Raw genomic sequence first — 57,671 nt, forward strand, 5'->3', positions numbered from 1 at the left:
TTGTTTCTGTTTATGACTCCCATGTGGTCGCCCTTTGCGGCTAAGAACAATTCTCCGTTTTTTAGGGAAGCGATTTGATCATAGTCGAAAGATACGACCGTCCTTCCGGTCGTGTCAATAACTCCATATTTGTTGTCAAGATTAGTAACAACCGACACCCCGCCGTCAAATGAAGTAGCATCTTTAAATTTGGCGGGAATTTTAACACGGCCTTTTTTATCGAGGAAACCAACCAGCGCTCGATCCTTGCGATCTTCAAAACGAGCAAGCCCATTCTTAAATGGGGAAATATCGGTATAACTTGGCTTTAACAATATTCGGCCCTCCAGATCCATAAGTCCGAATAGCTTGTTTGAATCCTGAAAGATAAACATGTCTTCACCGGCAATCCATGTTTCGAATGCCAACAGTTCAGGTGAGACCTTCAGTTTTGGATTTAAGCGTGCGGCTCGCTCAAAGGCTTTTGATGCGGAATCCCGTTGATGCAACGCTAGAAAAGTTGCGCCCATGTTGTACTCTAAAAACGCGTTGTCGACGCCTTGGTTAAGGCCATACGCGAATTCCTTTTTTGCGTCATAGTATTGACGTTTTCGAAACGCAACATTTCCCAAGTACAAATGAATATATGCAATGAAATGTTTGTTGGCCTTACTCGTGTTCAACTTCAATACTTCGCGCAAGAGTTTTTCGGAGCGATCCAAAGACTGATCCGATCTGCCGAGCAGGAGCGCGATGACGAACTTGGAGATGATCTCTACTTGATTGTCAATGACAAATTTCACGGAATCGGGGTTCTTGACATAAACCAATGCCCCGTTTCTCTTTGCCACATCTTCAAGGTTGACGAATATGCCGCAATCAACTCTTTTCGATTCTAGGCTATAGTTTCCAAAAATCAAAAGACCCCGGGATCTGCATTTTTCTTTGAAGATTGACTTCAAGGAGTCTCTAAAGGTAGTTCCGGTGAGGGTTAGGTAGCGATTCAATGAATCCGTGTTTATGCTATCAACATCAATATCCATAGCCAATTGGCTCCTCAAACTGACGCCGAAATCATCTTGCGGTCCGGGTGAGAATTTAGAAGTTAGAATGATGATGCGATCCAGTGGTTCGTTGCAGCGCGAAGTCAGCCAGGACGGATAATTCATGGCAGCGAAGACGCTTAGCGTTAAGGCGAGCGGTGCGAGGACCTTAACGATTTGTCCGATCTGTGCCCAGCCATTGCCAGCGCTTGAATTGATTCGTTTCTGAAAATGCGGAAGCTCTTTTTGGATATAATCCCTTAGTTGTTTTCGCCGGTCCACATCAAGTGCAGCGATATCTGCATACACATCATCAAAGTCCAATACATTCACCTTCCAATCAAATGAAAAATGTGGTGCGGTGACAGTTCTTATTGTGTAACTCGTTTGTTTTGACGTCAGAACGAACACATTTATCTTTTGGAAAGTTTGATAGTGCTTCTTGTCGAGACATTGGAGGAGCGTGGCATCAACTTTTTCACTGGTTCGCGTGGATGTAATCTGAAAGGCAATCCCCGCCGTTTTGTCTCCGAGGTCTAGCCCCGGAAAGGATGAACTCTTTTGATTTAGATTCTTGAGTTCGTAGCCGTAAACACGATTGAGTATTTCTTTTACAAAATCTTCGCAGTATTTGTTGAGGTCGGTGAATCCCAACGCTGCTTTAGATTCGATTTCCCTGCGAAGGATGGTTATGTTTTCGATGATCGTGTCGAAGTATTTGCCACTGTTGAGCATACTGGAGCGTATTTTTTAAGGCTGTCGTCTAATTAATTTGGTCTGCTAGTTTAGTTCGTTTTTTGACGCGGCACACATGACGGGCGTTAAGGATGAAATGTTTTGCGAGACAAGTAATCCCGGGGATTGGTGCGGGCAATTTGATCAAAATCCTCTTCGCTCAGGGCAGCTTGTAACTCGGTGAGCATCTCTCGTTCCGATTTGTGGTTCCGGACCACATAAAAATCTGTACCGAAAAGCACACGACTGCGTAACCGGATATTTTCCTTGGCTAAGGTCTTTTTTAGCAACGGGATGATCTCGGGATTGTGTACGATATAGCTGATGTCCGCATAGACATTGGGATATTGAAGGATCAGGCTACAGATGATCGAATACCAATCTACTTTGTTTTTCCAGAGCTGGCCGATTTTTCCGGGGCGGGGTTCTCCGTCCGTTTCGAAGAAATCGATGCCCCAATCCGGCTTCATGGTCAATTGATGAACAAAATGGTGCCGGTCCAGTTCGTAGTATTGTTTCCACTCGTCATCCCCGCCGAAATGGGCCAGACAGATCTTTAGCCTTTGAAGGTTGTATTCCAACTTACCGTTCTTCAAACCAAATACTTCGCGGGTTTTTGGGTTGGTTGCTTTCTTTAAAACCTTGATCAGGTGGTCATCGTCCAGCAAACACAGGTAGTTCAGCGGGTGCGTGAAATTTCGTTGGAATTCTTTGTTTTCAAGTTCATGCATTTTCAGTGGGAACCTTTCGTAAGCGGTGGGAGCTGCTGGTTTCCGGTGCTTCTTTTCTTCGGGCTGTTCCAGGATGCCGAAATCTTCTTCTTCCTCCGCTGCCAGTGACCGCACTTCCTCGAAGACGGGGTGCTGATTCCAGTCCCTCAATTTCGGCCCTCTGTAGAAGATCGTCCCGATAATACAATGCGACATGATGGGTATTTCGTGATCGGCGGCGTAGCGCCAAAGGGGTAGTAGCTGTTCGTCAAACGGATAGTAGCCCAGCGCGGGATATATTTTAAAACCAGTAAAGTTTTCTTTTTCGATGTAACGGTAAACATCACACGCCTTTTTTAGTTCGACCTTCCCATCGATGAGATCGTAGTCAAAGAAAGATGTATCTTTCATTCGTTCGGGATGAATAAAGACAAAGGGAAACGTTGTTTCGGGATGGTTTTTCTTGATCGTCGAGAGCTCTTGCATCTGGGTCTTGAAACGATGCTCTTTTTTGAGTTTCCCAGCACCCATGAACTCCATATCCATCGGCAAGATGACGAAGGCCGAGCCCGGGGGATATTGTTTTCGAAGCCGACTGTAGATCCGGGATTGTTCGCTGTAGATAGCAAATCTTCCCAAATTAATATAGCGCAAAAGGAACTCACGCGTCGCCGGGCCGGGCAGCATGGCGAGAAAGCGAAAGAGCTTTTTAAAGGTGAATAGAATCAAGTTCCGGCCAGAGGAGAAAAACAACAATACGATCAGAGCAATAGCAACTTTTCCCCAGGGATTGGTAATATCCATGAAGAACGGGCTCTGACGAAACCACTGATAGACATCATCCACTTGTTTTTCGCCGGTGTTTGGTTTTATCACAGAAGAAACCACGTGGTAGACGTAGAAGAACGTGTGAGCGGTAAGCCAATATCCGACAGTGCTTACCAGAAAATCGGAAATCCAGGTTCTTCGGATAGCCCACGAGATCGTATACATCCACTGAGAGACCCGCGATCTGCGAAGCCTCCGGAGCCTTCTCATGAATTTCCCCATAAACCAGAATTTGCCCAGGCCAACGATGAAACCGGTAGTCAAAAGAAAGTAAGTGCCCAATGGCAAGAATGTCCGTCCCAGCCAGGGGGGCACGTGATCGGCGGTGAATATATGTGTATGACAATTGATGATCGGATCTTTTGCAGGTGCCTGGTATCGTTGATTCGTCATGCGAAGAACTGGTAAGTACAGGGGTAGGTAATAAAAAAAGCCCACCATGCCCTTTCGAGAAAGGCGATGATGGGCTCATACAAGAAAGATAAATTAAAATCGCTGGACTTGCAAGCGCTCTGCCTGGATTTGAAGGACCTTGGCTTCAAGGCTTCACCGACCTCTAAGTCTATTTTTTAAACGATTCGCTCAACTTTTTAAAAAGTAGCGTTACGTCGAAATAAAGTTCACCCTTTTTTTCATCCCGGTCCACAATGCTCAGGCGATCGGTCTGCGCTCCGTTACATCTCGTCAAAGCCTGCGCCCCGGTGCTGTAAAGTCCAAGGTAGTTAATGAGCGCGTACTCTTCGGTAGTGGTGAGTGTTATATAAGGCTTGTCGCAGGTTCCATCGCCTGTAAAGATCATGGCTTCGTACAGTCGCTGTGCGCGGCGCTGGTAGCGATCGGCTATTTCATTTTCTCCCTTACGCCGAGAGGCGTACATCATCTCGCGATACAACGACGCGCTGACGGGGTTTGTCTTCAACAATTCTTGCCCGCTCGCCAGTGTCTTGTCGTATTGGCCGTCTTTGTTGTACTTATAAAGATCATTTGAGACATTTGAATACGGACTATAGGTCTCCGTCTTCGCATAACCCAGGCAAAGAAGATAGACTTCCCATTCATTCAGCAGATCATCTTCCAGGAATCGCTTGAGCAGCTTTTCATACGCATAAGGACTTTCTGCGTTCATGGTAATGGCCTGTAGCGAATCGAAGTTGGTGATCACCGAATACTGGATGCCATGGTCGATCTTTCTGTTTGCCGATCTGCCGATGCTCCGAAGGCGAGCCGTTTCCTGGATCTGCTCGACGCTTTTTGTCAACTCGTCCACCTTGCTCTGAAGTTTCTTGTTATCCGGTTCCAGTTTTAGTGCACGCTCATAGAGGGACAGGGAAGTTCTCATATCTTCATGTACCCGGAGCAGGTAGTCGCCGAAGTCAGACCAGATGGCCGCGTTGGTTGAATCGATCTTCAAGGCCTTGTCGTAATATCTCCAGGCCTCCTCCGCTTCTCTGAAATTGAATGCCCCGACAATATTGGCATGCCGCCAGTGTGGCTCCGCGCTGTTGGGGTGTTCCTTGAGGTCTTTCTCGTAGCGTTTGTTTTCGGCTTTCGATATTTTGTCGTTCTTTTTGTAGTTGTCTTTTTGTGAAAAACCATCAACGGCAAGCAGCAGACCAAACAAGATGATCGAAACGGTGGTCAATTGGCGGAGGAACATAGGTCGGGGTTAAGGTTACTTAAACTACGAGTTTTGTGCCAAATTTATTGCACTTCGTTGCCGAAAAGATTCAGAATGAACGTAAAGGTTCGTTGATGAATAAATTTCTGATGTCAAACTTTCTATGATTTTAACATTGTAGAGGCCATGTAGAGGTTAAAAATATCGTTGTTTCTGGCGACTGTGATATATTTGTCTTGAAAATCAAAAAGCACCGCATTATGAATGAACTATTGGAGGGCGTCCTGAAGGGGCTGATGGGCCGCTATAAAGAAAGGGTACCGGATGTGTCGGCTGTGATGGCGGCCATGAAGAAGGAGGGTGTGATTCAAAATGACAGCGAAATCGAGAACGATCACATCGCGTTCCGTAGTTTGGGAGTGCCTCATTTGGGGATTCAGTCGCTGGAGAAGGTATTTCTTCACCTCGGCTACACCAAGCGCGACTATTATTTTTTTCCGGAGAAGAAACTGAATGCCTATTGGTATGCACCCCCGGCTGAAAATTTTCCCCGCATTTTTATCAGCGAATTGCGCGTCGGTGATTTGTCGCCAGCTTCCCAGGAAGTGATTCGCAAATATACCGGCACGTTGCATAGCGATCCGGTTGACAGCCTCGACCTGAACGATGTGGCAAAAGTCGATGCGTTTTTGCACAGCCACTTCTGGAGCATCCCAACCCTGCAGGATTATCTGGCGTTGCAGGAAGAGAGCGAGTATGCCGCTTGGGTGATGTACAACAAATACTACCTCAACCACTTCACCATCAGCGTTCATTCCCTGAAGCCGGGCTATAATACCATCCAGGAATTTAATACATTCCTGGAACGAAACGGTTTTGTGCTCAACGATTCGGGTGGAAAATATAAACAGAGCCCCGACGGTTTGCTGCTGCAAAGTTCAACCGTGGCCAAGATGATCGAAGCGGAGTTTGCCAACGGCGAGAAACACACCATCTCCGGATCGTATGTTGAATTCGCCGAACGGCGCGTGCTTCCACAGTTTCGTAATCTTCCCCCTCAGGAGATTGGTCGCCAACACCGGCGTGAGGGCTTTGAGGCCCAAAATGCAAACCGGATTTTTGAGAGCACCTACTCCTCTCAGACGACCAAGATCAGCTAAGTTTTTTCTTTCATTTTAATTCAACACAACATGACAAAGTCCATGGAAGGGCAACGTGCGTTCGATTTTAAAAATCACAATCGCGGTGTATCAACCGGAATACAGTGGCTGGAGAGCAAGGGAGCGTCTATCGCCTCTTATTCTCCTGTGGATGGAAATTATATCGGCACGGTCACGGCAGCAGACAAAGACACTTACGAGGCCGTGATCGAAAAAGCAAAGGCGGCCTTTCATGCGTGGCGACAGTGGCCGGTGCCGCGGCGCGGCGAAATTGTGCGGCAGATAGGGGATGCGTTTCGGGCAAACAAAACCGAACTTGGAAAACTGGTGTCGTATGAAATGGGCAAGAGCCTGCAAGAGGGACTGGGTGAAGTGCAGGAGATCATAGACATCTGCGATTTTGCTGTCGGCTTGTCGCGCCAGCTCTACGGCTTGACGATGCACAGTGAACGGCCTTCGCACCGCCTGTATGAGCAGTATCATCCTCTTGGTATTGTCGGGATCATCTCCGCGTTCAATTTTCCCGTGGCGGTGTGGAGTTGGAACAGCATGCTGGCGTGGGTGTGTGGCGATGTATGTGTGTGGAAACCTTCGGAAAAAACACCGCTTTGTGCGGTGGCCTGTCAATCGATCATTGCTGATGTGTTTAAGGAAAACAATGTGCCGGAAGGTGTGAGTTGCCTGGTGATGGGTGGGCGTGAAGTAGGAGAATGGTTGAGCGAGGACCGCCGCATCCCATTGATCTCTGCTACGGGTTCAACGGCCATGGGGCGCGCTGTGGGCGTGGCCGTGGCAAAACGCATGGGGCGAAGCTTGTTGGAGTTGGGTGGAAACAATGCTGTGATCATCTCGAAACAAGCCGATCTGAACATGGCGTTGATGGCCTCTGTGTTTGGGGCGGTGGGCACGGCCGGTCAGCGCTGCACGACGACGCGCCGTCTCATCGTGCACGAAGCGATCTATGACTCCATGAAGCAAAAACTGGTGAAGGCCTACGGACAACTTCGCATCGGCAATCCATTAGACAGAAGCAATCACCTCGGGCCATTGATCGACAAGGGTGCGGTGGAAGGTTACGTGGCGGCAATCGAGCAATGTAAGCGTGAGGGTGGCATGTTCATCGTCGAGGGTGGTGTGCTGGAAGGTGCGGGTTATGAAAGTGGCTGCTATGTGCGGCCCTGCATTGCAGAAGTGCAGAATCATTATGCCGTGGTGCAGCATGAAACCTTTGCGCCCATTCTTTACATGATGAAGTACAAGACCATCGAAGAAGCGATCCGCATGCAAAACGATGTGCCCCAGGGCCTGTCGTCGGCTATCATGACACTCGATTTGCGGGAGGCGGAGTTGTTCTTGTCACAGGCGGGAAGCGACTGCGGCATTGCCAACGTAAACGCAGGCACGTCGGGTGCCGAAATTGGAGGCGCTTTTGGAGGAGAGAAAGATACCGGTGGCGGACGCGAGAGTGGAAGCGACGCCTGGAAAGTCTACATGCGTCGTCAGACCAACGCCATCAACTATGCCGCAAACCTGCCGATGGCACAAGGCATTCAGTTTGATTTGGAAATGATAGAATGAGGACCGAAGCGCGGTGTCGGTTAAAGACTATTCAAAAAGCCTCCAAGATTTTCTTCATGCTCCAGGTTGAGCTTCTTGCGAAGCCGGTAGCGCGCCATCTCCACCGATTTGACGGAGATGTTGTTGATGGAGGCGATGTCTTTGATGGAAAGGTTTAGCCTGATCTGACCGCACAGCCGTTTTTCGTTGTCGGTCAAATCGGGAAAGCGGGTGGTCAGTTTGAAAAGGAAGTCCTTGTATTCCGCTTCCATGTTCAGGTGAAACGCCTCTGCATCTTTGTTGGTGCCTTGAACCTGCGAGAAATGATCGATGATTTTCGTGATCCGGCTCGACGATTCGGAAGGTGAGCGCAGGTTCAATTGTTTCAACTCGTCGAGGAACGAGCGGATCAGTTCGTTGCGCTGCGACAAATGGATGGCGGCATTGGTGAACTCAGAATTTTTGAAATCGAGGTTTGCCTGCAGGGCTTCTTTTTCCAGGTTGGCACGCTCCAGGTCGTTTTGAGCCAATTGCTTTTGTGCTTCCGACAGCAAGTATTCCTTTTCAAAGGCTTCTTTCTCCAGCGAGGCACGGGCCAGTTCTTTTTGCGTGAGCGCTTGTTGAGCTTCCAGGATCAGGCGTTCCTTCTTTTGTGTGGTCACTTGCTTGCTGTACAATAAAACACCAATGATGGTGATGAGCAGAATGGCGCCGGCCAAGGCGTCGCGCTGCAACACTTTTAATTTGTTTTCGCTTTCCAGCAGTTTTATTTCCTGTTCCTTCTGTTGTGTCTGGTGCACCATCAACGCGTTGGTAAGGTTGTTACTTTTTTCCAGGGAGATCACTTCGTCTTTCAGTTTCATGTATTGCGTGAGAAACTGAAAGGCGTTCTGATAGTCATTTTTGGCCAGGTACACCTTGGTGCTGAACTCGTAATTGTCGATCAGCTTTTCTTTTCTTGCATTGGCTTTCGAAGTGGTGATGATGGCCCGGGCTTTCGTTAAATAATACTCGGCGCTGTCGAGCTTGTTCATTTGATAGTACGTGTTCCCCATCTGGTTGAGGTTTTCGCCTTGCTTCAGCACGTTGCCCAGTTGTATGGACAACCGGTAGCCCTCCTTCAGCGAGGTCAGGCCTTCGCGATACAGACCCTGAGCGGTTTGCATCATCCCGATATTGTTAAGACTTGCCGAGATGCGTTCGGGCTGGTTCAGCGTGCGGCTGAGGGCTAACGACGCTTTAAAATATTTCAGTGCGAGGGCGTAGTTTTTCAGCACACTGTAGTCAAGACCAATGGCATTCGTGGTCCACACCACATCTTCTTTGCTTCCTTTTTTTTGATAGGCCGATAAAAGTTTTTGGTGGAAGTCGAGGGCTTTTTCGGTTTGACCGGCGTCGTAATACACCCAGCCCAAAACGCCGTTGGCAAGCAGCTGCCCTTGTTCGTCGTGGAGTTTCTGGTAGTCGGCCAGTGCTTCGTAGGCGAAGATCAGCGCTTTGTCGTAGAGGTCCTGCTCGAGATAGATCATGGCCAACGTTTGTTTCGACCGTGCTTCCATCAGGAGATTTTTGTTTTCGAGCGAAAGCTGTAGGGCCTGATTGCCGTAGGTGGTGGAGAGCAACAAGGAGTCCTTATAGAAATCAGCCGCAGCCAGATAAGCTTCAATGCGTTTCTCGACGGTCATCGACGCCAGGCTGGCGGCATCGTCCCAAGGGTGTTGAAGCGACTGGGCGTGGCACGCGAGCGAGTGAAGAGACAAGGCGAGGATGCAGTGAAATAGAAGACGCTTCATCGGCTGCTAAGGTAAGAATATTTAACACGGGGCGCCACCCAGCAGGCCGGCGCTCGGCATCAACTGCTTTTTTCAACAATCATGATTTTCTTCAGCCATAGCGCCAGGGGCTTTCTGAAAAAATACAAGGAACAAAGCAATAAAAAGATAAAGAGTGCGGCATACTCGTTAGCCGAGAGATGTGAAAGCAGCCACAGCATGGTGATCAAAATGAATGGGATGAGATACACGGGCACCCGGATGCCCGGCTCGCCCGCGGCTAATCGCTCATTTTTCTTGAGCTTCCAAAGGGAAAGTACCACAGCAAAATAGGTGATGAGATTGGCCGAGCTGGAAAGAATGGCCAGCCCCTTGAAGCTGCCGGAGAGCGAAAGAACAAAGGCCAAAAATGAATAGGCGATGATGGAAATATAGGGCGTCCGAAACCGTGGGTGAATGGACGACAGGATGTCTGGAATGAGTTTATCTTTTGAAGATGCGAACAGGAATCGCGGCATCGCCAGGATGTCGCCGCTGATCGCGCCCAGTATGGCCAATGCAGTAGCCAATACAATAAGCGTGGGGCCGACACTTCCAAAAATGACGGTGGCGATCTTCACGAGCGGTGCTTCCTTGTAAAGCGAAAGGTCGGCCCCCAAAATGCCTTGCGCCAAAATCTGGATGCCCAGGTAAATGAGAATGACGATCGCAATACCCGAAAGCAACCCCAGCGGCACCGAACGTTTGGGATTCTTGATTTCGCCTCCGGTGGTCAATGCCGCTTCTCCCCCCACAAAGGCGAAGAACAGGATGAGGCATGCTTCTCCCAGATGATTGAACTCGAAGTCATCCCACAACTTCAGATTTCCGGCATCGATCTTCGGCCAGCCAAAAAACAACAACAAGGCGATGGGCAAAAGCTTGGCCAGCGTGAGTGCCGAGATCACTTTCGCGCCATACTTCACACCGCGCACATTGATCCACGCCAGCCCACCAAACACCAACAGAAAAAAGATCAGCCGGCCAAAGAGCGTATCTATTTCGGGAACATAGAGCACAATCATTTCAAACAGCGCGTTGGCGATGGCCGCATCGCTGATCATCCCAAACCCAAACCAATATAAGTTGCTGGTGAGAAAGCCCACGTAGGGACCAAACGCACTTTCCACATATTTATAGATCCCGCCGCTGGTCGACGTCTGGCTCCCCACTTCGGCGAAACACATCATGATCATGAAGATGAGTGCACCACAAATCAAGTAAGCCACCGTGCTGGCGTGACCCAGTTTCTCGGCCACCAAGGCCGGTAGCGCAAAGATCCCCGCGCCCACGGTCAAATTAACTACGCTGGCCGCAAGGCTCTTGATGCCGATGGCCCGGTTTAAACCTTCTCCTGATGATTCCATGCCTTGTATAGATAATGGGCAATATAGGTTGGACCTCAAGAATACCGTCGGTGCGTCACCTCTACAACAACTCTACGGTTGTGCAATTAAGGGTTTGACCGGACCGCGATCGTGTTAGTAGACTGGGGAGGAAAGTCGGGAAGCAAGAGCGAGACTCAATAATATATAGAAACCGCAAACGGATGTCTTATATAAAGGAGACAGGTTTCAACCCCCGTCTTCATTTTCCCGGTTTGCGATGCACGCGTGTCGATGGACTGGGTTGGGTGGTGTGTTCAGGAAAGTTGATTTTCAAATGAACTGGGCTGCTTTTTGGAAATATCGTGTGCGTTGTAGAGTTCATGTAGAGGTCCAAAATTTCAGTTTTGGTTGGGCTAAGGAATACTTTCGTCTATCCCTTTGCGGGGAATCGGACCTCACCAAACATCTATTAACCCCATACGAGTATGAAGACAGGTTTACAAATTTGGAGAAAAATGCTGTTGCTGCATTTGCTCATTTCGAGTACGCTGATAACCGTTTATGGCCAAAGCCGCACCGTGACCGGAACCGTTTCGGACGCTATTTCGGGAGAAGTCATGCCCGGCGTGAATCTCGTCATTAAAGGCACGACCAATGGCACGACCACCGATGCGAACGGTGCTTTCTCGATCGCGCTGAAGGAGGAGGACAATGCGTTGATTGTGTCTTTCATCGGCTACAAAACGCAAGAGGTGACCTTGTCGCCTGCACAAACAACGTTGGGTATTAAGCTGGAAGCGGATGTCACTGCACTCCAGGAGGTGGTGGTGGTTGGATTTGGTACACAACAAAAGAGTCACCTCACCGGTGCCGTGGCGTCTACCAACATGGATAACTTTATTAAAGTACCCACGGGCGATGCGCTCAACGCGCTGCAGGGACAAGTGGCCGGCGTAAGTGTTGCCAACGCCACGGGGGCGCCGGGTGCTGCGCCGGTGGTGCAGATCCGCGGTCTGGGCACCATCAATGGAAGTTCGCCACTCTATGTCATCGACGGCATTCCCAGCGAGCCCTCCTACCTCAACCCCGCAGAGATCGAAAGCATCTCGGTGTTGAAGGATGCATCGGCCGCCACCATCTATGGGGCACGCGGATCGAACGGGGTTATTCTCATCACCACAAAACGCGGCAAGTCGGGCAAACCAAAAATCACCATCAACTCTTTTGTAGCGGCCAACGATGTTAACCTCAATGGTGTGGAAGCCGTCAACAAGGCGCAAAAGAACGCCATCATGCAAAATGCCTACAACAATGCGGGGCTCACGCCACCCACCTGGGCAATGGACAATTCCAAGTTTGCCGACACGCGGTGGGCCGATGCCTATTTCAAAACCGGCTTCGAGCAAAAGCACGACCTGAGCATTGCCGGCGGCACCGACGATGTGACCTACAGTTTTGCCGGCGGCTATTATTCAAACAATGGCACCGTCATCAACACCGGGTTGAATCGCTACAACTCGCGCCTGAACCTGGATTTTAAAAATCTGTTGCACGATCACTTAAAAATTAACCTCGGCGTTTCGTTTGTCCGCAAAGACCTGAAGAACTTTTCCGAAACCCTTGGCCAAGGCAACGCCGATTTTTCTCCGATCATGTCGCTCTACACAGCCCTTCCGCACAAGGAAATTTATGACCCGACCAGCCCCAACGGCTTTGCCGGACAGGACCCTTTGCTGGGTGTTGTGGGCGCGGGCAATCCCATCGGCTCACAGACGTTGCAAAACAACAAGAACCAGGATGACTATATACAGTTGAACTGGGGTGCCGACCTGAAGCTCTTGCCGTGGCTCACCTATCAATTCAAACTTGGGGTGAACTCCGAGAACACTTACAACGACACCTTCTTGCCGGCCTACAACTTCGGACCGGGCGCCACCGTGGAGACGCCGCGCACGTGGCAGGAACGTGGCAGGACAAACTCTTCCATCTTCAACAACCTGTTGAACATCAAAAAAGAATTTAACGATCACAGCATCGCCGTGCTGTTGGGGCAGTCGAGCGAACGGTACGCAACGCGCTCCGTGGGAGGTTCCAACCTGGAGCAACCTTCATCGCTCGTGCCTGCGCTGGATGCGGGCATTGGCACGCGGAATGCTTATGGTGGCATCGTCGAGAACAGGTTGCTGTCGTTCTTTGGACGCGCTACCTACAGCTATGCAAACAAGTATTTCGTTGAGGGCAGTGTGCGCAAAGACGGGTCGACGCGTTTTGGCCCCGAAAATCGCTGGGGAACATTCTATGCAGTTTCGGGCGGATGGGCCATTCATCGCGAACGTTTTTTCAATATCGATTTCATCAGCGAGCTGAAGCCCCGTTTCAGTTATGGCGTGGTGGGTAACCAGAGTATTGGCGACTACAAGTATCAATCGTTGATCACGATAGGGAGCAGCGACCCTGATTATCCCAGCGCCGTGAACTATCCCTTCGGATCGTCGCGACCTCAGGTTGTGGCCACGGGTGCAACGGCGCTTGGCATTGGCACACCCGGCATCAAGTGGGAGCAGACCACCACCAGCAACATCGGCTTGGATTTGGGATTGGTGGAGAATAAACTGACGTTTACCATCGACTACTATCAATCGAAAACAGAAGGCATGTTGGTGGAACGCCGCCCCCCGGGATCGGCCGGCATTCAGAAAGCACCCACAACCAACGCGGGGAACCTGGAGAACAAGGGTCTTGAGGTGACCGCCACCTACAGAAACGAGTCGGGTGCCTTCAAATACAGCATCAGCGGCAACGTGGGCACGTCCAAAAACAAGGTCACCCGGCTGGGCTATGAAGGACAGGAATTTATCGATGGCTATGTTGAGTATAACAACTATGCCACCACCCGCACGGCCGTAGGAACGCAAGTCGGAGAATTCTACCTGAAGGAAGTGGCCGGCATTTTTCAAACCCAGCAAGAGATCGATGCCTACAAAGGCAAAGACGGCGAACAGCTGCAGCCCAACGCAGCTCCCGGCGATTTTAAATTTGTGGACATCAATAACGACGGCGTGATCGATGACAAAGACAAACGCTCTTTTGGAAGCGGGTTGCCCAAAGCGTCGTTTGGGTTGACCTTCAATGCCAGCTGGAAGAATTTTGATTTCACCCTCATGTTCAATGGCACGGCGGGCAACAAAATGTATAACGCCTTCAAGATGGAAATGTATCGCCTGAATGCATCCCCCGATCTGTTGAATTCGTGGACAGCCACCAACACCGCAACCGACGTTCCGCGGCTGAACTACACCGACCCCAACAGCAACTACACTACTGCGTCGAGCTATTTCCTGGAGAACGCTTCTTATGTTCGGTTGAGAAACCTTCAGATCGGCTACACCCTTCCCGTACAACTCGCGGAGAGCATCGGGCTCACCAGGCTCCGTATTTTTGCGGGCGGCTATAATTTGTTCACCATCACAAAGTACACAGGTTTTGATCCGGGCCTTTCCAATACGGGAAAATTCTCGCGCGGTGTGGACAAAGGATTTTATCCCATCTCACGCTCGCTTGTAGCAGGCATCACCATCGGTCTTTAATTCAAACTACAGCAGACTATGAAAACAAAATATACTCTCGCGGTGCTGGCGATCATGTTCATGGCTTCGTCGTGCAGCGACTACCTGGAAGTTCCCAACAAAGGGAATTTAACAAACGACTCGTTCTGGCAAACGGAACAACATGTTCAACAAGGTCTCACCGCCGCCTACTCGGCATTGGCCAGTTGGGATGGAAGCAAATGGACATTTTTTGAAGAAGTATTTCTCGGCATGGTGATCCGTACCGACGAGGTCAGCAACAATCCAAGCTCAGGCTACGCCGGAAAACTCGCTTCGTTCACCAACACCGCCGACGAGAGTACGGCATCAAACAACTGGCTCACCCGCTATGCCGGCATTGCCCGCGCAAACCAGGTGATCCAAAACACACCGAACGTTCCCGGCCTCAGCGATGAACTGAAACAAGCCTATATTGGCGAAGCGAAATTCCTGCGCGCCCTGAATTACTTCTACCTGGTGTGTAGCTTCGAGAAGATCCCGATGGTCACCGTCTTCGAAACGGATTTCGATAAGCTCATTCCTTCGCAAGCCGCGACCAGCGAGATTTGGTCGCTGATTGAATCTGACCTGAAAGCGGCTGAGGCTACCGTGCCCGCCGTGCAAGACGAAGCGTGGACGGGTCGTGCCACCAAATGGTCGGCGAAAGCCCTGTTGGGGAAAGCCTATTTGTTCCAGGAGAAATGGAGCGACGCGGCTACTAAATTTAAGGAAGTGGTAGAGCAAGGACCCTACAGTCTGCTGCCGAACTACGCCGACAATTTCAATGGCGTGGGAGAAAACGGAGTGGAGTCGGTGTTTGAAATTCAATTCTCCGGCGATCGCAACGGCGGTGTAGACAAGCGTCAACCTATCAATTGGGAAATTACCCCGTCAGCGTTGGATGGCTGGGAGTTGTTCTCGGCATCGGACTGGATCCTGGCTGAAATGAAAACCGATGTCACCGCCGGCAATGCTTACAGCGACCGCGTATACGAATCCCTTTTCTTTGACGATCCCAATTCCACCATCAGACGCCCAACCGAAACCGACCCGGTTCCTTATGCCGACGTGAAAGGTTCGCTCACCTTTCCACAATACTTTAAAAAATACAATGCGTGGACGGACAAGCAAGGCGACTATGTGGGCACCAACGTTTCGCTCATTCGCTATGCCGACGTGTTGTTGATGTATGCCGAAGCCCTCAATGAAAGCGGCAACACCGGCGACGCCATCGACGCCATCAATACCGTGAGAGCCCGCGCGCATGCCAAACCCCTTGACAACGCGTTCACGAAAGAGACGCTCCGCACGCAGATCCGCCATCATGAGCGTCCCTGTGAATTGTCGATGGAGTATGGCATTCGCTGGATGGACTTGTACCGCTGGAGCAAAGGCAGCACGGCGACGGAGAGCATGAAGACAACCCTGACGAACCATGACAAAGCCTTTGCTGGCAACTTCGTGGAGGGCAAACACGAGATCAGCCCCATACCGGCTTCGGAGATGGGGTTAAACAAAAACCTGGTTCAAAACGATAAATGGTAAGCCGGTTCCTCATCCGGTAGATTGGTAGAAGTGATCACCCTCGCAAGAGGGTGACTTTTTTATATTGCATGCGAACACCACGAGAAACGACCATGAAAACCTATTCCACCCTCGAGATTGCCGGCTTTGTGCTGAAAAATTTTGGAATACAAACAGAAGTCCGGTCTTTGCCCGGCGAGCTTGATCTAAATTTCTTTCTCCGTGCATCCGACGGCCGGTCTTTTATTTTGAAGGTCGCCAATACGCAAGAGAAACGCGGATGTCTTGAGCTGCAGAACGCTGTGATGCACCACCTCGCACGCAAAGATGTGGGACTGCAAGTTTCGGCTGTGGTGAAGGCCATCAACGGAAACGACATTCTTGAGATGGCTGATGGATCATCCCAGCCCCGCATGACCCGGCTACTGACGTGGGTAGACGGACGACCATGGGCAAACGTGAATCCACACAGCCCCGCATTGCTGGAACAGATGGGTGAAATGTGTGGAAAGCTTTGCCAGGCGTTGTCTGACTTCGATCATGCCGAGGCCCACCGCTTCATGAAGTGGGATCCATCGCAAGCGGCGTGGATCAAGCCGCATCTCCATCTCGCCGAGGGGGAGCGAAGCGAGTGGGTTCACTATTTCTACGCGCTGTTCGAACAGCGTGTGGTCCCTATCCTTCCTGCATTGCGCAAGAGCGTCAACTATAACGACGCCAACGACTACAATGTGCTCGTGAGCAACGATCCGGCCAATCCATGCGTGCCCGGCGTCATCGACTTTGGCGATGTAGTGTATACCCACACGGTGAACGAACTGGCCATCGCTATCGCCTATGCGGCGATGGGAAAAAACGATCCGCTGGAGGCGGCGTGTCGGGTTGTGAAAGGTTTCAATAATGTCTATGCCCTGACAGACGAAGAACTTTCTGTCATCTTTCCCTTAGTGGCAGCGCGGTTGCTCATCAGCGTGACGTGTGCCGCGATGAATCGTGAGGAGCATCCGGATAATGGATATTTGCAAATCAGCGACAGTCCTGCGTGGGACCTGCTGGAGAAACTCCGGTCGATCTCACCGGAGCTGGCACATTATGCTTTCAGAAATGCATATGGCAAGGAAGCCTGCACGAAGCATGATAAATTTGTGCGCTGGGCATCGTCGCATTACAAAGCGATTGACTTTCCGGTGAAGAACGCCAGGAAGGTGATGTGGCTCGACCTGAGCGTCGGCAGCCTGGAGGTGGGCAATTCGCAAAACCTGCACGACAGCGATCTCCTCGACAAACAAGTCCGCACCTTGATGGCCGACGGGGACGCGACACTGGCCATTGGCCGCTACGATGAAGCCCGGGCATTCTATACCACTGATGCCTTTGCTGCAACAGGAAATGATTCCCAAACATGGCGAACCGTGCACATCGGCATGGATTTCTTCACCCAACAACCCGCGGAGGTTTTCGCGGTGTGCGATGGCACCGTCCACAGTTTTGCCAACAACGCCGCTGACCGCGACTATGGTCCCACGATCGTATTGGAACATAAAGTGGCCGATGATCTTGTGTTCTACACGCTCTACGGACACCTGTCAACAGACTCGTTGACGGCGATGAAGGTGGGAAAGGTAGTTCGCCGCGGCGATGTGATCGGTCATGTCGGTGCCCGGCACGAAAATGGTAATTGGCCCACGCACCTGCACTTTCAAATCGTGCTCGACATGCTGGGGAAACAAGGCGACTTTCCCGGGGTGGCCAATGCGCCGCAGCGCGCCCTTTGGAAAAGCATTTGTCCTGACCCGTGGATCTTACTCACCGGCAAAGCATCGGAATCTCCTGCGAGCCTGAGCTCGCAATCTATTGTGGACTACCGCAAAGAACACCTCGGCAAGAACCTGAGCATTTCCTACCGCGAGCCGATCAAGATGGTGAGAGGCAGCGGCGTCTACTTGCTGGATGACACAGGCCGGCGATACCTGGACACGGTGAACAACGTGGCCCATGTGGGACACGAACATTCCCGCGTCGTGCGCGCCGGGCAGCGACAAATGGCGGTGCTCAACACCAACACGCGCTACCTGCACGACAACATTGTGAAGTTTGTGGAGGCCCTACTGGAGACCATGCCACCACAGCTCGACGTGGCCTTCATTGTAAACTCCGGCAGCGAAGCCAACGAACTGGGCATGCGGCTGGCCCGGAACTATACCGGACAAAAAGATATGATCGTTTCCGAAGTAGGCTATCATGGCAACACCGGGGGCTGCATCGAGATCAGCTCGTATAAATTTGACGGCGCGGGAGGAAAGGGCGCGGCACCCCATGTGCACGTGGTGCCTATTCCCGATGTGTATCGCGGGTTGTATCGGGCCGACGATCCACACGCGGGGAGCAAATATGCCGGGCATGTGAAGCAAGCCATAGCGAACATGCAAGCGCAGGGACGCAAGCCCGCCGCCTTCATTTTTGAATCCGTCATCAGCTGTGGCGGACAAGTGGAACTGCCGGAGAACTTTTTGAAACAAGCCTATCACTATGTGCGCGAAGCGGGCGGCGTTTGCCTCGCCGACGAAGTGCAGACCGGTTGTGGAAGAGCGGGTGATCATTTCTGGGCTTTCCAGCAACACGACGTTGTTCCTGACATCGTGACCATCGGCAAGCCCATTGGCAACGGCCACCCACTCGCCGTGGTGGTGACGACGCAGGCCATTGCCAACGCGTTCAAAAATGGAATGGAATATTTCAATACGTTTGGAGGCAACCCCGTGTCATGCGCCATTGGGTTGGAAGTGTTGAAAGTGATCCGGGAAGAAGGGCTTCAGCAAAATGCAAAGACCGTCGGAAACTATCTGAAAGCGGGACTTCAAAACCTGATGGATCAGTTTCCCATTGTAGGCGACGTGCGTGGACCTGGGTTGTTCATTGGTTTCGAGCTGGTGAAGGACCGGGTGACAAAAACGCCGGCAACAGAGCAGGCATCCTACTTCGCGAACCGCATGCGCGACAAAGGTATTTTGATGAGCACCGACGGCCCTTTCAACAATGTGCTGAAAATAAAACCGCCCCTGGTATTTTCTTCTACCAACGCCGATTTCCTGCTCGACGCCATCACCGGCGTGCTGCGGGAAGATGTCATGCGTGTTCAATAACCCCGAAACGAAATCATGACCAAACTTTACTTGAGTGCGACACGGATCATACTGTGCACGATTTGTTTTGCTATAGTCTCCGACGGGTTTGCCCAGCGCGATCCGTGGCAGGATCACACCGTATTCAGAATCAACAAAGAGGAAGCACACGCTACATTTTTTTCTTACGACAATGTGGAGCAGGCTGTGCAGGATGAAAAGGAAAAGTCTGCCGGGTATCAGTCGTTAAACGGGATGTGGAAATTCAATTTTGCAAGACAACCGGCCGACCGGCCCGAGGGGTTCTACAAAGAGGCATTTGATGTGACCGGATGGGACAATATCAAGGTGCCGGTCAACTGGGAAGTGGAAGGCTACGATCATCCGATTTACCTCGATGAAAAATATCCTTTCAATACGCATTGGCCTGACGCGCCACAAGACTACAACCCTGTGGGTTCGTATCGAAGGACATTCGAGCTTCGAGACGAGTGGCAGGGGAGGGAAGTGTTTCTTCACCTGGGCGCTGTGAACTCTGCGGTGTATGTCTGGATCAATGGAATCCAAGTGGGCTACTCCGAAGACTCCAAGACGCCTGCAGAATTCGACATCACAAAATATCTTAGGGCCGGAACAAACACCGTAGCCCTCCAGATTTTTCGCTGGAACGATGGCAGCTACCTGGAAGCCCAGGATATGCTGAAAGTTTCGGGCATCGAACGCGATGTCTACCTGTATGCTACACCGAAAGTGAAAGTGTCGGACTTCTTTGTGAAAGCTGGTCTGGATGAGGCCTATCGGAATGGCAAGCTCTTGGTGAACGTACAATTCAAAAACCTGACTGCGAAAACGTTCAAAGGCGTCGCCGAAATGTCTTTGCTCGACGATAAAAACAATTTAAAAGCTATTTGGAACACCACGCAGCCCCTGCAGATTATCCCGGGTAAGCCCTTGTCGATTTCCCTCCCACAGACCATTTTCAATCCACGAAAGTGGACGGCGGAAACGCCTGAGCTTTATACGATGGTGGTGGCGTTGAAGGACGCCGACAAGAAAATTGTAGAAGTAATATCTGACAAAATTGGTTTCAGAACAGTGCAGATAAAAAATGCACAGTTGTTGGTCAACGGCAAGGCCATCAAGATCAAAGGCGTGAATCGGCATGAGGCGCATGCCACGCAGGGGCACTACATCACCAGAGAGATCATGCTCCGTGACATTGAACTTATGAAGAAGGCCAATATTAATGCCGTGCGCGGTTGCCACTATCCCAACGACCCGGTGTGGTACGATCTGATGGATCAATACGGCTTCTATGTGATCGACGAAGCAAACATCGAAAGCCAACCCCTGGCGTCGGACGACAGCACCAAATTGGGCAACGAAATGAGCTGGCTTCCGGCACACGTGGACCGGACGCGCAACATGTTTGAGCGAGACAAGAATCATCCCTCCATCATCATCTGGTCGTTGGGTAACGAATCGGGCGACGGCCCGGTGTTCGACAGCACCTATCATTGGCTTCACCGCCACGACCATACGCGTCCCGTGGCGTATGAGCCCGCCAAGCTGCATACGTATACCGACATTTTCTCGCCGATGTATGCGCGCATACCACAGATTGTAGAGTATGCAAAGTCGAACCCCACGCGTCCACTCATCATGTGCGAATATGCTCACGTGATGGGAAACTCCGGCGGCAACCTGCAGGACTATTGGAATGAGATCGAAAAATATCCCGTGTTGCAAGGGGGCTTCATCTGGGAGTGGTCCGACCAAGGCCTGCAATACACCAACAACAAAGGCGTGAAGTACATGGCCTATGGTCACGACTATCATCCCGACCTTCCTACCGACGGCGCCTTCATCAACAAAGGACTGGTGACGGGCCTTCGCGAGCCGATACCCCATTACTATGAGGTAAAGAAAGTATACCAACCGGTTTCCTTTCAGGCGGTGAACATGGCGGAAGGAGAATTTGAAATCCGGAACAAGTACACCTTTTCCGACCTTAGCAAGTTGAGTTTTCAATGGCAACTGATGGCTGATGGCGTGGTGATGTCGAAGGGGTGGTTGAACAAGGTTGAGGCTTTGCCCGGTGACGGCACGCGCATCAAAATTTCATTGCCACGGTTCGCCGCCGATACGTTGGAATATATTCTCAAGCTTAGTGCTCACGTAAATTCTGACATTCCGTTTTTGCCGGTTGGATTTGAAGTAGCCTGGGAACAATTTGTCATCGAGGAAAGACACGTGGCATCGCCGTCACTATCGGCCGAAAAATTAAAGACGATGAAGACGAAGACGGATGTGACCATATCGGGCGAAGACTTTTCTGTTGCGTTCAATTTGAGCCATGGAACGTTGTCAGACTTCACCTTCAAAAACAAAAAAGTATTGCGGACTCCATTGCAACCCCAATTCTGGCGTGCACCGACAGACAATGACCTGGGAAACAACATGCAGGTTTGGGCTGCGGTGTGGAAGGACGCGGGGAACAACGCAAAACTCATCAGCTGTCGGATCGAAAAGGAGGCAGCAGACGAGGTAGTCGTGTTGTCGAAGTTTTATCTCCCAACGGTGGAGTCGACGGTTGAGGTGCGCTACACGGTTCGGCCGCACGCCGAGGTGAAGGTGGAGTATCATTTTCTTCCGGGATCAAAGACATTGCCCGACCTGCCGAGATTGGGTATGCAGTTCACCTTGCCACAGGAATTTCAATACATGGCCTGGTATGGCCGGGGTCCGCACGAATCCTATGCCGACCGGAAATCCGGTGCGGCTGTGGGAGCGTACAAAGGAATGTTGTGGGACCAGATTTATTTGTATCCAAGACCCCAGGAAACGGGAAACAAAACCGACGTGCGTTGGATGACACTTACCAACTTCGACGGGATTGGTTTGAAGCTCTTGGCCGACGCTCAACTGCTGTCGTCGTCGGCGTGGCCCTTCAGTCAGGATGAGCTTGATTTCAAGGCAGGCAAAGGTGTGTCGGCATCAGGACTGGTACCCAACGTGTCGAAGCATAGCTATGATGTGGTGCAGCGCGACTTTGTGACTTGGAACATCGATCTGTTGCAAATGGGCGTGGGCGGTGATAACTCGTGGGGCGCCCCCGTACATGATGCTTATAAAATAAAACCCGCTGAATATCGCTATTCATTTGTGTTAAAAGGCGTTTCTGTCGAATGATTTATCGCAGTACAATGAATCGGAAAAAATTAACCACAATGCTGGACAAGTTGGTGCTCGCCTTACTATTTGTCTGTGTTCACGCAGCAACCGGACTTGGCCAAACACCGTCGCCTGTAAATAATTTCTATTCTACCAAGGTGGTGTTTCAGGATAGTTTGGAGGTCTCCCTGTATTCGCCCACGATGTTCCGCGTACGCATTTCGCATTTGCAAGGAGAGAAATTCCCTAAGCAGTATGACATTCCCTTTGCGATTGGAAAAACGACACCCTGGAAAGAAGTGGCGTATACGAAATCGGAAGATAGAAATACAGTTAGCATCAAAACCGATAAGATCATTTTGCGGATTGCCAAGCGAGGCTTATCATGGACAGTGTGGTCCGGTGATGGGAAAAAGAAAATCTATCCGTCCGACGGCCCCACGTACGGTATGTTCAAAGACGGCTACACTTTTTTCGACAATGCCAGCGCCCTGAATGAGGCGAACAAAAACAGTCGCTTTGCGCATTGGTTCTATAGTCAAATCACACAGCGCTACACCGATGTTTATTTGGCGGAGGATGTGTTGGAAGATCTGTATTTTATCTTCGGCCCGTCCTACGAAGCGATTTACGCTCAGTATAACACGCTCGTCGGCCCCGAACCCCTGCTGCCCCGCAAAGGCTATGGCTTCTTCCAAACCCAACACCTTGCCTGCGACGGAACGCAACAACAGTTGCTGGACGTAGCGCGACAATTTCGCGACAAAAACATTCCCATCGACAATTTGATAATAGACTTTGAATGGGGCGATGGCTGCGACGGCCAGAAGGAAACCGTGTGGGGCAAATCGCTGAACTGGTCCCCGAACTACACTACGCCCTTTACGCCGGAAGAAATGATCCGGAAGTTGAAAGACCTTCACATCGACGTGATGCTGATTCATCACAGTGCGCCGGATTTCAAAAACCGGAAACATCAGGGGTGGACTGAAACGGTATACGATGAAGCGGTATGGAACAACGCCTACAAACAAAAGCTGGACATGGGCATCGCAGGCACCTGGCAGGATACGCGCATCAACGACATCACCGACAGCTACATCTGGAACCTCACCGAGCAATATCAACCCGGCAAACGGGTGATGTTTCTGGGATGTCGCAAAACGGTGGCCCTGAACCCCTGGGACTTCCGCTACAGTGTCGCGCCCACTGAAAACATGATCGGCGCCCGGCGCTATCCATTTCATTGGACGGAAGACGCCTCGTCGTCATGGAACGAATTGAGATTTCAACTGAAGGCCACCAACAACACCTTTGGTCCACTGAGTGGCTACACTTACTTGAGTTCGGATGGTGTGGCCGCAAGTTGGCGCGCCCAGGCACGGTGGAATCAGTTCACCGCACTCAGCGCCGTAGCACGCTCGCACAATCCAAAACCCTGGTCGGGCGACATCGACGTGCTCGACTTCACAAACAAGATCCGGATCACCGGAAGGGATACGATCACGGGGGTGAAGAAAATAGAAGAAACACAAACCCAAACGGCTGAGACAAGCATCCGGAAATATCTTCAACTGCGCTACCGGTTGCTGCCGTACATTTATTCTTACGCGCACATAACGTACCAGACCGGCATGCCCATCGTACGTCCCATGCTGCTGGCCTTCCCGGACGACTACATTTGTTCGTCGGATGCGTGGCCCTATCAATACATGCTTGGAAATGAATTGCTGGTGGCACCGGTTTACGGCGATTTCAAGACCATGGAAATTTACCTTCCACAAGGCCACGACTGGATCGACTACAACACCCGGGAGATTTTCCGGAACGGTGGAATCATCACCTACAATGTCGAAGATATCAACACGCTGCCCCTGTTCATCCGAAGCGGCGCCATCATCCCCACGCGGCAGGCCACCGAATGGATCGATCCTTCCGTGCCCGACCAACTCGCATTCGAGATCTTCCCGGTCGATACGCTTTCTTCGTTTATGCTCTATGAAGACGACGGCGTGTCGACAAAATATCAACAGGGCGAAGTCGGCAAGACCATGATCACGTGCGAACGGAACAAGACAGACAAGAGGATTACCGTGAAGATAGGAGCCCTGCAAGGCCACTACACCGGTAGTAGTGCGGAGAGAAGCTATTCCATAACATTGCAAGGAACGCCAAATCAATCGAAAGTTTTTTATCAGGGAAGAGCCATACCCGAAGGAGGCAAAAAGGCCACGGCGAAAACACCGGTCACGTGGACCCGCAATGCACCCGGAGACGCCCTGATCATTCAGGTGGTGAAGCGATCCGAAAAAGAATTTGAAGTAGTGATAAAATGAGCGCGTAGACCTATCGTTCAACTACGCAGGTTGGTTTTTGGTGATTTTGGCGGGGCAGTTGCGTTTACTTCAAAAAAATAGGCCTATCGAGGGTGTTGAATCTCAGAATTTAAGCTAAATCTCGGCGAACATTTCAGCGGTAAGATTAATAAGTGTTATTTTAACGCTCGTCGATCAACCTGGGAATGGGTCTCGACTTCTGGAACCATATCGTTTTTAACAAACTAAGGGATACAACAAACTATGTTTTTTGAAGCCAAGGCACTGGGCGATGGAAATGAAGAGTGGAGAGCCCTTCTTATCCAAGGTACGAATGGCAGCTATGATATTAACGAGATAATTTCGCGGGAAGCGGAGCTCGAAATGGCTGGCCCAATCACGATGTTTTTGATCAACGTTATCAGGGACAAGCCGGCCCGGCGGCAAAAGCCCTTCGATGCAGACCTGGTATATTGGTCGGACGATATCACCTACAAAGCGTTCAGACTCCGTGATGGATTTGCCGTGATTGTGAGCGAGGCAATGAAGGCCATTCTGGAGAATTTCTCCATGCCCAAACACCGGTACTATCCACTGAACCTGATCAATTATGAGAACAGGGACGAGGCGCAGATGTATTATTTGCTTCAAATATTCGGGTCGATCATGCATATCATGGACTACGAGATGTCTGAATACAAGTATGTGGATCTGAAGACCGGGAATATCGTGGAGACGCAAAAAGGAGGCTTCGCCAATTTCGAAGCGTTTAATCAGAAACGCACCGAGCGCTTTAATGACAATGTGATGCTGGACTTTAAATCCATGGCTTTGAATACGCAACACGACGTATTGTGGGGATTTAACAATTCGCTGCTGGTAAGCCCAAGTGCAAAAGTGGTCCTGGAAAGTAAAGGATTGAAAGGCGTTCAGATAAGACCTTTTCAGAGGGTTGAAATACATAGAAATTCACAGCCATGATGAACCGCCGGCCTTTCAGGGGTATTGAAACCCGCTTTATTTTTCCAATGGTATCGATAATCGTTCTGCTCGTTTTCAATGCATGTACCGTTAGCAAAAACACGCAGCAACTATTGATAGCGAAAGACAGCTATTGCGATCCTGGCAAACTTACTGCGGAGTTTCAGCGTACTATTTCTTCGAACACCGATTCGGTATTGGTCAGTAATGCGGAGCTCAAGACGAAATATGCGGAACAAAGCATTTTGATCATGCACGCCCTCGGCATAGGCAACGATGTGAAGCGCCTGGAGGAGCTGCGGCAAGACACTTCGATGGAAGCCAGAATGGCGGTACTTTCCTTGAGACAACGGATTGATGGCCGGATCTTGCTGGCCGACTCGGAAATTGATGCGCTGGCGGCGGAACTGGATTGTGAGGGCGAGCGGATCGATCAAATTGCCGGCTATGTGGATAACATCAACTCCGCACTGACCACCAGGCTTACCGTTGCTTCCATTGTCGTTGGGGCTGCTGCGGCTGTCATGGGAGCGCTTATCAACAATGATGATTGGAACAAAGGTGTTGCCATCGGTGCCGGTACGTTGGGTGCCGGGCTGGGTTTAGCTACGTTAAATCCGCAAGGAAAAAAGGTAACGCTGTTTCATGATAGAAATCTCCTGCGAAATGTTTGGCAACAGCAGAACGCTCATGAGATCGGGCCGTTTGCTTGGTATATGCTTACCGAAAAGCGGTTTAGTAACGCCGGCACCACTTCTTTGCTGAGCAACACCCGCCAACGGTGGATCACCTACCAGTTTGACGGTAAACTGGAGGCAGCGGGCCGGTCCGTCAACTTTTCAAACGGAGGGATATACAAAGCCGGTGACCTGCACGCACGGGCCGAGATGATCAATCAGCTGCAATCTGTGGTCCGTTCGATCAAGCAAAATATCAATTTCTTTTTGCGCGAGCTCAATCGGTGAGCTGATAACGATAAAAAAGGATGGCCTTCGCCTTCCTTTTAGTACACTGGAGGTTCCGAATATCGAACCATTTTTCCGGTAAACAATATGCAGAAATTCGTTACCGATTTGTCTACGTCGAAAGAAGGATAAAAAATGAAGAGAAGAGATTTTGACCTCCAAGGTGAAAGTCAAAAATCGTGCTACAGCCAATGCAGCAACGTTTGCCGGTTCAAGTCCTTGTCCCGGTATCTTAATGGTTCCTTAATATTGAAATAAGAGTTTCAACACAAGAATCGCATAAATTCGTGTCCTCTCGATCGTTGTCTTTTTATGCTCAATTATGAAAAAGAATTTTCGGTACTGTTCTGAATATGAGTTAGTCACTCTATTAAAGGAGGGAAGCGAGCCAGCACTCAAAGAATTGTTCTTGAGGTTTGAGCAAAAAATTCTTCTCTATGTTTTCCGGCTCACCCGGTCGCACGAGGTGGCCGAAGAAATTCTACAAGACACATTTGTTAAGCTTTGGGAATGCCGCGAGAGCCTGGATATGTCTCTTTCGTTCAGCGCATTTGTCTATAAGATCGCTAAAAATCGTATTCTCAATTATCTGCGAAGCAATACCGCGCAGGTTGCCATGAAGAAGGCCTACAGCTTGTCGATGGTCACATCGCGGAATGCCACGGAGGAGCAGATCTTTTTTAATGAGTATGTTCAAATCGCCGACCGGGCGATCGATTGCCTTCCACCCCAACGTAAGTCTATATTTAAAATGAGCCGCAACGAAGGAAAGAGCTATGAGGAAATAGCGGTGACTTTGGGGATCTCAAAAAATACGGTTCGCGTGCAAATTGTTCAGTCTTTGAAAGATATCCGCCGGTTCATGTCACTGCATTCCGACATTGCCGATAGTCTTTTTATGGTGTGGGTCATGGTTTGGGTTTCGGTTTTCTAGACGGTCCAAACAAATATTTTCTATTCGCATAGACCTCGTTGTGATTTGAGGTGTATTATAGACAAAGATCACAACTTGGATAACAACACTTTTCATCCGGAATTATTTCGAAGATTTTTAGAAGGCACCTGCACGGCCGATGAAAAGCGCACGGCAGAACAGTACTTAGAGAATCCCGAGTTTGCCAGTCAGATCGATGCCATGATGCAGCAGATGTGGGATGAAACCACGGAGCCCTTGGCCGATCGGCGGGCTGCTGAAAAGCGCTACCAGCGCGTACGCAGCAAGATCAAACCCGATCAGCGTAAAGTTTATTATAAGGTCGCTGCGTCCGTAGTGTTCTTGATGCTGTGTTCCTATTTCACAACGCGATATTGGGATGCCATTCGTGATCGTGTTGATCCGGTGCGCTATGTTTCTGTGGAAACAAAGGCTGGAGAACAGCGCCTTCTGGAGTTGCCCGACGGCAGCCAGGTGTGGCTCAATGCGTCGTCGCGACTTCGTTATCCGGCATCGTTTCGCGGTGCGCTGCGCGAAGTGGCGCTCACGGGCGAGGCGTTCTTTGAAGTGCACCGCGATGAGCATAAACCCTTTGTGGTGCAGACGCGCGAGTTCTATACGCGGGTGTTGGGTACGTCCTTTAACATAGAAGCCTATGACGACGACGCTACTATTGATGTGACGGTAGCTACGGGAAAGGTTGCGGTGGGTCTGTTTGATTCAACACGCCACGAGCAAAATGAATTGGCGTTGTTGACCCCCAACCATCATGTGCGCTACGATCTGGGACAGCACACGTGGATAAAAGATTCGGTTGCCTCGGCCACACGGGTGGCATGGCATGAAGGAAGATTGGTTTTCAAAAGCTGTCCGCTGCCGGAAATGATAAAACGACTTGAGCGCTGGTATGCTGTGAAGATAAACCTCTCGGATGTGCCCGCCGGCGCGTGCAAAGTGACGGCCGCCTTCAATGAAGGCACACCCCTCCAAGACGTGCTGGAGTCGGTGAAGCTGACGGGTCTTATTACCTACACGTTGCATAGTGCGCAGAAGATTGACGTGGTGGCCCGTGGCTGCGACATAAAAAAATAGAATCGTGAACGCCCGAAAAAAGCAAACACATGAGTTGACTACATAAAATCGACATAAAAAGAAAGACGGAAGCGCGCCAACGCCTCCGTCTTGGGCCGGACGAAGCGTCCGGGTCTTAAAACATAGTGATCCGGTTAGAATCCTAATTTTTAAAACCTTTAAAAGTATGCAAAAACTTTTAATGAGCTGCCATGTCCTTGTCGTTCTTTTTCCCAGGCTGGCATCTTTGCATTGTTTTGTATTTGGAATCACCCAGGCAGCATTCGGGGGCGAGCAACAGAAATCGACAGAGGTATTCATCTCGGTTGCGTTGCAACAATCATCGCTGCCGGAAGCCCTCGACGTGATCGGATCCAAAGGCGGATTCGGCATCACCTACAACGATGCTGACCTCCCCAAGGATTTAAAAGTCACCTATCATTCGGCCCGTGTCTCCGTGGCCGACGCGCTCAAGACCGTGCTGCATGAAACATCGCTCAGCTTCCGCGAGCACGAAAACAACATCATCATTTTTGTTAAGCCTGCGGCCAAGCATCTTCAGAAAGGAACCCTGGGCGGCAAGCTGAAAGATGATGCAACGGGCGAGCTGCTCATTGGCGCAAGCGTTCGCCTTATCGGCACACCCTATGGGAATATCACGAACGCAGAAGGAGATTTTTTGATCCGCGATATTCCCGAAGGCGTCTACCAGGTGGCGGTATCGTATCTCGGCTATGAAACATTGATTGCGCGCGACGTGGCCATCACGGCTAACCAGCACACGGTGTTCGACCGCGCGTTGAAGGCGTCGGGCACGCAATTGCAGGACATTACCGTTATCGGCGACCGTGTGTTATCGGGCAATGTGGTGGAGACAAACGAGTCGGCGTTGGTGAAGGAAATTCGAAACTCGTCGCTCATCATCACCGGCATTTCGGCACAACAAATTGCACGCAGTGTGGATCAAGATGCAGGGGAGGTGGCGCGACGCCTTCCCGGTGTGTCGCTGCAAAACAATTTTGTGAACATCCGTGGCATGCACGAGCGCTACAACATCACTTACCTCAACGGCATGGTGGCGCCCAGCTCGGAATCCGATCGTCGGGCATTCTCTTATGACCTGCTGCCCAGCAACATGATCGATAAGATGACGGTATACAGAAGTCCTGGCCCGGAGTTGCTGGCCGACTGGGCGGGAGGGGCCATTAAGATTGAAACCAAGAACACATCCATTGCGCGACAGTTTGAAGTAAACCTTTCCTCATGGTATCGACCGGGATCGACTTTCGAAGATTATTATACAAACACAGGTGGCAAAAAAGATTGGCTCGGAAAAGACGACGGCACACGGGCGTTGCCAGCAGGCTTCCCCGGCGTGGGCGACATTCCTGCGGGTGGCATTGGGTCGCCCGGTTATTTCCGGACAGACACCGTGAACTTTCACGGACTGGTGTTATCGCCCGAGAATATGGCGACCAACGCAAAGCTCGCCAAGTCACTGTATAATTCGTGGGACCTGAAGCGTGCGCGGTCTGGTCCTGATTATCGCGCCGGCATCAACTACTATGATGCCTGGAAAATCGGAAATGTGCGACTGAGCAATCTCACTTCCATCAACACCACACAGGCCGTTCAGCTGGTGAATCAAAGCTTTGTGCCACAGCGCGTTATTTCCAAGGATGGAAGTGTGAGCGACTCGCGCGCCTTCCAGGACTCGGTTAGCCGCAAGATGGCGCGATGGGGAGTGCTGCAGAATTTGTCAATTGCATTCAATGAGCGTCACACCGTTGAGCTGAAGGGCATCTTTAACCGGTTGGGCACCGACGAGACGTTGGTTCGGCAAGGGAACGAAGGCATTGTTGTAGACGATGGCGGTTATGTGCGCAACATCATCTACACCTATAGAAGTCGCAGCATCGGGGCTGCGCAGGTGGCAGGCAGTCACACGTTAGGGCAATCAGGAACACATTCATTAAAATGGTCGGCCGCCTATTCGACGTCGATAGAGAATGTTCCTGCCCAGCGCAGTTTTTACAACACACGCTATCCGTTTCAGTACATCCTTCCCAATCGCGGGTCGACCACCAATGCGCTGTATTATATTGATACGAAAGAGACCAACCACACCTACACGCTGGACTATGAGAAGAAATTCGGTCGAGGCATTTTTGTTCGTGCAGGTGCTTTCTATGAGGGGAAGACCAAAAGCATGGACACCCGCATGATCAACATCAGCACGAACATGGATGATCGCTATGTGGTGGAAGGCGATTCCATCGGTGAACGCAATTATAACCGACTGATGAGCGCGAGCTTGTTCCGTGAAGACGGTTCGGGTGGCTATATCTTTGACAATGAAAACCTGAGTGGTCAATACGACATTAGAGGAAAAATTCTGGCAGGCTACACCGCCGTAAACTTTCAGGCGTTTCGGAAGAAACTGAACATCTATGGTGGCCTTCGCTATGAAGGGCAGGATTTGCTGGTGAAAGTGCGCCCTTCGCGCATGCTGGAGGTGATGGGCTATTCCACGGATCTTATCAATAAATATGTTTACTACTGGCTTCCTTCGGTGAACGTGAGCTGGAGCTTCACCGATCGATTGTTGCTGCGCGCGGCTTATGGCAAAACCCTGAACCGTCCGAATTATCGCGAATACATTCCATTGCAGATCCTTGATCCACGCCTCGACAACATGACCATCGGCACCGACTCGTTGACGGATGCGCAAATTCACAACATGGACCTGCGATTGGAATTTTACCCCAGGGACGGCGAGTTTATTTCGGTGGGCGTGTTTTATAAAAAGCTGCGGGATGCCATCGAGCAATATGCGGCCCAGGACGGCCTTCGGGAACGCATCAAGTTTGACAACACCGACAAGGCAACGGTGTATGGTGTGGAACTGGAATTACGCAAGAGCCTGAACTTTGTGCCGGTGAAATGGATCCGAAGATTTTCCACCATTGCCAACTTTGCCCTCTTGCACAGCGAAGTGAAATTCACCGATGGCCTCATTCCCGACTCCGAAGGAAAATATTTTCTGGACAACCGTCAATCCGTTCGCCCCTTGGAAGGCACGGCCCGCTATGTAATCAACGCCGGCTTGTATTACGACCAGGAAAAGTGGGGAACAAAAGTATCATTGCTCTACAACATCATCGGCCAGCGATTGGTCTATGCGCCCTCGCTGGTGTGGCCTGCCACCTACGAACTTCCGCGTAGCGTGCTCGACCTCACGGTGCGCCAACGCGTGACCAAATTCATGGAGTTCCGATTTGCCATCCAGGACATTCTCAATCAACCGCGCCGGTTGTATCGGGATTTTGACCGCGATGCTAGATACGACCCTTGGAAACGTAACAAATTGCAGTACCGCGATTGGATGTTTCAGGAATATAAACCCGGAAGCTATTATATGATCGGACTCAATTTCACTTTCTGAAGTACTTATAAAAAGCAGCAGCCCCATGGCCGGGGCTGCGCACACAATGAAAACTAGAAGATCAGTTCCAGTTTCAAATCATATACAAAATTAAACTGAAGCACAATGAAAAACAAGTTGAAGAAATTAGCCGTGGCTGCCCTTGGGGTGGTTTCCATGGCGGCGTTTTTGAACGCCTGCAGCGACGAACCCGTGGCCAACACCCAGGGGTTACAAGGCTCTGCTGCCGCTTTACCCATCAAAATTATTGGCGGTGCCACCGAATGTGTCACGACCAATTTGACGACACAAACGTGGCGCGACACCATCTACATCATTAAAGGCGATGTGCGCGTACCCAACAACGTGACCTTGACCATCAACGCCGGAACCATTGTGAAAGGCGACAAGGCGACGGTTGGCACGTTGTCGGTTGAGCGCGGTGGCAAGCTGAATGCCATTGGCACAGCCAGCCAACCCATCGTGTTCACGTCGACGGCTGTGGCCGGCTCGCGTGCACAGCAGGATTGGGGTGGTGTGAACCTTTTTGGAAAAGCACCCAACAATCAAAGCGTGAACGCTGTACCCGAAGGATATCCCGTGTGTCTCACAGCGCCTCAGCATGGCGGCACGGTGAGCAACGACAATTCGGGTCGCCTCAGCTATGTACGCATTGAGTTCGGCGGCAAGAAAACCGGTGTGGCCGATGTGGAGAAAAACGGCTTGACGCTCTATAGCGTGGGCAGCGGAACCATTCTCGATCACATCCAGGTTTCCTATGGCGGCGACGATGCTTTTGAATGGTTTGGCGGAAGTGTGAATGCCAAATACCTCGTGTCGTATCGCAACAAAGATGATGACTTCGATACCGACTGGGGCTATAGCGGTGCCGTGCAATACGGTGTTGCCGTGCGCGACCCGCAAGTGGCCGACGATTCGAAATCAAACGGCTTTGAATCGGACACCGATGCCGATGGCGTGAACGGAACGCGCACCACAGCACAATTCAGCAACTTCACGTTGATCGGTCCCTACGATCCGGCCAACACCCGCACCGTTATCAACACTCCCGGCACCGCCGAATTTGGCGAAGGCTTGCACCTGAGAAGAAACACCGGCCTCGATGTGTATAACACGTTGGTAGTGGGTTGGAAACGCGGCTTGTACCTGGATGATACCCCGGCTGCCGAATTGGTGACGACTTCCATCCTCACACACAACCTGATCGCTCAACCGTTCATCACCGGCGTCAGCTGCGTGTATGAGCCCGTAGCACCCAACAACGCGTGGACACTGGGCGCATCGAACGTGTGCTCCGCCGCAACACTGGCCACTTCTTCATCAACCGATAACAACGGACTCATTCGCAAGAGCGGTCTGACATCGGCAGCGTGGACGTTGACAAACCCCAGCTTCCTGCCACAGGCAAACCTGGCAGGTCCGGTTCCTCCGGCCTACACGTCGCCCGTATTGGCCACCGGCACAAACGCCAGCCTCATCAATCCTTTCTTTGATGTGAACGGAACCGTGGCCGTTTCGCCTACCACCTATTTCAAAGGCGCACGTCGTGCAGCCGACGACAATGGTTGGAATCTGAGCGGAACATGGCTCAATTTCGATCCTCAGAACACACCTTATAACTAACAAAAACTCATCCGTTCAAGTGATCGCTGAACGGCTTCATTAACCTGGAACTGAACTTAGAAACAGGCGTACGTACGCCTGTTTCTTTATAAAAATTAGAACGCGAATGAAACAGAAACTTTACTACTTCCTGGGCCTCGTGGCCATCCTTTGCGTGTCGCTGTGGTTTTCGTCCTGTCAGAAAGAAGAAAAGTTTGTCCCTCTGAAAATATTTTCCGTGCTCCCCGCCGATGCGTTGGTGGGCGACACGATTGTGATTACCGGCGAAGGGTTTAGCCCTGACCCCAGCGTGAACGGCATCTTCTTTCCAGGCGCAGCGCGCATCGTCCCGATCAAAAAAACAGCCTCTCAATTGTGGGTAGTGGTTCCCGATGGTGCCACGCCCGGCCCTGTAACAGTGAACATCCTCGACGAAGAGGTGGCCAGCAGCCCATCGGTGTTTATCAAGGTTCCGTCTGTCACAAAAGTGGAGCCCGCCGAGGCATGGGTTGGCGACACGGTGACATTGACGGGTGTGAACTTCCGCCCCCGGGCTTTTGAGAACCGGGTGTATTTCAAACCCGGACAAAGTAACCCAGCCGTTGTGGTGGGCGGCTCGTCCACAGAACTGAAAGTCATCGTGCCCTGGACGACCAAAGAGAGCACGACCAATATATTCGGCTTCGATGGCCCGAAGCTTTCTTTGAAAACGCCCTTCATCAGCAGCGTGGTGCCGGGGCATGGTGCCGTTGGCGCCATCGTGACCCTCTATGGCAAAGGCTTGCCCTACGACGGGTCGGCACAAGCTTCGCTAAATGGATTGGGAACTGTGTTTTCCGGAACCGAGTCAACAAGCCGGGCAGTGAACGTGGTGGTGCCTGTTCATGCTACGGATGGTGTGTGGACCTTGAAGTACAGCGAAGCCTATTACGTTTCGAGCGAACAGATTTTTGAAGTATATCCAGAAATAAAAGAAGTGGTGCCGGTGAGTGGCTCGGCGGGTGTGCCCGTCACCATTTCGGGCACGGGGTTTAGTCACATCGCCGACGAGAATAAGGTTTACTTTAACGGCAAGTTGGCCGTCGTGTCTGAAGCATCCGAAACCGAACTGGTGGCCCTTGTGCCGTCGGGTTTTTCTACCGGGCCGGTATGGGTGACGGTCAACGAACGGAAGGCCGACGGCCCGGTGTTTTCGGAGGCCGATCCGGATGCCCCTATTATCTATAGTATTGTGCCTAACAGCGGACCCGCGCTTAGCGAGGCCGTGGTGAATGGAAAAAACTTTGCCGCTACAACGGCTGGAAATGTTGTGAAGATCGGAAGCGTGGCGGCTACGGTGACTTCGGCCTCGGCAACACAACTCAGCGTGCAAATACCTGCCACTGCGGCGACCGGCCCCGTGTCCGTCACCAAGGCAGGCCTGACGGGCATCGGCCCCAAGTTCACGGTGACTACCGGGGGCGCCAAGCCTTTCATATCCTCCATACAGCCCGCCAACGCTTCGCGCGGGGAGACCATCACGTTGCGCGGCGGCAACTTCAGCGCGGTGAAAGAAGACATTGTTGTGAACATGCCCGACGGGGTTGGGCAGATGACCGTGGTGTCGTCTGCAGCGAATGAAGTGGTGGCTACGGTGCCAAACAATTTCCCTGCCGGCACCAAGGCGCTTCAGGTGTTTCAGTTTGGCGTTGCTTCGAATGCGTTGCCCGTTTTTGTGAACGGCTCGCCCCAAATCAAAAGCCTTTCCATCACCGAGGGGTTTCCTGGAAACATCTTGACGATCGAGGGAACGGATTTTGGTGCGCTTGAAAAAGACAACACCGTGAAGTTCGACGAGGTGGAAGCTACGGTTACCGATGCAAATGATCCGTTTCCCGATCGCATCACGGTCTACGTTCCTGATGTGGCTCCGGGCAATCATCAGGTAACGGTCGCAGTCGGGAATGTTTCTGCGCCGGTGGTGTTTCGGGTAAAAGAAAAGCCGGTGGCAGTGAAGAATGTTTACATGGCCGCGCAGGTGACCATCAGCACAGGGCAAACCTGGAAAATTTTGAAATCGACGTTCGACCCTCCCACGGTCACCGATGTGTATAATGCCAACAACGCAGGGCTCACCATCTCTACGCTGGCCGCCGATTTCACGAACAAGAAAATCTATATGCTCAGAGGTTCGTCGCTGGCACGGTGCAATTTCACCAACACCGGCTACGAAGAATTATACACCGACGCCGAAGCGGGGACGGTTTCTGACTTCACGCTAAACACCGCGAATGGAAAACTCTACTGGACAACCAGTGATGCCATGGTGATGCGCGGCGATGTGAACGGTTCGGGCGCTCCGGAAAAACTGCTGAGCTATGAAAACGGCAACGTGGGCTATGTCACCTACGGCATTTCCTACAACCCCACCGACGACATGTTGTATATGATTGAATATGACGCCGTGAATTTTGTACCCGCCATCGGGCGCATGAAAGCCGATGGGTCCGGAACCTCCACCCAGCTCTACACGCAGGGCCTGACCGACCCACACGACGTGCGGGTAGACACCGACAACAACAAAATGTTTGTGGTGGATGGCGCCGAAACCATCCTGGCAGGCAACGCCGACGGGACCGGCACGCTAAGTTCGTTCATCACCATTACACCGGGAGAAGTCTTGGTTGGGATGTCGCTCGATATTCAGGATCAGTATGTGTATTGGGCCGTATTCGACAACGTGGGCACCACAAACGTGTATCGTAAACGCTATGACGGCGCATTGATTCCGGGCACCGACCCGGCATCCAATGTTCAAAGCGTGTATGCCATCAAGGGCTCGGTGCAAGCTGGCAATGCGCCAACCGGATTGGTAGTGGAAGAATCCACCGGACGTGGCGGTGCGCAACGCGGAAGTTTTTCGGGCATGGCGCTGAAAACCATTTCACGCAAGCCGCTGCGAAAAAAATAAAGAACATCAATTTGTACTGGAGGGCCCATGGCCGGGCTGTATAAACATAACACACAAATGAAAACAAAAAGAGATTCTATTTACCCAAAGAACATGCTCTTCAAGGGCATGGTGATGATGCTCCTTGCACTGTGCTCTACCTTCGTAAAAGCACAGGTATCCGTTGGTGATTCGCTCGCGTTGGTTGAGATCTACAATCAAACGAACGGTGCCGCCTGGAATTCGAAGACCAACTGGCTTACCGGAAAGGTTTCGACGTGGGAAGGCGTGACCCTCACCGGCGGACGTGTGAGCGAACTGGCGTTGCCCGCCAACAATCTGAGCGGTGCGTTGTCCTATCACATCGGCTTTTTACAGGAGCTCCAGTCGCTGAACCTGTCGTCTAACAATTTGCAAGGCACGCTGCCGGTGGCCTTTGTGTTTTTGCAAAAGCTGAAGGTGCTCAACCTGAGCGAGAACAAATTCACAGGCGCCATTCCTTCATTTACCGGACTGTTAACGTCGCTCACCGATCTGAACCTTTCCAAAAATCAATTGTCAGGCGCCATTCCCCAAACCATTGTGCTGCTTTGCAAACTGAAGGCGCTCAACCTTTCGGACAACGCACTGACAGGAAGCCTGCCGTCGCAGATCGGATTGCTGGCGTCGTTGCAGGGATTGTATGTTTCCAACAACAAACTGCAAGGTGCCGTGCCGGTATCGATCGGAAAACTGAAGAAGGCCACAAACATTTATCTCGATAACAACAAGCTGAGCGGTGCTCTGCCCACGTCGCTGGGCGATGCCGATAGCCTCGTGTTTTTCAATGCGGCAAACAACAACCTCACCGGTGCCGTGCCCCAGACGCTCACCAAACTGAAGCGTCTCTATCTCTTCAACGTGTCGGGCAACGACATTGTGGATCTGCCCAACCTGTCGGGCATCACATCGCTGTTTCAGTTGGTAGTGGCAGACAACAAGCTGACCTTTGCCGACATTCAACCCAGCATCGGCAGAATGTTGCCCGGAAGCTATATTCCGCAAGACAGCGTGGGCACCAGCAGCACCGTGGCGGCCTGTGCAGGTTCGTCGGTGGTATTGCATGGCGATGTCATTGAAAGCGACGCAAACAATCGCTACACCTGGTTCGCGGTCGACGGTTCATTTGTGTCGGAAGAGTCGGCAAGCCCCAACCTGGTGTTGAATGGCGTGACAGCCGCCAATTCAAACCGCTATTCAGTGGCCATCTCTAACGCGAACGTGCCCGATCTGTATCTCTTCCGCAAAACCATTAAACTCACCGTGAACGCCTGTGCGTCGGGTGGAGCAGGCGCGAAGAGCGCTACGTCGGTTTATCCGGTGCCGTTCGAAACTACAACAACGGTGTTGGTCGCTACGCCGACGACAGAAGCCTTGCACATCGCCGTGCGCAACGAAAGTGGCGTGGTTGTAGAACAGCTCGACACCAACACAAACCTCGAAACCAAAGTGGGTGGCTCACTCAAAAAGGGAACCTATTATGTGGAGTCGGTTCACGGCACTTCGAAAGAGGTGACGCGGGTGGTTAAAAAATAAATTTGATCGATTTACCTGGCCAGGGGAGGCCGAAGGATGTCTCAACCCTTCGGCTCCCTCTTTTTTATTTTATGCGAACGTTTAAAACAACGCCTAACATGAACTGTCTCAAACGTACTATCGTCATGATGCTCCTGGCAGCGGGCTGCCTGTGTTGCTCCACCAAAAAAGAACCACTCACCTTTCACCTCGAAGGCACACCGGTGCGGTTGGTGCCGCCGCCGGGATTTAAACCCGCACCCGCGCTGGGTGGTCTTCAACATGCTTCGAAGCGCTCGGCCATTATGGCGCTCGAACTGCCTAGCACATTTCAGGAAGCGGCCGCGGAAATTGTTTCGGACACGCTCGCAAAGCAGGGCATACGTTTGCTGGAACGCCAGGACGTCAAGATTCAGAACAAAACCGGTGTGCTCTATAAAATCGGACGCCTCACCAACGGTGCCAACATCGAACAATGGATGCTGTTGTTGCCCTACGACCAGGCCACCATTTCCGTGACAGGAACATATGTGAAAACGGACGAGAAAGAACTCGCGGCTGGGATCAAAGCTGCGCTGCTGTCGGTGCAGCTCGATGCCCGGGCGACGCACGCAGCGTTGCCGTTTAGTGTTCGTGTGAAGGGGCTGCGCCAGGCAAAGGTTTTGCCGGGACCTTCGGTGGTGTATACGGAACAGGGCGATTGGAACAACGCATCGTTGCAAAGCCTTTCGTTCTTTGCGGGCTCGTCAGACCGCATGATCGGGTGGGGTGCAGAAGAAACGGCACGAAGCCAGTTTCAGGAAATGTGCCCAACGTGTATGCTGGCCGAAAGCTCGATTGCACACGTGTCGGTGGACAGTCTGGATGGCGTGGAGCTGTGGGGATACACGCCCGCCAAAAAGCTGAAGTATGAAATGGTGCTGTTCGACACCAGCAAGTTTTTTGTCATGATTGGAACAGCCGATAGCCTGCAGGCCGAGATGCTGGCGCACTATAAAGAAGCCTCCCGGACATTTGCCCGCAAGCGAAAAAGCTGAATCATGTTGACAAAGCTGGCCACCCTTGTGCTTGTTGCTACACTGGCCGCACCCTGCGTGGTGTTGGCGCAGGGCATGCCCCTTCGGTTCCTGGCCCGCGCAAAAAAAGAAATTTCGGACGAGACCATTGTGCTCACCCTTCGCGCTGCACCACGCCAGGTGGTGGCGGTGAAGATAGACCGGCACAGTGCGTCAACCCTGTTGCGAACGGCTCCGGCGGGTTCTCTATTTCTATTGAAGAGCGACGCCGATGCCAATGCGCGTGCTATGTTGGATTATCTGAAACACAGCAACGTGTTTGAATATGTTGAACCCGACTACGTGGGCCGCGCTGCAGCGGTAACGCCTGCCGCAGTGTTTCCGCACGATCCTTTCTTTCTCCGGCAATGGTCACACAACAACGACGGTAGCTTTCCGTTGGCCGCAGCCAAGGTTGATGCCGATGCCGACATTGCCGAGGCGTGGACCATCACCACGGGAAGCGAGGAAGTGATTGTGGCTATTCTGGATACCGGCGTGAAAACAGATCATCGCGAATTCAGCGGGCGCCTCTGGAAAAACCCAAACGAAATAGCCGACAATCAGAAAGACGACGACGGCAACGGCTATGTTGACGATGTGAACGGATGGAACTTTGTGGCCGACAACAATGCCCTTCAGGACGACGCCGGCCATGGTACGCACGTTGCCGGCATCATCGGTGCCACGGGCAACAACGACGTGGGCTATGCCGGTGTGGACTGGCATGCCAAACTGATGTGCCTGAAAGTGCTCGACGAAGGTCAACGGGGATACTACAGCCATTGGGTGGCCGCCATCCACTATGCAGTTGATCATGGCGCGGCGATCATAAATATGTCGATGGGAGGCGCGGACTATTCTCAGGCGCTGGAGGAGGCCGTGCAGTACGCATGGGATCGAAACGTACTGGTGGTGGCGAGCATGCAAAACCTGAACAATGACATCGTGTTCTATCCGGCGGGCTTCGCACGCGCATTGGCCGTGGGGGCGACCGACCCCGACGACAACCGGAGCCAATCGTTTGCCGGGACCATCTATGGCAGCAACTATGGCGAACACATCGACGTGGTGGCACCCGGAAACTACATCTATGGTCTTCACCATCTCTCCGACACAACCTATAGCATGGTGTTGAGCGGCACCTCGCAGGCCACGGCACTGGTGAGCGGCATTGCGTCGTTGATGCGCGCAAAAAATCCTCACCTCACCGTGACGCAACTTGAGCAGGGCATTGAAGCAGGCGCCGAAGATGGCGTGGGCGCAGCGACAGAAGATACACCCGGCTGGGATCGCTTCTATGGCTTCGGGCGCGTGAATGCCTATTTGGCGTTGCATCCTATGGATGCAGACGCCCCCGACGAAAGTGCGCTTCAGGTTTTTCCAAACCCATCCACTGGGTTGCTACACGTGAAGATGGATCAGAAAGTGGCCATTCGGTTCAGCATAGCCCTGTGCGACAACTTGGGCAGGCTTATTTTTCAAGACGAAAAAGACGCGACGCGCATGATAGACCTGAAGTATAGTCTTAACGGACTTCCCGCAGGCTTCTACACCCTGGTGCTCCGGAACGAAAAAACGCGCTGTGTTGCGAAATGGATGAAGCATTGACCTAAAGGCCATTGTACTTTGTTGAATTCATTGAACTTTTGGACACCAGATTTAAAATGTAATAGCTACGGGTAGATTCACTTTGGGAATAATGATAGGTTACTCTGAAAAACCTGTTCATCAATTACAATAAAAACCGGGCGTCATATTAACTTTTCGGACGTATTAACAAAAACAAGCGTTAAAGGCACTAACCCCGGCCAATCATGCCAACCGTCGCGCTAAAAAGCAAAGAAGGAATTTGGGTCATGGTCTCGACCATTCTGGCGTCGGCCATGGCTTTTATTGACGCCACGGCGTTGAATGTTGTGTTGCCCTCGATGCAGGAAGAACTTCAAGCATCGGTGACGGATATATTCTGGGTGCTCAACGCATACCTCTTGATGCTGGCGTCGCTCATCCTCATTGGCGGCTCACTGGGCGACACGTTGGGGAGGAAGAAAATATTCATGACCGGTATTGTTCTGTTTATTCTGAGTTCGGCCTCGTGCGGCATGTCGGCTACTATTTTTCAACTGATCGTGTTCCGGATTTTTCAGGGCATCGGCGGCGCCTTGATGATACCGGGTAGTCTGTCGCTGATCTCTTCGTCCATACACGAGCGTGAGCGGGGCAAAGCGATTGGTATTTGGTCGGCAGTGAGCACAGCGGTTACGATCGGCGGCCCCATTCTGGGCGGTGCGTTGGCAGATGCTGGATGGTGGCGCTATATATTTTATATCAATGTCCCCCTTGGACTTATCGCGTTGTTCATTCTGTTTGCCAAGGTTAGCGAAGTGAAAGCAGGCGGAGCGGACAAGCCCATCGATGTTGTCGGGGCGCTTATTATCGCCTTATGTTTGGCATCGCTTACGTATGGATTTCTACGAATACCAAAGGTAGGATTTAATAACTGGCAGGTTTATGTTTCCCTGGTGGCGGGGATATTGTTGCTGCCGGTGTTCATCGCTTGTGAGAAAAGGGTGCCACATCGGATGATGCCGTTGCATTTGTTCAAGAATAAGATTTTTAGCGGAATGAATCTTTATACCTTCTTCCTCTACGCGGGGCTTAGCGCCGGCATGTTTTTTCTTTCGTTGAACCTGATCCAGATACAGGGTTACCGCCAGTTTGAGGCCGGGCTTGCATTTTTGCCGTTCACGCTTTTGCTGACGCTGTTGTCAGCGGTTGCTGGCAAGTTGTCCGACCGTTATGGGCCCAAATTTTTTTTGGTGGCGGGCGCCACGATCACCGGAGCTGCTTTGCTTTTTCTTGCCTTCATACCAAAGACCAGTGGTCCCACGCAATATTGGTCCACGTTCTTTCCAGGGATTTTGATCTTTGGAGCAGGGATGACTTTCGTTATTGCACCTTTGACGGCCACGGTGATGGGTTGTGTGAGCGATCAATATTCGGGCGTGGCCTCGGGAGTGAACAATGCCGTTACGAGGACGTCGGGTGTTTTTGCCAATGCGATCTTTGGAGCGTTGGCCGTTCTTCTCTTTAGCAGCGCCTTGCAAAAAGACCTGGTGAAGACCTCTTTCTCGGAGGAAAGCAAAAGGGAAATCGCCGCGCAAGTCGTCAATCTTGGAAATGCAAAGGCGCCTTTACATTTGCCGGACGCCGACCGGCAGAAGATACAGGAGCTTTATCAGCAGGGATTTCTTAATGCCTACAGAACGATCATGATCCTGGCCGCAGCGTTGTGTTTTGGGGCTACGTTGATGGCGGTGCTCTTTGTTGAAAAAGGAGTCCATGAGCGAGAGCGGTAGGACGAGGTGTCAAGCTCCTGAGTGCTCATTGTACCCCGGGGCGGTAAAAAAAATAGGACCCGTAGAAATTGGCCTAAATTAACGTAGATAGGTTTTCTACAAGAAGAAAAAGTTGCCAGTCGTCTGAATTTGATGTAAAGCTTTCAGGGTAGACTTTATCAAGATGTTCTTGATAGCGAAATTGGAAATCAAGGCAGCTTCCGGTATAGAATTTGTCAAGTTTTTCGGAGTAAAGAATATAAACAGATGCCACTAGCTTAAAATAGTTGCAAACAAAAAAAGGATGGCGAGTGCCATCCTTTAAGTACCAAAGGTGGGCCCCGATAGCTATCGGGGCGAACCTACACATCTTTCGGGACGGCCTTCGCCATCCTTTAAGTACCAAAGGTGGGAATCGAACCCACACACCTTTCGGTACACGATTTTGAGTCGTGCGCGTCTACCAATTCCGCCACTTTGGCTTTTTTCACTTTGTTTCCCAAAAACATCGAAATTCAGCCAATTTCGAAGATTTTTTACGCCATTTTGATTCCCTTTTCTTCTCTAAAGTTCATCCTGCGGCGGGGCAAGTGCGGGGCAAATTTAGAACAAAGTTTTAAATATTTCATTGTCCCGGTGCAAATCCGGGGCAAATTTTACGTATAAATATTACGGCAAAATGATGACTAAAACGCACGATAGTAAACCAACGGCATCCCTGGTACTGGACAGCCGTACGATCCTTAGGGATGGGTCTCATCCCCTGAAATTAAAAATAGGTTGGGGTAAGGATGATAATCGTAAATGGTCCATTGGGTATACTTTCACCAAGGAGAAGTATGCAGAGCTACTTACAAATGCTACCAGAGCACCCTACAAGGACATCTGGGTTCATTTAAATGCTAAGCTACGAAAGGCAGATAACATTATTAGAGACCTCATGCCGTTCTTTCGATTTGAGGATTTTAAAGAGCGATTTTTTGATGCTCCGAACTTTAAGATTCAAGTCGATGAATCTTCACTAATGTTCATCTGTGAGACGGTTGCAAACAACTACAAACGGAAGGGACAGTATTCCATGTCAGTGAAAATGAGAGATTCTTCCAGATCCTTGTTAAAATTCGTTAAGATGGAAAATATGCCCATGCGGGCGATTACTCCGAGCTTTTGCCGGGAGTATGAGGAATATATGTACAATAAGTCGAAGAAGTTTACCCGAAATGGCGCGGGAATTAACCTCAGGCATATTCGGATATTATTTAACGAGGCGATTTCAGAAGGGTACATCCCAAGAGAGTGGTACCCTTTTAAGCGAATGAGCGGAGAGCGTTCGTTTTTCAAGGATGCTTACGTAATACCCTTAGAGCGTAAGTCAAAGGAGTATCTGGACGAGGCTGATTTGGTTAAGTTTTCAGAGACAAAGAGATTTGATACACCTGCACAGCGAAAGGCTCATTGTGCATGGCTTGTATCGTTCTATTGCAATGGAGCAAACGCGGCCGACTTCCTGAATTTTAGATTCAGGGACATTGAGGGAGATTTTATTTCCTTCTATCGCGAAAAAATAAAGTATTCTACGAGGCAGGACAGAAAGCTTATCCGAGTTTTCATAACACCAGAACTTCGTCAGTTAATTCTGGAGTTCGGCAATCCACCGGCGCCAAACAACTACATCTTTCAATGCTATACGGATGAGATGGACGATGAGAAGAGATTCCTTGCGAGGAAAAAATTTACCACCGACGTGACAAGGTCAATGAAGATTCTGGGCGAAAAGCTGGGATTAAAAGCGAAAGTCAAGTTGGGAAATGCACGCCATGCTCTGGCCAACATCCTTAAAAGAAATGGTGTGTCTCGCGAGGTCGTTAAGGACCTTTTTGGACATATGAGCATTGTTACGGCAGACAACTATTATGAATCATTTGGCGATGATAAATTCAAGGAAATTGCAACGAACTACATGTCCCTTGATGCGATAAAGAGTAGAATTCGAGACAGGTAATCAAGCTATGCTAACTTCTCAGCTTCCTCTTGGGTTAGTCTTTTTCCAGCCTTTATCCAGTCTTTAAGTTCCTGTTCGTCGAAGTATAGGGTTTTGCCTCTCTTGAAATGAGGAATCATACGCTTACAGACAAGATTGTAAATTGTCTTACGCTTCCACCCAGTTATCCTCATTGCCAATTTGATGCCATTGTCGTTGTTGGTCTCGATACTTTTATTTACTAAAAACGAATGTCTATCAGATTTTAATTCGAGTAATAGAGACTCAATTCGACTGAGTTGATTTTCGATTGCCTCAAATGGATTATGAGTTTTGCCTTGTGAATTCATATTGCCGGCATTTGACACCTGCAAGCAAATAAGAAATTGTTCAGCAGTTTGAATAGCAATAGATTTCTTTTAGTGGGTTTTGGTGACAAATGCCACTTTTATAAGCTTTCTGCCCGTAAATAAATTTTAAACATTCTGGTGAGCCCGGCCGAAATTTTCTGGTTTTAGGCTACGAAGCATCAAGCAGACCGATAATATCTGTCAAAGACGGGGAGCTTTTTGGTTTCATGAGATTGCGCACGAAAACAACATGAGGCAAGCTTATTTTTCGCGAATCTCTTATCAACCCTGGATTTCATCTCACAAGATCGCTTCGATATTTAGCAGCGCGGTTGACGCGGCAATTCCTGACAGCTTAAGCCTCAAAAGGTTTGATAACGGTCATCAAGTGGTGTTAAATGCCAACGGTGAAGTTTTGGTTGGCGATACCATTGTTTGGTATGCAACCGATGGCATAAAACACTTTGTGCCGAATGCTGATGAAAATCAGCTTGCCAAAATAAAGAGCGGCGAAATTCAAAGCGCGATAACTGATACTTACAGCATTAGCCGTTTGACGCCAACAGAAGTTAAAGACGACAAATCTCAAACACATACTATTTGGAATAATCCCGGCAATGGTGCTCATACGATCGCCCGCCCGGAACAGGTTCCATATTTCGGAATCCTCATAGTGAACGTGATGAGAAGGTGACCGAAGCAGCATCGTTATGAATGGTGACTTTTAAAGGAATAAAGTGAGTGAGTTGGGAAGTCAGTTGACGGAAGCCAAAATGAATAAAATATTAAATTAAGGAAATTGAATATCAATTGATAAGCAATTGGTTTTTAGAACGAATTCAGGATGCCAAGGGGGAGACTGGTAGTTGATATCTATTCTGGGTTAAATGATGGCGTTTATTCATTTGAAGTAGCTGAAGGGATTATTCTCTATTTTATGAAGTTACTGTGATTCCAAATGTATCACTTTGGTGCCATGTCAGATCTGTTTTTAATCTGCCTAAAAATGGCGCGAGTTAAGTGTTTTTAGTGCACGTAAATCAGTAAAATTACTGACCGGCTGGACGTATCCGAACCGCTATTTTTAAAAGGGAAAAACACCTAATGATCAATGACGAATGCCTAAAGTATTGGAAATAGAAAAACAATTCCTAAAAGTTTGGCTTAAACTGAAATCATAAGCACCTTCTTTAACATATTCATATATATATGAGGGACGAAATATCGGCAATTACGCCACCGTTCGAATAAAAAAACACGGGACGAAAAGGTGCTCAAAGATGTGAGGCAAATTTTCGATGAATTCGGACTCAAATCGGCAATTAAGAGTCGTATAATGAGGATGCAGTCTTGATGGTAGTGCCCAAGCAGATTTAACCCGGGACAAAATAGTAGACAAACCTCGCCCGTATTGGATCTGTTATCTTTACCTACAAGGCGACGTCTATTTTTTTGTTCACCCTTTTGTCTTCAAATAGCGACACCCATTTACATCTTCATGCAATATTTTTGCCTTTGACATTAGCCGAAAACGATGTTTGATAATTTGTATAAGTAGATCTATTAAGTTTCTTTCTGGGCGTACTAGTAACCAGCGCTCAGAAGTTAAAGGGGTAAGTAATCCAGCCGGGAAGAAAGCCCCTTTTCAATAGTCTCTTTCCCCGTGAAACGGGTAGTACAATTCTACTATTTTTCATGGCAAAATTATATTACTTAATAGTAGTCCAACTGATGCAAAACATGAACCAAACCAAAACTATAGATGTCCTGATTATTGGCGTTGTTATACTCGTAGCGATACCCGGGCTGTTATATTATGCTACAGTAATTTTGATTGAAAAACTTGACTGGCGGCAAAATGCAGGGTGTTGAAACAATACGGGTTGTTGAAACCGTACTGGCGGTTTCGTGGATTGGCGTTGGAGTATGTTTGTTATTCCGATTGATTAGATGGCTAGCGAGGCGTCTGTAGACGCTACAGGATTATTTATTTGGCAATTTTCGATGAATTGGATAGACGTTTGTCACCCTTTTCTTTTAGGAGAACAAAAAAAGCAGGTGGTTTAGACCTGCTCCTTTTGTTGGGCTTTAAAAATACGCCAATCCCTGAACACAACGTTAAATTCTGGTCGCTAAAGTAAGAATCTCAGGGCCAATGGTTGGTAATTAAAGGCATAATAGAATTGTACTATTTTTTCGTGTAAGGATTCTTTCCGATTTTCAGGACGCTAATAATCTCTCTCTTATTTTCGATGCTATTTTTTTGATTTTACGTAAAGATTTTGATTCTCCAAAGATGTTATTTGCTTCAACCGATTGTTTCATGAGATTGCGCACTAAAGCAACATGCTGTAAGTTTTTTTTTCGCGAATCTCTTATCAACCCTGGATTTCAAACATTGTATCTTGCCGGGATGAACCTATGGCCTATTCTCTTGCTATCCTGCCTAATAACGCTTGTAAACAATCGTGTTGAAGCGCAATCTCACGATCCCATCGCTGACCGGATGCTGGTGTACCAACGCAGTATTGGAGGGTGGCCAAAATTTCTCTACGATAAGGATCACAAGGGGGTGAAGGTTGATTATTCAAAAGCGCTAAGCGATGAAGAGGCCGACGCTATTCGTGCTGACTCGCTGGCCAGTGATGCAACGTATGATAACCATTCTACGAGCCGTGAGATCCGTTATTTGATTCAAGCCTACAAGACCACCGGGAACAAAAAATATCTACGCGCGGCAGAGAAAGGAATTCGTTATATCCTCAACGGTCAATACAAAACCAATGGAGGGTGGCCGCAATTCTATCCTGTGCGTAAAGGATATCCAAGCCATATCACCTATAATGACGATGCCATGGTTAACAACCTGGAGATTTTGCAAGACATCGTGGATAAGACGAAGAATATGGAAGTGATAGATTCGTCCCTTATTGCGCTTAGTAAAAAGGCGGTTGATCGCGGAGTTCAGTGTATTCTTTTAACGCAGGTGAAGGTTGATGGAAAACTTACGGCCTGGTGTGCGCAGCATGATACTACGACGTTGAGACCTGCCAATGCCCGTGCGTTTGAACCTGCTGCGTTAAATAGTTCGGAGTCGGCAGGCATTGTGCGATTCCTTATGCGTCAACAGAATCCATCTCCCAAGTTGGTGCAGGCGATCACCAGTGCCATGGAATGGTTTGAGAATTCGAGGATTGAAGGATACCAATTTGAAACTGTGACAGGAGCTTCTTATCAAAATGAAAAAGACAGAGTACTGGTTGCTGATGCACACGCTGTCATTTGGGCAAGGTTCTATGAGATTGAAACGAATGCGCCCTTCTTCACCGGCCGGGATGGAATCAAAAGGAAAAGTGTATCCGATATAGAGTATGAAAGAAGAAACGGATATGCATGGTATGGCAGTTGGCCGCAAAAGCTCCTTGATAAAGATTTTCCTATATGGAAGGCGGCGAATAAAATTATTGACCGTAGATGATTTTTTGAAATTAAAATGAATGACTGGTGTTCCTTCTTCATCCTTTGGATATTCTTTGTGTTTGCTCAACAGTAGTTGGGTAAAATAGCCCTAGTCAAAATCAAACGGAGTATCATTTGTCCTGGTGTGGAGCATCGACCCGAATAGGCATTTGATATCATTTATCAGAGCAGCGAACGGGACAGCACGAAGTTTGTGTATGGCATCCAACGCCAGGAGGACTTCGGGATATTTTTAAAATCATCGACCACATTCGAGCTGACCGAAAGGATCAATTAATTGTCAATACTGCCAGTCGCATGATAACAGTGATTCACAAAGGGAAAGCTTAAAGAAACTGCATTGTGAAATTGATGGAAAATTATATGTTGATACCAAACGGGCCAGGCCCAATGAAGCGTTCCGTCCGAACGAACCAGGATTTTTCTTTACTCACTAGGATATAATCTTTTTAAGGACGTTGTCACTCATCCCTTTTCGGGTATAAGTATTATTTGGGATCGCTATCCAAAACAAATGCTGTATTTCATTTCAGTCAATTTGGAGGCTAAGCCGAATGAGAAGCAAGTTGTTCCTTTGATCAGCATAGCCTCTCTACAAATGAACGAAAAGCTTGTGACGAGCGGACATGTTGTCAATGGCGTTCCAAATTAATTGGTCACTTCCACCGCTGATGAAGTCAGTGGCGATAACTGACGACACCTTAGTTCGCGACATGCTGGTTAATTGGCGATTCCGACGTGGTTGACCACTTTGTTTCGTTCGGCCGTGACCACAACATTCCGGACTATCGAACAATTTATTCCGCGAGAACTGACCATCCCTCGTATTGACTATCTTGAAGTTACGTCCAACACGATTTAACCTATGCTTACTTAACTTATGGTAATCATACCGTCACGAAATAAGTGGGCACGGGAGTCGGAATCTCCAATGGTGTTTTGAAAACCATTCAGAACTAACTAACTATGTTTTTTTCTACATTGCGTTTCTACCTGTTATGGTACTAGCAACGACCACTTTTAAAGTAGTCGTTTATGGGAAGGGAGTTTATGACAGCGGCCGAATGGCTTGCCCTGAAAATTATTTGCGGACAGATTTATCAACACCTGCTGGCAGATGAGCCAATACCTGATGACCTATATTTTGCCGTCCTGAAGTACATGGATCTGCCAGCCGACACGCTGTGTGATTATTTCCTTTTTGGCTCCTGCCAATATAGGATGGTCACGAAAGACATCACCCTGCTGTATAACCATCATTACAGAGGGATGGAGAAACGGCAAATCTATCTATATGCGACCCCGGCCAGATGCAAACCCTACCATCCTAAATAGAAAAAGCAGGCTGTTACACCTGCTTTTACATGTTGAGCTTTAAAATACGCGAATCACAACAACGGTTATTTTGGTGCCCTTCCTATCAATTTTTCAAGTAGTTTCTTCTTGTCCTTAATCGTATTTGGATGTACGATGTGCTGAGTTCTGTGTTGTTCCTGTCTTTGCGTTCCCGTAAAACTCCAGTTGAAAGGGGAGTTCGGTTACCGATTTTTTTGCAGCCCCGTAATTCGTTCTTTTTCAACTAGTAAGCTTTCAAGGTTTGATCTTAGGGAGATAGTTAATGCCTCGGGAGTATTTTTGAAATATAGACAATTTGAAAATGCGCTCACAAAGGATGGCATTGAGGCACACTTTCGGCCGCGAGCTATCGCTTTTTTTGAGCCGACGACTGTCCGATCTTGTCTGCATGGCATCGATTGTTGAAATGAACGCTTCAGAAAACTAGGTATCAGTCCTAAGCTTGCTGCGGGTTGAGTAAACATCGCTATTCAAGAATATTGCTCTTATGGAATGGGTTGTTATAGTATTTGTATAGGTTGGCATGCCCCTATTTGATTTATTGCAAGCCTAAAGAAATAGGGCTTGTATGTGATGTTCAGTGATAGGTTTAACGAGATAGTTTTTAATGCCGAGCCTGTCCGCACGAAACAGATCGTAATTATCAAGTGATGAGGTTAGTATCACAATTTGAACCTGGTTGAACTGCGATTCGAACGTTTCGGAAAATGTTCTAATGAAATCAAATCCATCCATAACGGGCATGTTTATATCCACAAACATTGTATCCGGAAAAAAGCTCAGCACCGGGTCATTTAGGATCTCGAGCGCTCTTCGTCCATTTTCCGCTTTGAATATGTTGGCAGCTGCGTCAAAGCGATGCAGCATTCGTTCGCTTATGAAATTGGACACGGCGTCATCATCGACCAATAGTATATTCCTCATCATATGCCCTTTAAAGTATGTTTGGTTTCAATTGAAATAGCGCATGAGCTTTCTACGCGACTATGACGACAGCACCGCTTATCACTTGGCTAAATGCGGCGACAAGTGCTTGGAAGTGATAAGATTGAAAATTAGAAAAGATGTCATGTGTTCAAAATATTTGCCGGATTTATACCCCTAATTTGACCGATTACATACCTAGCAACCGTTGTCGGTGCGCTAGTCTTACTGGATGGAAGAGCGTATGACATCCCTTCGATGCCGAATTTTCGCCCTGTTATTGATCCTATTTTTCCCGTTCAGAGAGTCATAACTTTGTAATGTAGCCATAGGTTGCTCAGGGCGAATCCAATGGGTTGTGAAATGGTTGCCATCGGTCCGCCATAACGTGAGGCGTGCCCCTTTTACCATGGTAACAGGAATCCTTGTAGGTAATACTCTCTGTTGGGAACAAATATTTGACTTCTGGTGATGAAACTATGCGCGGGCTGATACCATGTATCGTGCCGGCCCCTCCGCAGATACGTTAATTGATAATTTAAATCGATTTCGGTGATGATATTTTGCAGGTTTAATTGTCTTGTGTAAAAAAGAACATATGCGTCGTGCGTTTCTTCCCTCATCGGTCGCTGTTTTGAGAATTTAACTCAGCTAACACAACAAAACTTTAGGACTGGCAGAAAATAACGCACCTCTTCCCAGAGGTGCGACGGGATTTCATTTGCCTGTATGTACTTGGTCGATGTCTTTAAATCGGCGACTGGTCAATAGCTCAATGGCCATAATCATATCAACACAATTCTTTCCCAATTCACTAAACCTAACTGCCTATGAAAAGACTTTGTTACGCGTAGACTCGCGAGTTTTTTTATGATTCATTTCAATTTATTATCTAATCCCCCATAAAATATGAAAGGAATACTTTTACTATGTTGGTGTTTTTTGTTATGTCCTCTCTTGACAAGCGCTCAAGAGTATACGGTGTCAGGGACCGTTAAAGATGAAACTGGTGGCGGTCTGCCAGGAGTAAATGTCATCCTGAAAGGAACCACTCGCGGAACCACTTCCGATGCTAACGGAAGTTATACTATTGCCGTACCGCCTGAGGGAATCCTGATTTTTTCCTTTATAGGGTATAGCCCTGAGGAGGTGTCCGTGGGTACCCGCCAGTCGATCAATGTTAGTATGACTCCGGACATTCAGCGACTTAGTGAGGTTGTGGTGGTCGGTTACGGCACCCAGAAGAAAGCAAACCTTACAGGATCCGTTGGCTCGATCGATGAAAGCCTTATCGAAAGTAAGCCAATCACCAGTGCATCGCAGAGTCTAGCAGGCAAAATTGCCGGCGTGAACATTGCCCAAAGTTCAGGTATAGCTGGCAGTGATGGGGCAACGATTACTATTCGAGGATTGGGAACGCTTGGGAGCACAAATCCCCTGATCCTTGTGGATGGAGTCATTACTGAACGAATGGATATGCTCAGTCCCGGTGACATCCAATCTATTTCTGTTCTCAAGGATGCGGCGTCTGCCTCTATCTATGGATCGCAGGCTGCAAATGGCGTAATATTGATTACCACCAAGAAAGGATCGATCGGCCGTAAACCGGTTTTTCAATACGATGGCGGATGGTCGGTTTCCCAGATCACCAAGCAAAGCAAGCCGGACATGATCAAAGACCCTGTCTTGTTTATGCAGCTGATGAATGAAGCAAGAACGAATTCAAATCTGCAGCCTGCTTTCTCCGATGAGGTAATGGAACTGTACAGTACTCCCTCTTACAGGGACGCGGTAAGTACGGATTGGATGAAAGAAGTTTATCAAAAGGGCCAGATTCAGGAACACAATGTAAGCGCCAGAGGCGCCACAGACAAGACTAGCTACTACTTGTCACTAGGCTATATGGATCAGAAAGCCATTGTGCTGGACGGTAGATACAAGCGTGTGACCTCGCGCGTTAACCTCGAAACGCAGATTACCCCAAAGATAAAAATGGGCACCAATTTTGGGTACACGTATGGTAATCAGCGAACGCCTAACGGGGGTATAAATGACTACTCACTTCTGGATGTGATGCGGGCTACGCCAACAACCCCGGCATATACGGACGATGGTTATTTCGGACTTCCCGATTGGACCACGCTAACCTTCAACGGCCAGGTTCAAGGTGGCAACCCACTTGCTAGTTTCTCATCGAATGACATTCACTCGACTACCAATGAAATTGTTGGTAACATGTATGCCGAGTGGGAGATCATAGACAACCTTAAATTGGCTGCAGACTTCAATGCCAACGTAGCGCTATGGGATTATTCCGGGTGGTATGGGAGACCTACTGCAAGAAACTGGCGCTACAAAGAGATCTTACAGGATCCCAATGTGAATCCGAGTAGTGTGTCGCCCGATTTTTATGGCTTTGGTTCACTACAGGTACAGTCGTCGCGGACCTATAGTTTGAATCCGCATATAAAGTTAGCCTACACCAAACATATCGGCGATCATACACTTTCGGGTCTGGTAGGGTTTACTACCCAGGAAAGGACATACAACTATGTAAGCACGTCACGAGGTCAATTTACATCAAACTATATCCGAGTGCTCCAGGCAGGTGATCCGACGACGGTGGGCAATGAAAGCAGGATTTCCAGTAGCGCAATTGTGTCGCAGTTTGGAAGAATAGATTATAGCTATAAAGACAAATACTTGTTCGAAGCCAACATTCGGCGCGATGGTTCCTCAAGATTTGGCGCAAACTACAAATACGGAGTGTTTCCGTCTTTTTCTGCCGGGTGGGTAGTAACCAACGAAGACTTTTTTAGCAACGTTCCAGCAATCAGTTTTCTTAAGATCAGAGGCTCTTGGGGGCAACTTGGAAACCAGAATTTCGGCGATGATTTTCCTTATGTAGCGAAGGTCACCTACAGCGATGCTAATTATGTTTGGGGTGAAAGCGTTGCAACGGGAGCGAAGGCATCGACTTACGGCAACGAAGACCTGCATTGGGAGACAACGACGATGAGCGATGTTGGTCTCGAATTTCACCTGTTCAATAGTCAGCTAAAATTTGAAGCAGATTACTTCTATAAAAAGTCATCGGACGTTTTATACAACACTCCGATTCCTCGTGAAACCGGCTTCTCTTCCGTGGTAAGTAACCTGGCTAGTGTTGGTAATAAAGGGTTTGAGGCATCGGTAAATTTTGACAAACGGATTAATAAATTTTCAATATCCGGTGGATTGAATGCCACACGAGTCAAGAACAAAGTGCTGTCCATTAATCCGGACGCTACCGGGGAGACAGACCGGTATATCAACGGCGATAAAATTTTAGCGCGTGGCTATCCGATTGATTCGTATTACCTGGTAGGATGGACCGGAGGCATCTTCCAAAATCAAGAACAGGTTGACAACAGTCCGGCGCAATTTGGGGCAGGACCTGGCGACTTGGTTTTCCAGGATGTGAGCGGACCCAACGGAGTACCCGATGGTGTTATCGATGGTAACGACCGACAAATCAAGGGCACTTCGTATCCGGTTTGGACGTTTGGGGCAAACATCACCTTGGAGTATGGTGGGTTCGCTTTATCGGCGGACTTTCAGGGAATAGCCGATGCGTACGCATACGGTTCAAACGAATATTTTTATCCAACATTTCAAGGATCAAATATTGGCAAGCAATGGATAGATCGGTGGACTCCAGAAAATCCAAGCACCTCCAAGCCAAGATTGTGGGTGGACAACGGACCGAATACGCAAAACCAAAGTACTTATTTTTTAATGGATAGGTCATACCTGCGACTTAAGTATGCGGTGTTCAGTTATACCATCCCCAAAAATATAGTGCAGCGGCTTTCCATGAGTAACATCCGGGTATATCTGAGCGCACAAAATCCCTATACGTGGACCAACTACGGCGGGTTTGATCCTGAAAGAACAAGAGAAGCAAGCGCCAGGGGCGGGCTGCCACAAGCGCGCATTTTGAAATTAGGATTAAGTGTTACACTTTAAGCTTTTGGGTGATGAAAAGAATTACAATTATATCTATACTGACTATTATCTCAACGATTTTCAATGCGTGTCAGGAGACTCTTGATCTGCAACCTCAGGATGCGGTGTCAAAGGAAACGTTCTTTAGTAATGCTAACGATTTTGAACAGGCTATCACTGGTCTCTATTCGGGTCTACGGTCGGGTAGTGCCGACGGTCGAGGGGGAACCTATTCTGGGGGATTGTACTGGGAGGTTGCAGCCGATGTTATGTTTTTTCAGTTTTCATGGCATAACCCATGGTTTGATATCTCAAGGGGCAATGTCAATCCGAACACAGAAAGCATTGGGTTTATCTGGGAAGATGCGTATAAAACGATCAATTGGGCCAACACGATTATCGAGCAGTATAACATCAAGAAAGATATTCTTGATGAGGAACTGGGCAGAGACGTGATCGGACAGGCGCATTTTGTCCGTGCTATTGCGTACCTGAGACTTACCAGTGTTTACGGCGCCGTGCCGCTGGTCGACCGCATATTGACGCCTTCTGAAGCTAAGCTCCCCCGGACCTCGGTCGAGGATATTACAAACAATCTTGTCGTGCCGGACCTTGATATTGCAATCGAAAATCTGGGCGAGTTGCCCTACAGCAATCTATGGGGACGTGCCACCAAACAGGCGGCTATGGGAATGAAGGTGCGGGCTCTGCTTTACATCAAGGACTACGATGGAACCGTTGAAGCGGCAAAGACGTTAATGGATTTTGAAAAGAGCTCAACGGTGGAGTTCCTCCCTGACTTTGCACGAATATTTGCCAACGATAACGAGAACAATGGTGAGATACTTTTTAGTATTAAGTTCGTTGGCAACGGGACAAAACAGGGTGCGACTAATTCCACACCTTTCGGTCCCAATAATATGCCGGGCATCGCATCGAGTGGAATAAACGGATCCTGGCAGGCTTCTGCTATCGCACCAGAATTCATCAATTCCTTTCCCATGTCCGATGGCTTGCCCGCCGATGAGTCTCCGCTATACGACGATAACAATCCATGGGCCAACCGTGGCGTACGCTTCGAAAGTACATTTTACATTGGCGGATATTCCACTGTGAACGGCCTGCCTTTTACAGTTGAAAGTGTCGGTACATGGAACAGTACCTTCAAGAACGACTACCCATTCAACGTGAACAAGGGTTTCATGAATGAGAATATAAAACTCAATTGGACCAATGAAGATGATTCAGATGATATCATTCTCAGGTACACAGATGTGTTGTTAATGTATGCTGAGGCAAAGACAGAATTGGGGCAGGTTGATGGCTCTGTTTATGAGATCATGGATATGGTCCGCGACCGGGCAGGGGTCGATCTTTTGCCCCGTGGTCTGGGTCAAAGTCAAATGCGGGAGGCCATCCGAAATGAACGGAAATGGGAATTTGCTTTTGAAGGCCTACGGTATTTTGATATGCGGCGATGGGGAGTTGCTGAAGAAGCATTTGCTGCAATCACTTCCGATGAGACGTACAACCTTGGAAGTACGAAAGTCTTTGCTTCAGGAAATTATCTTTGGCCCATACCGCAGTTTGCAAGAGATGCCAATCCAAACCTGGGACAAAACGATGGATATTAATGGGTACTTAAACAGAAAACAATGAACACCTATATTCTGAAAACACACTTCTTCTTAACGGCATTGGTCGTGGTGATAGGAGGCTGCCAAGAGGATCCACATTATGACCCGAATCGGCCCTCAACTCCGACTGGTCTTGAAGTGACAAAAGGGGATACGTCTGTATTCTTAAGTTGGACTGCTGTCGGGGACGCATCCAGCTATGTTGTGGTGAGAGGTTTGCAACTGATTGCCGATAGTCTGACTTCCCCAAGCTTTGTCGATGATTTTGCACCAGATACGTTAACAGAGTATCGGGTGTATGCTGTAAGCAGGGATGGGTGGCGATCATACCGCTATGCCAGTGATTCTGGCTATTCTGCTGTACCTTCTGGTATCTTGCCTCGACCGCCCGTTATTTCAGCATCTGACGGCAGTAACTACAAGAACTGCACTATTACGTGGTCTGGCGGCAGGTTTGCAACCTCTTTCAATATCTATCGAGATGGTAGTCTCATCGCTGAGAAATTTGTCGGAACTTCGTACACCGATAACCAGGCTCCGGTAACGCCTGTGGAGTATCGGGTGTATGCGGTTAATGATAATGGTGCGTCAACTACATTTGCCTCGGATATGGGCAACAAAGGATACTTTTTTATAGATACGTTTGAGAACGACGTGGATGGTTATGTAATTAATCCCTGGACGTTCAGGGTTGACCCGGCGGCTGGATATGGCGTCGCCTATTATACGGAAGGTAGTCCGGTGGTTGTTTCTGGAGAAGGCTATGAAGGCTCCTCAAAGGCACTTAAAATAGTAAACGGCAAAGCCCAGCTTTTATGCGACTGGGGTGGTGCTCCGGTTGCCGGAAAGTATAAAATCACTCTAAAGGTTAAGAAGGCGAACGGAGGATTCTGGATGGTTCCCAACTTTTCCGGGGCGGAGCGCGTCAATGCTACGAGCGATTGGACATCCTTCGAGATAGAGACTGCTTTGATTACTGCCGGATCAACGTTTAATATTAAAGTCGAGCCTGACCAAGACGGCGATCCAGCGTTTTTTGACGATTGGGCGATCGAATATATAGCACCGTAGGTGGTGGGCACGTTCGTAAAGAAGGGAAACTTAATGCTATAGAAAATAGGGCATTGAGTTTTCCTCTTCTTTTGGACGACCAACCGCCCCTCCAATGAATGGCAAATGCTTCTTGGTTGATACCAACGATGCCGCTGGATTTTGCCGGATTAAGTATCATGACGCACTTCAGTTAAATCGAAGCCAGCAATATTGTATGTGGAAATGGTTTTTTCGCTCCGTTGGGGCATCGATAATTTTAAGTATCGCGATTGCCAGGACGCGTCTTGCCAGCTCCGGCCTTTGCTATTGAGCACTCCACTGTTGACAATGGCTGCCTCAGGATATTTCTCTCAAAATCGATATTTTCCTGAAGTTGCGTTTTTTATTAGACAGCGATATTTTTAAATTTCGATTATCATGTTTTTGTCAAAGCCGTTGTAAGGTTCATTTATATATCCATGGGGATTACAAAGTACCGTGGTGTTGCCGACCTGGTAGTTGGCCGGTGTATGGATGTGTCCATGAATCCAGTAGC

At 49.4% G+C, this 57,671-nt stretch carries 33 protein-coding genes and 1 tRNA gene (2 of these 34 only partly in view); 25 read left to right on the plus strand and 9 right to left on the minus strand.

Features of this window, described 5'->3' with window-relative positions; all coding sequences use genetic code 11:
- The 3 genes from D4L85_RS15615 to D4L85_RS15625 all read right to left on the minus strand — a co-directional run.
- A protein-coding gene (locus D4L85_RS15615) for an SMEK domain-containing protein (protein ID WP_119755165.1) crosses the window boundary here: on the minus strand, positions 1-1,757 show its 5' portion. The gene continues 667 nt to the left of window position 1, outside the view; the window shows 1,757 of its 2,424 coding nt (coding positions 1-1,757); its start codon is at positions 1,755-1,757; its stop codon lies beyond the left edge, outside the window.
- Between the two features lie 86 nt (positions 1,758-1,843).
- Positions 1,844-3,688: an amidohydrolase family protein gene (locus D4L85_RS15620; RefSeq protein WP_160143761.1), complete on the minus strand. Its 1,845-nt coding sequence runs from the start codon at positions 3,686-3,688 to the stop codon at positions 1,844-1,846.
- 169 nt (positions 3,689-3,857) lie between these two features.
- Positions 3,858-4,952 (minus strand): DUF4919 domain-containing protein, encoded by a 1,095-nt coding sequence (locus D4L85_RS15625; RefSeq protein WP_119755167.1) that lies wholly within the window; start codon positions 4,950-4,952, stop codon positions 3,858-3,860.
- Between the two features lie 221 nt (positions 4,953-5,173).
- Between D4L85_RS15625 and D4L85_RS15630 the strand changes: the two genes are divergently transcribed.
- Together D4L85_RS15630 and amaB are read left to right on the plus strand one after the other, a co-directional pair.
- Positions 5,174-6,073 carry a DUF1338 domain-containing protein gene (locus D4L85_RS15630; protein ID WP_119758818.1) on the plus strand — a complete coding sequence of 300 codons (900 nt, stop codon included), beginning with the start codon at positions 5,174-5,176 and terminating at the stop codon, positions 6,071-6,073.
- 30 nt (positions 6,074-6,103) lie between these two features.
- Positions 6,104-7,651 (plus strand): L-piperidine-6-carboxylate dehydrogenase, encoded by a 1,548-nt coding sequence (gene amaB, locus D4L85_RS15635; protein WP_228450917.1) that lies wholly within the window; start codon positions 6,104-6,106, stop codon positions 7,649-7,651.
- A gap of 20 nt (positions 7,652-7,671) precedes the next feature.
- Here amaB and D4L85_RS15640 read toward each other — a convergent pair whose 3' ends face one another.
- A complete protein-coding gene (locus D4L85_RS15640; RefSeq protein WP_119755168.1) occupies positions 7,672-9,423 on the minus strand; it encodes a tetratricopeptide repeat protein in 1,752 nt (583 codons plus the stop codon).
- 59 nt (positions 9,424-9,482) lie between these two features.
- The gene (locus D4L85_RS15645; protein WP_119755169.1) at positions 9,483-10,808 is read right to left on the minus strand and encodes an APC family permease; all 1,326 of its coding nucleotides are present in this window, start codon (positions 10,806-10,808) and stop codon (positions 9,483-9,485) included.
- Positions 10,809-11,254: 446 nt separating this feature from the next.
- Here D4L85_RS15645 and D4L85_RS15650 point away from each other — a divergent pair, with 446 nt between their 5' ends.
- The 16 genes from D4L85_RS15650 to D4L85_RS15725 all read left to right on the plus strand — a co-directional run bounded on the left by D4L85_RS15650 (position 11,255) and on the right by D4L85_RS15725 (position 42,389).
- Entirely contained in the window at positions 11,255-14,356 is a 3,102-nt protein-coding gene (locus D4L85_RS15650) for a SusC/RagA family TonB-linked outer membrane protein (RefSeq protein ID WP_119755170.1), read from the plus strand.
- Positions 14,357-14,374: 18 nt separating this feature from the next.
- Positions 14,375-15,901: a RagB/SusD family nutrient uptake outer membrane protein gene (locus tag D4L85_RS15655; RefSeq protein ID WP_119755171.1), complete on the plus strand. Its 1,527-nt coding sequence runs from the start codon at positions 14,375-14,377 to the stop codon at positions 15,899-15,901.
- A gap of 92 nt (positions 15,902-15,993) precedes the next feature.
- Positions 15,994-19,023 (plus strand): aminotransferase class III-fold pyridoxal phosphate-dependent enzyme, encoded by a 3,030-nt coding sequence (locus D4L85_RS15660; RefSeq protein WP_119755172.1) that lies wholly within the window; start codon positions 15,994-15,996, stop codon positions 19,021-19,023.
- A gap of 15 nt (positions 19,024-19,038) precedes the next feature.
- The gene (gene lacZ, locus D4L85_RS15665; RefSeq protein WP_119755173.1) at positions 19,039-22,194 is read left to right on the plus strand and encodes a beta-galactosidase, LacZ type; all 3,156 of its coding nucleotides are present in this window, start codon (positions 19,039-19,041) and stop codon (positions 22,192-22,194) included.
- Between the two features lie 38 nt (positions 22,195-22,232).
- A complete protein-coding gene (locus D4L85_RS15670) occupies positions 22,233-24,512 on the plus strand; it encodes a TIM-barrel domain-containing protein (protein WP_160143762.1) in 2,280 nt (759 codons plus the stop codon).
- A gap of 243 nt (positions 24,513-24,755) precedes the next feature.
- On the plus strand, positions 24,756-25,472 hold the full coding sequence (locus D4L85_RS15675; protein WP_119755175.1) for an imm11 family protein: 717 nt from the start codon (positions 24,756-24,758) through the stop codon (positions 25,470-25,472).
- A complete protein-coding gene (locus D4L85_RS15680; protein ID WP_119755176.1) occupies positions 25,469-26,437 on the plus strand; it encodes a hypothetical protein in 969 nt (322 codons plus the stop codon). Before D4L85_RS15675 ends, D4L85_RS15680 begins: the two co-directional genes overlap by 4 nt.
- Positions 26,438-26,759: 322 nt before the next feature.
- The gene (locus tag D4L85_RS15685) at positions 26,760-27,371 is read left to right on the plus strand and encodes an RNA polymerase sigma-70 factor (protein ID WP_119755177.1); all 612 of its coding nucleotides are present in this window, start codon (positions 26,760-26,762) and stop codon (positions 27,369-27,371) included.
- A gap of 75 nt (positions 27,372-27,446) precedes the next feature.
- On the plus strand, positions 27,447-28,463 hold the full coding sequence (locus D4L85_RS15690) for a FecR family protein (protein WP_119755178.1): 1,017 nt from the start codon (positions 27,447-27,449) through the stop codon (positions 28,461-28,463).
- Positions 28,464-28,629: 166 nt separating this feature from the next.
- Positions 28,630-31,887 (plus strand): TonB-dependent receptor, encoded by a 3,258-nt coding sequence (locus tag D4L85_RS15695; protein WP_119755179.1) that lies wholly within the window; start codon positions 28,630-28,632, stop codon positions 31,885-31,887.
- Positions 31,888-31,992: 105 nt separating this feature from the next.
- Positions 31,993-33,510 carry a hypothetical protein gene (locus D4L85_RS15700; protein WP_119755180.1) on the plus strand — a complete coding sequence of 506 codons (1,518 nt, stop codon included), beginning with the start codon at positions 31,993-31,995 and terminating at the stop codon, positions 33,508-33,510.
- A 106-nt stretch (positions 33,511-33,616) separates the two neighbouring features.
- Positions 33,617-36,439, plus strand: a complete 2,823-nt coding sequence (locus D4L85_RS15705; RefSeq protein ID WP_119755181.1) for an IPT/TIG domain-containing protein — start codon at positions 33,617-33,619, stop codon at positions 36,437-36,439.
- Positions 36,440-36,496: 57 nt separating this feature from the next.
- On the plus strand, positions 36,497-37,993 hold the full coding sequence (locus D4L85_RS15710) for a T9SS type A sorting domain-containing protein (RefSeq protein ID WP_160143763.1): 1,497 nt from the start codon (positions 36,497-36,499) through the stop codon (positions 37,991-37,993).
- A 98-nt stretch (positions 37,994-38,091) separates the two neighbouring features.
- On the plus strand, positions 38,092-39,009 hold the full coding sequence (locus D4L85_RS15715) for a hypothetical protein (protein ID WP_119755183.1): 918 nt from the start codon (positions 38,092-38,094) through the stop codon (positions 39,007-39,009).
- Between the two features lie 3 nt (positions 39,010-39,012).
- Positions 39,013-40,638, plus strand: a complete 1,626-nt coding sequence (locus D4L85_RS15720; protein WP_119755184.1) for a S8 family serine peptidase — start codon at positions 39,013-39,015, stop codon at positions 40,636-40,638.
- A gap of 206 nt (positions 40,639-40,844) precedes the next feature.
- Positions 40,845-42,389, plus strand: a complete 1,545-nt coding sequence (locus tag D4L85_RS15725) for an MFS transporter (RefSeq protein ID WP_119755185.1) — start codon at positions 40,845-40,847, stop codon at positions 42,387-42,389.
- A 379-nt stretch (positions 42,390-42,768) separates the two neighbouring features.
- Here the strand turns inward: D4L85_RS15725 and D4L85_RS15735 are convergent.
- Positions 42,769-42,850 (minus strand) — tRNA-Leu (locus D4L85_RS15735).
- A 197-nt stretch (positions 42,851-43,047) separates the two neighbouring features.
- Here D4L85_RS15735 and D4L85_RS15745 point away from each other — a divergent pair.
- Entirely contained in the window at positions 43,048-44,370 is a 1,323-nt protein-coding gene (locus tag D4L85_RS15745; protein WP_119755188.1) for a tyrosine-type recombinase/integrase, read from the plus strand.
- A gap of 5 nt (positions 44,371-44,375) precedes the next feature.
- Here D4L85_RS15745 and D4L85_RS35120 read toward each other — a convergent pair whose 3' ends face one another.
- Positions 44,376-44,699 carry a helix-turn-helix domain-containing protein gene (locus D4L85_RS35120; RefSeq protein ID WP_119755189.1) on the minus strand — a complete coding sequence of 108 codons (324 nt, stop codon included), beginning with the start codon at positions 44,697-44,699 and terminating at the stop codon, positions 44,376-44,378.
- A 250-nt stretch (positions 44,700-44,949) separates the two neighbouring features.
- Here D4L85_RS35120 and D4L85_RS15755 point away from each other — a divergent pair, with 250 nt between their 5' ends.
- The 3 genes from D4L85_RS15755 to D4L85_RS15765 all read left to right on the plus strand — a co-directional run bounded on the left by D4L85_RS15755 (position 44,950) and on the right by D4L85_RS15765 (position 49,514).
- The gene (locus D4L85_RS15755; protein WP_119755190.1) at positions 44,950-45,393 is read left to right on the plus strand and encodes a hypothetical protein; all 444 of its coding nucleotides are present in this window, start codon (positions 44,950-44,952) and stop codon (positions 45,391-45,393) included.
- Positions 45,394-47,022: 1,629 nt separating this feature from the next.
- Positions 47,023-48,177 (plus strand): pectate lyase, encoded by a 1,155-nt coding sequence (gene pelA / locus D4L85_RS15760; RefSeq protein ID WP_160143764.1) that lies wholly within the window; start codon positions 47,023-47,025, stop codon positions 48,175-48,177.
- A gap of 1,037 nt (positions 48,178-49,214) precedes the next feature.
- Positions 49,215-49,514: a hypothetical protein gene (locus D4L85_RS15765; protein ID WP_119755192.1), complete on the plus strand. Its 300-nt coding sequence runs from the start codon at positions 49,215-49,217 to the stop codon at positions 49,512-49,514.
- Between the two features lie 570 nt (positions 49,515-50,084).
- Here D4L85_RS15765 and D4L85_RS15770 read toward each other — a convergent pair.
- The gene (locus D4L85_RS15770) at positions 50,085-50,462 is read right to left on the minus strand and encodes a response regulator (RefSeq protein WP_119755193.1); all 378 of its coding nucleotides are present in this window, start codon (positions 50,460-50,462) and stop codon (positions 50,085-50,087) included.
- 906 nt (positions 50,463-51,368) lie between these two features.
- Between D4L85_RS15770 and D4L85_RS15775 the strand changes: the two genes are divergently transcribed.
- Genes D4L85_RS15775 through D4L85_RS15785 form a run of 3 tightly spaced genes read left to right on the plus strand, consistent with a single transcriptional unit; the run spans position 51,369 to position 57,154 of the window.
- Positions 51,369-54,467 carry a SusC/RagA family TonB-linked outer membrane protein gene (locus D4L85_RS15775; protein ID WP_119755194.1) on the plus strand — a complete coding sequence of 1,033 codons (3,099 nt, stop codon included), beginning with the start codon at positions 51,369-51,371 and terminating at the stop codon, positions 54,465-54,467.
- A gap of 11 nt (positions 54,468-54,478) precedes the next feature.
- Positions 54,479-56,080 carry a RagB/SusD family nutrient uptake outer membrane protein gene (locus tag D4L85_RS15780; RefSeq protein WP_119755195.1) on the plus strand — a complete coding sequence of 534 codons (1,602 nt, stop codon included), beginning with the start codon at positions 54,479-54,481 and terminating at the stop codon, positions 56,078-56,080.
- 21 nt (positions 56,081-56,101) lie between these two features.
- A complete protein-coding gene (locus D4L85_RS15785; RefSeq protein ID WP_119755196.1) occupies positions 56,102-57,154 on the plus strand; it encodes a fibronectin type III domain-containing protein in 1,053 nt (350 codons plus the stop codon).
- A gap of 383 nt (positions 57,155-57,537) precedes the next feature.
- Here D4L85_RS15785 and D4L85_RS15790 read toward each other — a convergent pair whose 3' ends face one another.
- Positions 57,538-57,671: the final stretch of a metallophosphoesterase gene (locus D4L85_RS15790; RefSeq protein ID WP_119755197.1), read on the minus strand. 613 nt of this gene lie beyond the right edge of the window; 134 of the gene's 747 nt are visible here — the last part of the coding sequence; its start codon lies beyond the right edge, outside the window; it ends in the stop codon at positions 57,538-57,540.

Origin of the sequence: Chryseolinea soli (assembly GCF_003589925.1) — a bacterium.
GTDB classification, from domain to species: Bacteria; Bacteroidota; Bacteroidia; order Cytophagales; family Cyclobacteriaceae; genus Chryseolinea; species Chryseolinea soli.

Excerpts from the sequence above, each read along its gene's own strand:
- D4L85_RS15620 (WP_160143761.1), bottom strand. The coding sequence starts at position 3,688 with ATGACGAATCAACGATACCAGGCACCTGCAAAAGATCCGATCATCAAT.
- D4L85_RS15625 (WP_119755167.1), bottom strand. The coding sequence starts at position 4,952 with ATGTTCCTCCGCCAATTGACCACCGTTTCGATCATCTTGTTTGGTCTG.
- D4L85_RS15630 (WP_119758818.1), top strand. The coding sequence starts at position 5,174 with ATGAATGAACTATTGGAGGGCGTCCTGAAGGGGCTGATGGGCCGCTAT.
- amaB (WP_228450917.1), top strand. The coding sequence starts at position 6,104 with ATGACAAAGTCCATGGAAGGGCAACGTGCGTTCGATTTTAAAAATCAC.
- D4L85_RS15640 (WP_119755168.1), bottom strand. The coding sequence starts at position 9,423 with ATGAAGCGTCTTCTATTTCACTGCATCCTCGCCTTGTCTCTTCACTCG.
- D4L85_RS15645 (WP_119755169.1), bottom strand. The coding sequence starts at position 10,808 with ATGGAATCATCAGGAGAAGGTTTAAACCGGGCCATCGGCATCAAGAGC.
- D4L85_RS15650 (WP_119755170.1), top strand. The coding sequence starts at position 11,255 with ATGAAGACAGGTTTACAAATTTGGAGAAAAATGCTGTTGCTGCATTTG.
- D4L85_RS15655 (WP_119755171.1), top strand. The coding sequence starts at position 14,375 with ATGAAAACAAAATATACTCTCGCGGTGCTGGCGATCATGTTCATGGCT.
- D4L85_RS15660 (WP_119755172.1), top strand. The coding sequence starts at position 15,994 with ATGAAAACCTATTCCACCCTCGAGATTGCCGGCTTTGTGCTGAAAAAT.
- lacZ (WP_119755173.1), top strand. The coding sequence starts at position 19,039 with ATGACCAAACTTTACTTGAGTGCGACACGGATCATACTGTGCACGATT.
- D4L85_RS15670 (WP_160143762.1), top strand. The coding sequence starts at position 22,233 with ATGCTGGACAAGTTGGTGCTCGCCTTACTATTTGTCTGTGTTCACGCA.
- D4L85_RS15675 (WP_119755175.1), top strand. The coding sequence starts at position 24,756 with ATGTTTTTTGAAGCCAAGGCACTGGGCGATGGAAATGAAGAGTGGAGA.
- D4L85_RS15680 (WP_119755176.1), top strand. The coding sequence starts at position 25,469 with ATGATGAACCGCCGGCCTTTCAGGGGTATTGAAACCCGCTTTATTTTT.
- D4L85_RS15685 (WP_119755177.1), top strand. The coding sequence starts at position 26,760 with ATGAAAAAGAATTTTCGGTACTGTTCTGAATATGAGTTAGTCACTCTA.
- D4L85_RS15695 (WP_119755179.1), top strand. The coding sequence starts at position 28,630 with ATGCAAAAACTTTTAATGAGCTGCCATGTCCTTGTCGTTCTTTTTCCC.
- D4L85_RS15700 (WP_119755180.1), top strand. The coding sequence starts at position 31,993 with ATGAAAAACAAGTTGAAGAAATTAGCCGTGGCTGCCCTTGGGGTGGTT.
- D4L85_RS15705 (WP_119755181.1), top strand. The coding sequence starts at position 33,617 with ATGAAACAGAAACTTTACTACTTCCTGGGCCTCGTGGCCATCCTTTGC.
- D4L85_RS15710 (WP_160143763.1), top strand. The coding sequence starts at position 36,497 with ATGAAAACAAAAAGAGATTCTATTTACCCAAAGAACATGCTCTTCAAG.
- D4L85_RS15715 (WP_119755183.1), top strand. The coding sequence starts at position 38,092 with ATGAACTGTCTCAAACGTACTATCGTCATGATGCTCCTGGCAGCGGGC.
- D4L85_RS15720 (WP_119755184.1), top strand. The coding sequence starts at position 39,013 with ATGTTGACAAAGCTGGCCACCCTTGTGCTTGTTGCTACACTGGCCGCA.
- D4L85_RS15725 (WP_119755185.1), top strand. The coding sequence starts at position 40,845 with ATGCCAACCGTCGCGCTAAAAAGCAAAGAAGGAATTTGGGTCATGGTC.
- D4L85_RS15745 (WP_119755188.1), top strand. The coding sequence starts at position 43,048 with ATGATGACTAAAACGCACGATAGTAAACCAACGGCATCCCTGGTACTG.
- D4L85_RS35120 (WP_119755189.1), bottom strand. The coding sequence starts at position 44,699 with ATGAATTCACAAGGCAAAACTCATAATCCATTTGAGGCAATCGAAAAT.
- D4L85_RS15755 (WP_119755190.1), top strand. The coding sequence starts at position 44,950 with ATGAGGCAAGCTTATTTTTCGCGAATCTCTTATCAACCCTGGATTTCA.
- pelA (WP_160143764.1), top strand. The coding sequence starts at position 47,023 with ATGAGATTGCGCACTAAAGCAACATGCTGTAAGTTTTTTTTTCGCGAA.
- D4L85_RS15765 (WP_119755192.1), top strand. The coding sequence starts at position 49,215 with ATGGGAAGGGAGTTTATGACAGCGGCCGAATGGCTTGCCCTGAAAATT.
- D4L85_RS15770 (WP_119755193.1), bottom strand. The coding sequence starts at position 50,462 with ATGATGAGGAATATACTATTGGTCGATGATGACGCCGTGTCCAATTTC.
- D4L85_RS15775 (WP_119755194.1), top strand. The coding sequence starts at position 51,369 with ATGAAAGGAATACTTTTACTATGTTGGTGTTTTTTGTTATGTCCTCTC.
- D4L85_RS15780 (WP_119755195.1), top strand. The coding sequence starts at position 54,479 with ATGAAAAGAATTACAATTATATCTATACTGACTATTATCTCAACGATT.
- D4L85_RS15785 (WP_119755196.1), top strand. The coding sequence starts at position 56,102 with ATGAACACCTATATTCTGAAAACACACTTCTTCTTAACGGCATTGGTC.